The sequence below is a fragment of the Streptomyces sp. NPDC088732 genome (assembly GCF_044751205.1).
Taxonomy (GTDB): domain Bacteria; phylum Actinomycetota; class Actinomycetes; order Streptomycetales; family Streptomycetaceae; genus Actinacidiphila.
In genome coordinates this window covers 248,129-291,537 of record NZ_JBIVLI010000010.1, presented here as the reverse complement: position 1 = coordinate 291,537, position 43,409 = coordinate 248,129, and the positions used below count along the sequence as shown (strand labels likewise).

The following is a 43,409-nucleotide window of genomic DNA, read 5'->3' as shown; positions in this document are numbered from 1 at the left end:
CGACAACACCAAGCCCGAATCAGCCACTACAAACGACGCGGTCACACACCACCCGAAGCTGCCCACCCGTCACGACAAAGACCGTTGCAGTACTAATCTGGGTACCAGGCGGATCGCCGTGTCCCGTATGCTGCGCGCACTCCTCACGGGTACGGCGGCAAGGACGCCGGGCGCGCACGACACGGGGACGAAGGCACAGGGCCGAGGATGAGAGGGCGCATGGTCTTCATCACGCACACTGCTCGTGACATCGAGGCCACCGCTCGGGCGCTCCAGGACGAACTCGAGCGCCTGGAAGCCCAGCGGCACGGCCTGGAGCGGGAGTTGGCCGCCGTCGTCGCGCACCTCGGTTCCGTACGCAGGGCCCTCGGCGCCCTCCACAAGCTGATGCCCGCCGTTCCCTTCGACGGGATCACCGGTGACGTCGCCGCGGACGAGGGGCAGCGTTTCCCCCTCGCGGCCGAGGACTTCCAGGCGCCGGACGAGGACGCGGCAGCGGCGGTTGCGGACGAGGCCGCCGGAGCGGCGCCGTCACCCGTCGGCACCCGCGGCGACCGGTCCGGCGCGGCCGCCGTACCGGGCAACTACGGCAGGCTGACCGAGCAGATCCTGGAGTACCTGGCCACCACCGGCGGCGCCCAGGTGCGGGCCCGCGACGTCGCCGCCGCCCTGGGCCGCGACGCGAACGCGGGCAGCATCAACGCGGTACGCAGCACGCTGGACCGCCTCGTCGGCGCCTCCCGGGTACGGCGCACCGGGCGCGGTCTCTACCGAGCGGCTTCCTGAGCATTTCCCTCCACGACGGCGCAGTGCTCGTATGGAGCCAGTTGTCATGCACACGTCATATAGTTCGACAGTCAACGTCTTGCTTGTCAGTCAATGACAACTGTGTCTATAGTCGCCGCATGAGTCCGGGGCGCATCCGGACCGCAAGGAGCGCAGACATGAGCACCACCCCCACCCCCGGCAGGCCCTGCTGGGTCGAACTCGGGTCGCCCGACCCCGAGGCCGCCGCCGCCTTCTACGGCGCGCTCTTCGGCTGGGAGTTCGCGCGGGACACCCCGCAGGAGGGACACCGCACGGCCCTGCTCCAGGGGCGGCCGGTCGCCGGGCTACGGCCCGTGGGCGAGCCGGCACGGCCGGGCTGGACGACGTTCGTCGCCGTGCCCGATGCCGCCAGGACGGCCGGCGCGGTCGCCGCCGCCGGTGGCAGCGTGCTCCCGTCGCCCGGCGGGGACGACGTGCACGTCACCGATCCCGCCGGGGCGCGGTTCGCCCTCCGCGAGTCCGGCGCGCGGCAGACCGTCACGCCGGCCAGCGAACCCGGCACCTTCGCGTGGAGCGAGCTCGTCACCGACGACGCCGACGCGTCGGCCGCCTTCTACGGCTCCCTCTTCGCATGGGAGGCCGGCCCCGCCGAGGCACCGCTGGGCCGCCGGGCCTGGCACCTCGCGGACACGCAGGTCGCCCTGCTCCTTCCCCGGCCACCGGGGATGCCCGCGGAGCTCCCGCCGTACTGGGACGCGTATTTCACGGTCGCGGACGCGGCGGAGAGCGCGGCGCGCGCCTCGGACGCGGGCGGCACCGTGCTCATGGGGCCGACGGACACCGGCGCGGGCCGCATCGCGGTGCTGCTCGACCCGCAGGGCGCCGTCTTCACCGTCATCGCGCACCGGAGTTGAGGAGGACCGCCATGTCGTCCGTCACGGGAAGGGCCGGCATCGTCACGGGTGCCGGATCGGGGCTCGGCGAGGCGGCGGCCAAGCGCCTCGCCCGCGAGGGCGCACGGATCGTCGTGGCCGACGCGGACAGCGCCGGCGCCGCGCGTGTGGCCCGTGAGATCACTGCCGCGGGCGGCGAGGCCGTGCCCTTTGAAGCCGACGTCCGGGTCGTCGAGGACACCGAGCGAATGGTCGAGTTCACCGTCGCCGCGTACGGCCGGCTCGACATCGCCTTCAACAACGCGGGGGTCACGCCCCGGCTCGTCGACACCCACGAGATAGCCCCACCCGACTGGGCTCGCGTCATCGAGGTCAACCTGACCGGCGTCTTCCACAGCATGCGGGCGCAGTTGTCCCGCTTCCTCGCGCAGGGCGACGGTGGGGCGATCGTGAACATGGCGTCCACCGCCGGCGTCATGGCGCACGCCGGACGGGCGGCGTACGCGGCCTCCAAGCACGGCATCATCGGCCTGACGCGTTCCTCGGCCGTGGAGTACGCCGGGCGCGGCATCCGCGTCAACGCGGTCGCGCCGGGCCCGATCGACGCCCCTTCCGCCCGCGCGCTGCCGCCCGAGGTGCGTGCCGCGATCGCGGCGAAGACGGCGATGAACCGCACCGGTGGTGTGGAGGAGGTGGCCGCGGTCGTGGCGTTCCTCCTCTCCGACGAGGCGTCGTTCGTCACGGGCTCCGTCTACGAGGTCAACGGCGGGCAGACGCAGCTCTGACCCGGCATCGCCTGACAGGAATGTCGACGGGCGGCCGCATTGTCAGTGACCGATAGGCTGGGCCCATGGGCAGCGCGGACGCAGCACGATCGGGCCTTCGGGAGATGACGCGGCAGACGGTGCGGTCGCAGATCGCCGACCGCGCGATGGCGCTGTTCATCGAGCACGGCTTCGAGAAGACCACCATCGAGCAGATCGCGGCCGAGATCGGCATGTCCGGGCGGAGCGTCTCGCGCTACTTCGCCAGCAAGGAGGACATGGTCGTCGGGAATCTGACCGCCATCGGTCAGGGGATCGCCGACCGGCTGGCGGCACGGCCCGTGGACGAGCCCCTGTGGCAGGCGCTGCGGCACGCAGTGGACGGCCACGTGGACGCCCTGGACCGCGACCCCGACGGCAGGCTCCTGGCCACGTCGGTGATGCTCGCCGGGACGCCCGGGCTGCGCGGCGCGCTGGCGAAGAAGCAACTGGAGTGGCAGGAGCTGCTGGTCCCCCTCGTCGCGGCCCGACTCGACGGCGAGCGGCGGGAGTTGCGGGCCCGTGCCGTCACCACGGCCGTACTGGCCTGCCTCAACACGGCCGTCACCGCATGGACGGAGAGCGGCGGCACCGAGCGCGTCGGGGTCCTGCTCGACGTGACGCTGGAGGCCGTCCGGGCCGCCGCCGCCCAGCCGCGCTGACCCCTGCGCGGCATCCGCGTCGACGCGGTCGCGCCCTCGCCCGCACTCCGTGCGCCGAACCCGGAATAGGACGTCGCACATCCGTCTTAGATTATGGTGAGTATCTAAGGACGCGCTGGCGCGTCGACGAACGAGAGGGATCAGCATGTCCACAGCATCGGCCGGAACGGCACTCATCACGGGCGCGACCGCGGGCCTGGGCGCGGCCTACGCGGAGGAGCTGGCCGCACGGGGGTACGACATCGTCATGGTCGCCCGGGACCAGGCGCGGCTGGAGAAGGCCGCCGCGAGCCTGGCGGAGCGCTCAGGGCGCGAGGTCTCGGTCGTGAGCGCGGATCTCTCCACCACTGAGGGCATCAGGGCCGTCGAGGCCCGGCTGGCCTCCGACACGGCGATCGACATCCTGGTCAACAACGCGGGCAACGCGCTGTTCGGCCCGCTGTCCGCGGCGGATCCGGACCAGCTGGAGTCGCTGATCACGCTCAACCTGACGTCCGTCACCCGGATCGCGGCGGCCGCGGCCAAGGCCTTCGCCGGGCGCGGCGCGGGCTCGATCGTCAACATCTCGTCCGCGTTCGCGCTGAACACCCCGCCGGTCGCCGCGGTGTACGGCGCGGCCAAGGCGTACGCGATCACCTTCACCCAGGCGCTGGCCCAGGAGTTCGCCGACTCCGCGGTGCGGGTGCAGGTCGTGGTCCCGGGCGCGCTGGAGACGACGATCTGGGACGGCTCGGGCATCGAGCTGGACCAGCTGCCCAAGGAGGTCGTGATGTCCCCGCGCGACGCCGCCCGGGCGGGACTCGCCGGTCTCGACGCGGGCGAGCTGGTGACGATCCCCTCGCTGCCGGAGTACGGCACCTGGAAGGCGTACGACGAGGCCCGCATCGCGCTCGCCCCGGTGCTCTCGCGGTCGCAGCCGGCGGAGCGCTACGCCGCGCAGGCGTAGCGGCACAGCGGGCCCGGTGCCCCCCCGGCGGGGGGCACCGGGCCCGCGTGCGGAGCCGGTCGGTCAGGCGCCTTCGGCGGCGCGGTGGGCGTGCCCCGGGTACACGCCCATGAAGCGCACCTCCGAGGAGAAGAAGCGCAGCTCCTCCAGGGCCAGGGCGACCCTGCTCTCGTCGGGGTGGCCCTCGATCTCGATGTAGAAGCGGCTGGCCTTGAGCCCGGCGCCGACCTGGTAGCTCTCGATCTTGGTGATGTTGACGGCGTTGCTGGAGAAGCCGCCCAGCGCCTTGTACAGCGCGCTCGGGATGTTGCGCACCGAGAAGAAGAGGCTGGTCATCATCGGCTCACCGGTGACCTCGGGCAGCTGCGCGTCCCGTGACAGGACGACGAAGCGGGTGGTGTTGTCGTGGGTGTCCTCCACACCGCTCCGCAGCACCTTCAGCCCGTAGAGGGCGGCGGCGCCGGGCGGAGCGAGCGCGGCATGCCGCGGGTCGCCCAGCTCGGCGACCTCGCGCGCGGCACCGGCGGTGTCGTCGCTGACGAGGGTCTGCCAGCCGCCCTCGCGGATGATCTTCCGGCACTGACCCAGGGCGTGCACGTGGCTGCGGACGCACCGCACGTCGTCCAGCGACGCGCCCGCGACGCCCATCAGGTCGAAGCGGATGGGCAGGAAGTACTCGGCGATGATCGACAGACCGGAGTCCGGGAGCAGGTGGTGGACGTCGGCGACGCGGCCGGCGGCGGAGTTGTCCATGGGGATGACCGCGAGGTCCGCGGTACCCAGCGTCACCGCCTCCAGGGCCTGCTCGAAGGTCGTGCAGGGCAGGTCGCGGCTTCCGGGGTACAGGTCACGGGCCGCGGCGGCCGAGTTCGACCCCGGCTCTCCCTGGTAGGCGATGGTCACCATGTGCGTGTCGGTATCTCCGGCTCGGGGCTGGCCGCGACCGTCGGTCGGCGGCGCGTACGGGACCGGAACGGTTATGCGCCGCTTCGACCCACTCCTGGCATGTTACTGGGATCACCTGCGGAACCGTGCGGGCGGGCCGTCCCGGCGGGCCCGCGGCGGTAGGCCGGCCGGGCCCGCGGCGGTAGGCCGGCCGGGCCCGCGGGGCGGCAGGTCACCAGGGCAGCGGGCCGTTGCGGTCCGTGAAGGTGCCGGTGGGGCCGTCCCCGCCGATCGTGGCGAGCATCACGATCGCCTCGGCGCCCTGCTCGGGGCTCTGGATGCCCTCGCCGCTCAGGCCGTGCAGGTCGGTGGCGCTGAAGCCGGGCTCGACGGCGTTGACCCGCATGGTGGGCAGGCCCTTGGCGTACTGGACGGTCAGCATGTTCACCGCGGCCTTGGCGGAGGCGTAGACGGGCGTCACGAAGTGGGACTCGTGCCGCGCGGGGTCCTGGACCACGGTGAGGGAGCCGAGTCCGCTGCTGACGTTCACCACGACGGGGCTGTCCGACGCCCGGAGCAGCGGCAGGAAGGCATGCGTCACGCGCACCAGGCCGATGACGTTCACGTCGAAGACGTGGGTCATGTGGGCGGCCGTGGCCTGCTCGGCGTCGACCATGCCCTCGAAGACGCCCGCGTTGTTGACCAGGACGTCGAGGCGGCCCTCCTGGCGGCGCAGTTCCTCGGCCGCCGCGCCGACGGAGGCGTCGTCGGTGACGTCGAGCCGGACGAAGCGGGCACCGAGGTCCTCGGCGGCGGCCCGGCCCCGTGCGGTGTCGCGGGAGCCGATCCAGACGGTGTGCCCGAGCGCGATCAGCCGCCGGGCGGTCTCGCGGCCCAGGCCCTTGTTGCCGCCGGTGACGAGTGTGGTGGTCATGGTGGACTCCTCGATGGATGTCGGTGTGCTGTCGGGGGTGGAGGGCGGGTGCGGCCCCGCCGGGCCGGGCGGTCGCGCCGGCGGGGGTGCCCGCCGGGGTCCGGCCGACAACCACCCTGCGCGGACGCCGTACCGGACGGCAGTGCCCTCGTGTTCATGGGAGTGAGAGGGCCAGGCACACGGCGGCCCGCCGCGGTTACCGTCGACCGCATGGACGGTACGAACGCACTCGGCGACTTCCTGCGGGCGCGCCGGGGCCTGGTCCGGCCCGAGGAGGCCGGCATCACGCCGGTGGGACTGCGGCGGGTGAAGGGCCTGCGCCGGGAGGAGGTCGCGCTGCTTGCCGGCATCAGCTCGGACTACTACCTGCGGCTGGAGCAGGGCCGCGACCGCAATCCCTCGGCGCAGGTGCTCGCCTCGATCGCCCGGGTGCTGCGGCTGGACGACGACGCCACCGCCCATCTGCTGGCGCTGGCGCGGACCGGCGCGGCCGGCAGGGCGCGGGCCCGGTCCACGGCGCGCAAGCCGCGGCTGGAGCACATGCCGCCGAGCATCCGGCAGCTGATCGACGGCTGGCCGGTCCATCCGGCCTGGGTGCAGAACAGGTTCTTCGACGTCCTCGGGGCGAACGCGCTCGGCGCGGCCCTGTCCCCGAACAACACCCGCGGCGTCAACCTGCTGCGGGCCGCCTTCCTCGATCCGGCGGAGCGGGACCGGCGCAGGGACTGGGAGGCGGTGACACGGGAGGGCGTCGCGACGCTGCGCGCGCAGGCCGGCCCGGGGGCCGAGGACCCGCGGCTGAACGAGCTCGTCGGTGAACTCTCCCTGCGCAGCGAGCGCTTCCGCCAATTGTGGGGACGCCACGACGTACGGCCCCAGAAGGGCCACCTCACCCGGCTGACCCACCCCCTGGTGGGCGACCTGGATCTGCAGGCCGACAAAATGACCGTGGGCGGCACCGACGGTTTTGTCCTCGTTGTACTGCACGCGGAACCCGGCAGCCGGGACGAGGAACTCCTGCGTCTGCTCGGGAGCCTCGCCGTCTCGGGCAGCGACGACCGGCAGCCCGGGCGGGACCGTCCCGTGACCGGCGAATCCTGAGCGCCGGACCGCCCCGAACCACCCCTCCCGGAAGGACCCCATGACCGGCACCGCCACGCCGTACGGCGCCTGGCCGTCACCGCTCACCGCACGGATCGCGACCGCCGGCACGACCGCGGGGCAGGTGGCCTCGCCGTCGTACCCCGGACTCGTCGGGGACGAGGTGTGGTGGATCGAACCGCGCCCCGCGGAGGACGGCCGCTCGGCGCTCGTGCGGCGGCGTGCCGACGGCTCCGTCACGGACGTGCTGCCGGTGCCGTGGAACGTCCGGAGCCGCGTCATCGAGTACGGCGGCCGCCCGTGGGCGGCCACGACCGGCGCACGGGGCGCGTTCGCCGTCTTCGTGAACTTCGCCGACCAGCGGCTGTACGCGTACGAGCCCGGCGTCCCCGGCTCCCTGCCGCGCCCGCTGACCCCGCTCTCACCCGTCGGCGGCGGACTGCGCTGGTCCGAGCCGGAGATCGACCCCGGGGGCGGCGAAGTCCGCTGTGTGCTGGAGGAGTTCACCGGCGAAGGGCCCGGGGACGTGCGAAGGGCGCAGGCCGCGGTGCCGCTCGACGGATCTGCCGCCGAGGACCGTGCGGCGGTGCGCGAACTGTGGGACGACGGGCACCGCTTCGTCTCCGGCGCCCGCTGGTCCGCGGACGGGCGGCAGGCGATCTGGCTCGCCTGGGACCACCCGCACATGCCGTGGGACGCGGCGGAGCTGCGCATCGCCGACATCGGCCCGGACGGCACGGCCCGGAACGCCCGGACGCTCCTCGGCGGCCCCGGCGAGCCGGTCGCGCAGGCAGAGTGGGGGCCGGACGGCCGCATACTGGCCGCCTGGGAGCACACCGACTGGTGGAATCTGTACTCCGTCGACCCGGGGACCGGCGCCGCCCGCCCGCTGCGTCCGGCCGAGGAGGAGTTCGCCGGCTGCCAGCGGCTCGGCCTGCGCTGGTTCGCGCCGCTCGGCGACGGGCGGCTCGCCGTGCTGCACGGCGTCGGCGGGCAGCGCCTCGCGTTCCTGGACCCCGGGGACGGCGCGCTGACGGACGTGCCGGGGCCCTGGACCGAGTGGCTGCCGCACCTGGACACCGATGGGACGCGCGTCGTCGGGGTCGCGGGCGGCACCCGCACGCCCTACGAGGTCGTCGAGGTGGACACCGCCACGGCGACGGGCCGGACGACGGGCCCGGCACCCCGGCTGCCCGTGCCGGACGAGGTGTTCCCGGAACCGGTGGCGCGGGTCTTCACCGGACCGGACGGGCGCCGGGTGCACGCCCATGTCCACGCGCCCCGCGGCCCGTTGGCCCACGGCCCCGGCAACGAGCTGCCCCCGTACGTCGTGTGGGCGCACGGCGGTCCCGGGCTGCGGGCCCCGCTCACCCTCAACGCGGAGATCGCGTACTTCACCTCGCGCGGCATCGGCGTCGTCGACGTCAACTACGGCGGGACGCCCGGCTACGGGCGCGCCTACCGCGAGCGGCTGCGCGAGCAGTGGGGCGTGGTGGACGTCGAGGACTGCGCGGCCGTCGCCCGGGCGCTGGTCGAGGAAGGGACGGCCGACGCCGGGCGCCTCGCGATCCGCGGGCACAGCGCGGGCGGCTTCACCGCCGCGCTGTCCCTGGCGGTCACCGACATGTACGCGTGCGCTGCACTGTACTACCCGGTCCTGGACCTCCGGTCGCTCGCCGCGGGGCTCACGCACGACTTCGAGTCGCACTACCTCGACGCCCTGGTCGGCCCGATGCGGTCGGTCCCCGAGCGCTACGAGGAGCGTTCCCCGGCCTTCCGCACCGCCGAGATGACCGTGCCGTTCGTGCTCCTCCAGGGCACGGACGACGTCATCTGCCCGCCCGAGCAGAGCGCGGCGTTCCTGCGCGACCTGCAGGGGCGGTCCGTCCCCCACTCCCACCTCGTCTTCGAGGGGGAGGGCCACGGCTTCCGCCGGCAGAACACCATGGTGGCCGCGCTGGAGGCGGAACTGTCCCTGTACGGACGCGTCTTCGGATTCACGCCGCAGGGGATCGAGGGCCCGCCACCGGCGGACCCCACCGGCACGCGGTGACGGCCGCCGCGGGCCGCTACCCGCCGGCCGCCCCGGCGTCCGGCGTCGCGGCCTCGCGCACGGCCTGAAGGATCTCCTCCGACAGGGGCGATCCCGCGGTGGCCCGGGACAGGAGGATGCCCCCCACGAGCGTGGCCAGGCCCACCAGCCCGGCCTTCCCGGGAGCGACCCAGTCGGCCATGTCGCGGACCCCCGCGGTGTAGGCGGCACGCCACTCGGGTTCCCGGGCGGCGTCGCCGCCGAAACCGGCGGCGGGGCACCCGCTGCCGGGGGCGTCGCGGTGGTCCGTGGAGAGGTACATGGCGCGCAGCGCGGACACGGCCGCGTCGTGGCTGCCGCTGTCCGCCTCCAGTCCCGCCAGGTACTGGAGCATGTCCGCAAAGCCCTTGGCCTCGGCCTCCGCGACCAGGGCGTCCTTGGAGGCGAACTGCTTGTAGAAACCGCCCTGGGTCAGCCCGACCGCCTGCATGACGTCCGCGACGCTGACGTTCGCCACGCCGCGCTCGCGGAAGAGCCGGGAGGCGGCCTCGACCACGCGCTCCCGATTGGCCCGCGCCTCGGCCTGAGAGACCCTGCTCATGTCCGGTCCACCTCCTGCGGAACCTCCGGCGGCCCCTCGCACGTCCGGCGGGTGGCTGTGCCCGTTCCGGTACCGGCCGTCACCCGGCCGTCCTTGCGATGGTACGCGCCGTCATCGGGCGGTCCGGGGCCGCGGGCCCGCCCCCGGACCGCCGGCCCGCGCGGTGGCCACTAGGCTGGGGAGTACGGCATCGCGTGCCGGTCACCGGCCGGGTGAGGCATGGAGGTGCCCGTGAGATTGCCCATGGAGGCATTCCACACATGCCCGTCGAGTTGAACCACACCATCGTCCACGCCCGGGACAACCGGGAGTCCGCCGCTTTCCTCGCCCGCATCCTGGGCCTTGAAGTCGGCGCGGAGTGGGGGCCGTTCGTCCCGGTCGCCACGAGCAACGGGGTCACGCTCGACTTCGCCACCGTTCCCGCGGAGTCGATCGTCATGCAGCACTACGCGTTCCTCCTCCCCGACGAGGAGTTCGACGCCGCCTTCGCCCGCATCCGGGAGGCCGGCCTCACGTACTACGCCGATCCGCACATGAAGCAGCCGGGCGGGATCAACCACCACCACGGCGGACGCGGCCTGTACTTCCTCGACCCCGCGGGGCACGGAATGGAGATCATCACCCGCCCCTACGGCAGTCACCAGCAGGCGGACGGCGCCTGACGAACCCACCCTGCGGGCGGCCCGGCCGGGCCGCCCGCAGGGCTTCGCGCTCAGCCCGCCGTGACGAAGGCCGCGACGGCGTCCGCGAACTCCCCGGGCTGCTCCAGGTGCCCGAAGTGGCCGCTGTCCTCCAGGACCAGCAGTTCGGCGCCGGGGATCAGCTTCTGGAGTTCCTCCGCCCACCGCACACCGCAGATGACGTCGTGCCGCCCGACGACGACCAGGGCCGGCACCGTCAGCGAGCCCAGCGTGCCGCGGTCGTCGATCAGGTCCGGGGAGAGGTCGGCGTCCAGGCCGGAGATGTACCACCCGGTGACGGTGTCCCGCATCGCGGCGAACTCGCTCTCCCGGCCCCAGTAGTCGGCGAAGTACGCCGGCAGCAGCCCGCGGATCGCGGCCACCACGTCCTCGTCGGACGCCATGGAGGGCACCGACTGGAAGGCCTTCAGGACCTCCGGCAGACCGGGGTGCTCCGCGTGCCGGGTGGCGAACTCCTCGACCTTGCGCATCGCCTCGGCGCCATGCTCGGGTCCGGTGACGGGCGCGCTGTCGTACAGGACGATCCCGGCGATCCGCCCGGGGCGGTGCAAGGCGTGGTACTGGACGACGAAACCGCCGTGGGAGTGGCCCAGCAGGTGCACCGTGGGCACACCGAGGTGGTCGACGACCGCGTCGAGGTGCCTGCTGTAGAGCTCGCGCGTGTAGCCGTGCGGGTGCGTGGGCAGCCGGCCGGAGCCCCCGGTGCCGGCCGGTTCGACGTAGACCATCGTGAGCCGCCGCTCCAGCTCGGGCATGCGCAGGTACTCCCAGGCGATGCCGGGCCCGCCGGAGTGCGCCACGCACACCGGGCCGGTGCCGTGTACGTGGTAACGCTGGTCGACACCGTTCACGGTGATCGTGTGAGTGCCGGTGGCGAGCGGGCCGGCGGTGGGTGCGTTCATCGCGGTTCCCATCGGTGAGGGGGTGAGGACACCGACAGGACGCGGGCGGGGGGAAGGAGTTCGGTCACGGCGGTGTGACCTCGGTCACGCCGCCGCGGCAAGGGGTGGAAGAGGCGGAAGGGGCACCCGCGGCTGGTGGAAGAGGCGCAGCCGCTCCACGCGGCCGCCATCGAGGGTCATGATCCAGGCGACCGCGGGCGGGCAGTGCTCGGGGTCGTCCGGCGGATTGATCAGATCCATCTCCCAGACGGTGAGCCCCTTGCCCGCGGCCACGTGCACGGGGCGCTGCCGCACCCCGGCGATCAGGTCGCACTCCATCCCGAGCAGGAGCGTCTCGGTGCCGCCCAGCCGGGTGTCGCCCTGCATCAGCGCGGCGGCCGGGCTCCACCGCTCGGCGAGCACCTTGCGGAAGTCGCCGCGCTCGGCGGCCGCCAGCGTGTCGTGGGCGTCCTCCCAGCTGGCCGACGTGCGCCGCGCGGCGTCGCTGTGGGCGCCCGCCGCCGTCGCGGCCAGCGCCTCGGCGAGCTTGGCCCGCCCCTGGCTGAGCCGGCTGCGGATCGTCCCCACGGGCACGGCGCAGGCCCGGGCGATCTCCTCGTACGAGGTGACACGCGAGCTGAAGTGCCGCAGGACCATCGGTACGCGCAGGGTCGGGGACAGTTCCTCCAGCGCCTCCCAGACCCAGTCGCGCAGCGCGTGGCGCTCCAGGACCTCCTCGGGGCCGGGGCCCGCGGCGACGCGGGTGAGGTCGTCGAGGGGCACGGTGCGCGAGGACGCCCGCAGGAGGCTTCGGCAGGCGTTGCGCACGATCATGCGCAGCCACGCGCCGACGGCCGCCGGGTCGCGCACGTCGCCGATGCGGCGCAGGGCGGTCAGCGCCGCGTTCTGGACGGCGTCGTCGGCGTCGGGCCCGGGGCCCAGGATGCTGAGCGCGACCGCACGCATGCCGGGCCGGTGGGCCTCCAGCAGCAGCCCCAGGGCGACGATGTCGCCGGCCTGCGCGGCACGCGTCAGGGCCACGTTGCCGCCGGGGTCCGTCGTCGGGGAGGGGTCACGCCTCATGCCGCACCTTCCTGCACCCGAGGGCAGGACGTGACGGCCTCCGCCCCGCGGGCACTCACACACCAAGGGCACCACACCGGGCGTCCGCATCGGCGAACCGGTCGCCCGCGTCCCGGCTGCCGGGGAAGGGTGCGGGACGGGGAGCGCGGGCGGGTGCCGCACCGCGAGCACCGACGGTAACACGGCTCGTCCTGCCGGAGATCACGAAGACCGGCGGACCCGCCTCCGGCGCCCGCGCGGACCGCCCTGCGCACGACGGCGGGCGAGGGCCGGGCCCCCGCCGTCGCCCGTGCGACCCGCGAGGGCCAATACTGGGAGGCGACCGGCGGGCCGGGACCCGTGACCTGCGGCTGGCCGCGAGGAGAGCCCGCACAGAAGCGGCGGGAATCCCCGGCGGCCGCGTTCCGTTGCTTGCATAGCGGGAAACGGACACGACGACAAGGAAGGACCGACCATGACCGCGCCGACGAGCAACAAGGCCACCCTGGCGGGTGGCTGTTTTTGGGGCATGCAGGACTTGATCCGCAAGCAGCCCGGCGTGATTTCGACGCGGGTCGGGTACACCGGCGGCGACGTGCCCAACGCCACCTACCGCAACCACGGGACGCACGCGGAGGCGATCGAGATCGCCTACGACCCCGCGGAGACCGACTACCGGGCGCTCCTGGAGTTCTTCTTCCAGATCCACGACCCGACGACGAAGAACCGCCAGGGCAACGACATCGGCCTGAGCTACCGCTCGGCGATCTACTACGCCGACGACGAGCAGAAGCGGGTCGCCGAGGACACCATCGGGGACGTCGAGGCGTCCGGGCTGTGGCCGGGCAAGGTCGTCACCGAGGTCGAGCCCGTGGGTCCGTTCTGGGAGGCCGAGCCCGAGCACCAGGACTACCTGGAGCGCTACCCCGAGGGGTACACCTGCCACTTCCCGCGCCCGGGCTGGAAGCTCCCGGCCCGCGCCAAGGGCTGACCCCGGCACGACGGACACGGCCCTTCCCCTCCCGGGGCGGGGCCGTACCCGTACGCCCGCGCAGGGTTACCAGTCACGCGGATGCAGACCAGCACAGGGAGGACACATGGCGGACGTTCCCGCCCCGGCCCGCGCGGGCCGGCTGACGGACCTGATCGCCGACGACCTGCCGCTGCTGCTGGTGGGCATCAATCCCGGCCTGTCCTCGGCCAGGGCGGGACACCACTTCGCCACCCCGGGCAGCCGGCTGTGGCCGGCGCTCCACCGGGCCGGCTTCACCCCGCGGCGGCTCACCGGCCAGGAGGACGCCGAGCTGCTGCGGTACGGCGTCGGCATCACGTGCATCGTGCGCCGGCCGACCGTCCGGGCGGCCGAGCTGTCCCGGGACGAGCTGGTGGCCGGCGGGCGGACGCTGCGCCGCCGGGTGCGCGCCCGCCGCCCGGTGTGGCTGGCCCTGCTGGGCGTCACCGGCTACCGCGCGGCGTTCGGTGTGCCCGACGCCGTGGTGGGCCCGCAGGAGGAGACGATCGGCGGGACCCGGATCTGGGTGCTGCCCAACCCCAGCGGGCTGAACGCCCATTACCCGCCCGCGGCCCTCGCCAGGGAGTTCACCCGGCTGCGGGTGGCCACCGGGATGCCGGACCTGTCCGGCATCCCGGGCGGCGCCCCGTGAGCGGCGGAGCCGTCAGAGGCGGGTGGCCACCGTACGCGCCAGCTCCGTCAGCGGCTGGTCCTCGTGCTGGGAGTCCTCGGTGCGCACCAGCCGGATCGAGACCCACTGCTCGCCGACGCGCAGGAAGACCGAACCGTCCTCCAGGTACGCCTCGTCGCCCACGTCCTTGAGCGGCTTCAGCCTGTCGCCGTGGATCTGGTGCTCGGCGTCGTAGTAGTTCTTGCCGGACTCGCCCACGAACACCTCGACCTGCCCGGTCGGGCCGCTGGGCGGAGCGGTGTAGGTGCAGGTGTCCCCGATGGCCCTTCCGGGGTCCAGCGACATGCCCGCGAGCTGGTCGGCCTCCGTCTGGTTCACCAGGGCACACGGGTCGTCCGCCGCCGAGCCGGCCGAGGAAGTGGCCGAGGACGACGCGGGCGCGGACGACTGCCCGTCCGGCTGCGCCGTGCCGGGGGCCGCCTCGCCCCCTGCGGTCGCGCTCCCGGCGGGCGCGCTCGCCTTGTCGCCGGCGTCCGACGCCGGGTCCTGGCATCCCGCGAGCGCCAGCACCAGCAGCGCCGCGACGGGCGCCCCGAGCAGCGCCGTCCGCGCTCGACCGCGGTTACGGGTACGGGTGTTCACCATCGGTTCGATCCCCCCAAGCTTTCGTTGTACGTCCCCGCCCGGCACGATGCCCCGCGCAGGTGAACCTACAGACGTACGGAATCGGCCATTTGGTTTCGGACGAATTGAAAGCGTGCGTCAGGGTCGTACGGGCGGCGCGCGAAACGCCTTTCCCGCCCCGCGGAAGGTGACACTCCGTACGGTTCGGCGCATGAGGTTCCCGCGCGGGGACGGCGGACGGGCCCCGCACGGACCCCGCGCCGCCTCCCGCCCGGCCCGCTCAGTCCTCGGCCACCGCCGCGAAGCTGACGTCCGCCGTGTCGACCGTCCCGCCGCGGCGGCCGGGGGCGCTCTGCCACTTCCAGTACATGTTGGTGTGCGCGACGACCTGCTCCGGGGTGGGTGCCCCGTACGCGGAGAGGTCCTCCGTGGTGTGCGCGTCGCCGACCAGCGTCACGTCGTATCCGCGGACGAGGCCGCCGTGCAGCGTCGAGCGGATGCACGCGTCGGTCTGGGCGCCGGTGACGACGAGCCTTCCGACGCCGCGCTCGGCGAGCAGGGTCTCCAGCTCCGTGTCCTCGAAGGAGTCGCCGTACCTCTTGTGGACGAGGGGCTCGGCCTCCGCCCGGACCAGTTCCGGCACGTACTGCCAGGGCTCGCTGTCGCGCTTGAGGCCGTCGTCGGAGTGCTGGACCCAGATGACGGGCACGTCCTGCGAGCGCGCCGCGCCGATCAGGGTGTTGATGTTGGCGATCACCTCGTCGCGCCGGTGGGCGCCGTCCACCACACCGTTCTGGACGTCGATGACGAGGAGCGCGCTGTTCGGCCGATCGGGCAGGGTCGTCATGGGGAGACCTCGGTTTCTCGTCGCGGATGTGTGCCGCCCCTCACCCTAGGGCGGGGCACTGACAACGGCCCCGGACCGCGGGGCGCCCGCGGGGCAAGTCGGCTTCTCCCGCTGCGGCCTGACGGACCGGCTCCCGGGCACGCGGCACCTTCCGCCCGGCCCCGGAACCCGGTCGCGATCCGCCCCGGGACCGGAGTCGTCCCCGTCCGGCGGCCGGTACTGCGCGGACCCTCTCCAGTGGCGGGGCTCCATAACCCTCCATAGCGTCTCTTTTCGACGGCTCCCCCAGGTCAGCGGAAAGCAGGTACATGTCATGAAGCATCCTCGGTCCCACCGGGCCGTCGTGGTCACGGCAACCGCGGCGGCGCTCGCCGTGGGCGCGGTCGGCTGCGGAAACGGCAGCAGCGGCGGCACCACCACCGGCAGCGACATGCAGAAGGTGAGTGCCCACACCGTCCACCCGGGGGAATCGATCCAGGCGGCGGTGGACAACGCGGCGCCCGGGGACGTCATCGACATCGAGGCCGGCACCTACAACGGGAGCGTGCAGATCACCACGCCGCGGCTCACGCTGCGCGGCGCCGGCACGGCCACCGTGATCATGCCGAGCAAGACCGGCAAGGAGAACGCCTGCGCCAAGGCCGGCGAGGGCCTGTGCGTCACCGGCACGGCGAAGAAGAAGGTCACCGACGTGCGGCTGGAGTCGCTGACGGTGACCGGGTTCAAGACGAACGGCATCCACGCGACGCAGGCCGACGGCTTCCAGGCGGTGAAGGTGACCTCCCGGGACAACAAGCAGCAGGGCATCCTGCTCGAGAAGTCCGTCCGCGGGCAGTTCACCGGCAACACCGCCACGAACAACGGCGAGTCCGGGATCTTCCTCGCCAACTCCATGGACACCGAGGGCGGCGCCCTCGACACCAAGGGCGCGCTCGTCAAGGACAACACCCTCAACGGGAACCGGTTCGGTCTCACCCTGCGCCGGGTCCGCAACCTCTCCGTCGAGCAGAACAAGATCGGCGCCAACTGCGGCGGCATCTTCGTCGTGGGTGACGAGGGAGTCCCGCGCGGCGGCGCGCTCACGGTCAGCCACAACACCGTCACCAAGAACAACAAGTACTGCCCGGCAAGCACCCGCCTGCCCTTCATCCAGGGCACCGGCATCCTGCTCACCGGCGTGGAGAAGACCGTCGTGAAGGACAACGACGTGCGCGACAACAGCGGCAAGTCGCCCATGTCCGGAGGCATCGTGCTCTTCAAGAGCGTGGTGGGCAAGGCCAGCACCGGCAACACCATCCAGAACAACACCGTGCGCGGCAACAAGCCGGCCGACCTCGCCAACCGCGACACGGCGGGCACCGGCAACACCTTCGCCGACAACCAGTCCGACACCTCCGAGCCGCGGGAACTGCAGGCGATGCACTGACCCCGCGACCGCCCGGGCGGCGCGCGACCCCGCGGTGACGGGGCTCGCGCGCCGCCCGTCGCCGTGCCTGTAAGGGCATCGACCGGAATGACCATGTCGGTGTACCCTGACGCCATGGCCACCAGGACGCCGCGCGCAGCCACCCGGGAAGACTCCGTGCCCGAGAGCGCCGCCGCCCTGGTCGACCTGCTGAACTCGCGCCCCTACGCGGGCATGCCCGACAAGCTCGACACGCCCGGGTCCGCCACGAGTGTGCTGCGCCCCTTCGGGCAGGAGGACGAGGCACCTTCCGCGCGGCGCGTGGAGCTGGTCCGCGCCGTGCGCGACGACCTGCTCGCCCTGGCCGAGCGCAACGACCCCGACGACTCCGCCGGCGACTGGGCGGCCTTCTCCGGGCGCGTGGCCTCCGTCACCTTCCAGCAGGACTTCTCCCTGCCCGGCTCCGTGTCCATGCGGCAGACCTCCGGCGACCCCGTGGTCGGCCGGATCACGCTGGCCGTCGCCGAACTCGTCGGCGCCGGCGCCTGGACGCGGCTGCGCCTGTGCGCCAGCGAGATCTGCCGCGAGGTGTTCTACGACACCAGCCGCAGCCGGACGCGGCGCTGGCACTCGTACGAGGTGTGCGGCAACCGCGCCAATGTCGCGGCGTACCGGGAGCGCGGCAGCACGTCCGCCCCGGCGGGCGACAGCGCCCGCTGACCGCCCCTCCCCCGCCGCGGCCTTCTGTGCCGTGCCCGTGACTCCCGCGGCTCAGCCGTTGCGCGCGGACATGGGCTAAATCCAATAGACCTTTACACCGCTACCTTCGCGATGTTAGCGTCGTAAGCGTCATCAGATGAATGGCGCTTACCTTCCGTGTACGCCGCGCGCCCGAAGCAGGGCTCCGCGCGACCGCAGGCGCCACGGCGGGGCCGCACGAGGCTCCGCCCCCTCCCCCACCTCTAAGGAAGAACATGTCCGTGTATCGAGCCGTCCAGGTGTCCGGATCCGGCGACTTCGCCTTCGTCGAGCGGGAGTTGGCCGAACCGCTGCCCGGGCAGGTGCGCCTGCGCGTGGAGGCCTGCGGTGTCTGCCACTCCGACAACCTCGCCGTCGCGGGGATGCGGCCCGATCCCTCGGCGCCGATCGTGCCCGGCCACGAGATCGCCGGCGTGATCGATGAGGTCGGTGCCGGTGTCACCGCCTGGCAGCCCGGCGACCGGGTCGGCGTCGGCTTCCTCAGCGGCCCCTGCCACACGTGCGACTCCTGCCGCCGGGGCGACTTCGTCAACTGCGCCGCCCAGCCGACGACCGGCACGTCGATCGACGGCGGCTACGCCGAGGTCGCGTACGTGCGGGCGAGCGGTCTCGTGCGCATCCCGGACGGCCTGTCCTCGATCGACGCCGCCCCGCTGCTGTGCGCCGGCCTGACCGTCTTCAAGGCGCTCCAGCAGACCGGCGCCCGGCCCGGCGAACTGGTCGCGGTCCAGGGCATCGGCGGCCTCGGCCACCTCGGCGTGCAGTACGCGCGCAGCCTCGGCTACCGCGTCGCCGCCATCGCCCGCGGCCCGGAGAAGGCCCCGCTCGCGGCCGAACTCGGCGCGGAGCACTACATCGACAGCCTCACCACGGACCCGGCCCAGGCCCTCCAGGCCCTGGGCGGAGCGGCCGCGGTCATCGCCACGGCGTCCGACAGCGCGTCCATGGGCCCGCTGGTCCGCGGGCTGGCGCCGCGCGGCCGCATGATCGTCGTGGGCGCGGGCGGCGAGCCCGTTCCGGTCGACCCGATCGCGATGATCTTCGGTACCCGGTCCGTCACCGGCAGCCTGACCGGCTCGCCCATCGAGAACGAGGACAACCTGCGCTTCGCCCTGCGCCAGGAGATCCGGTCGATGAACGAGGTCATGCCCCTGTCGGAGGCACCGAAGGCCTTCGCCCACATGATGTCGGGCCGCGCCCGCTTCCGCGTCGTCCTGGACACCCGCGGCTGACGGACGCGCGCGGCGCCGCCGCCCGGCCCGTCAACCGGGCGGCGGTGCGCGGCGGCCCACCGGATGCGGGGGCCGGGCGCCGCGATGATCCTGGACGTGGATTTCTTCGCACTCCACGCGGACAAGGACGGGTCCTCATGAAGGTCGGCGTCGTCGGGGCGGGTTCCGTGGGAGCCGCCACCGCGCTCTGCCTGGTCGAGCGGGGCGGCATGTGCCGCGAGATCGTCCTGGTCGACCGCGACACGCAGCGGGCCGACGGAGTCGCGGCCGACCTGCGCTACGCCGCCCCGCTCTCCCCCACCGTGCGGGTGCGCGCGGGCGGTTACGCGGAGCTCGCCGGCGCCGCCCTCGTGGCGATCACGGCGGGCGTCAACGAGCGCGGCGGGGGTGCGACCGACCGCTCGGACCCGGAGGGGCGGCTGCGCCTGCTGGACACCAACACCAAGGTCTTCGCCGACGTGGTGCCCCAGGTCGTGGCCGCGGCGCCGGAGGCGGTGCTCATGGTCGTCACCGACCCGCCGGAACCCCTCGCCGAGGTCACGCGGCGGATCGCCGGGCACGACCGCGTCTTCTCCACCGGCACGCTCATCGACAGCCTCCGCTTCCGCGTCCATCTCGCCGACGCCCTGCGGGTGAGGGCGGCCGACGTGCAGGCGACGGTCGTCGGCGAGCACGGCACCTCGGAAGTGCTGCTGTGGTCCTCGGCCACCGCCGGCGGGATCCCCGTCGCGGAGATGCTGCGCCGGGCCGGGACCTCGGTGGCGGACGCACGCGCGCGGATCGAGGACGCCATCAGGTACGCGAACATCGCCATCATCGAGGGAACGGGCGCCAGCCAGTACGGCATCGGCGCGGTCTCCGCACGCCTCGTCGAGGCGGTGCTGCGCGACGAGGGCGCGGTCCTGCCCGTCGCCGCGCATTCCGCCGCGTACGGGACGACGCTCTCGCTCGCGGCGGTGGTGGGTGCCGAGGGGGTGCGCGAGGTGTTCGAGCCCGCGATGGACGAGCAGGAGCGCGAGGGGCTGATCCTCAGCGCCGCCGTCCTCCGCAAGGCCGCCGACCGGGCGCTCTGCCTGCTCTGACCTCCGCCGCGCCGCGGCCGTGACGCGCGGTCCGTGCCGCACCGCCCTGTCCGCCCGACCGCCGCACGCCCCTGAGGGCGCCGGCCGGGAGCACGTCCTTGAACCCGGCACACCCCCCGGGGCGGACGCCCCGCCGCCGGCCGGACTCCCCTCCTGCCGAGGGGCCCTGGGCCCCGCGCAGTCCGGCGTGCCGAACAACTCCCCAGCTCACGCGGCCGTCCCCGCTATTGGCTGACCCTTCATCACGGTGACACCTGGCAACGCTCGACGCGTCAACACGGTTCGACAAAGCTGATCCGGGCATGTCAATCAGGCCGCGCTCCCCCCGCCGCGGCCGATCAGGAGGACGCAGTGAAGAACAGCCCCCGGATCCGCAGAGTCTCCGTCGTCTTCGGCGGCGCCGCCGCGCTGGTGCTCGCCCTGCCGGGCGTGGCGTTCGCCGCCCCGCCGCCCGCCCTCCCCGCCAACGCGGACAGCTTCGAGCAGAGCTTCGAGCCCGCCTTCGACTACGACACCGACGGCTGCTACTCCTCGCCCGCCATCGGCCGCGACGGCACGATCAACCCGGGCCTGAACCCGACCGGCGCCCTCAACGGCAACTGCCGTGACGCCTCGGACCTCGACAACACCAACGGCTACTCGCGCTACAAGTGCAACAACGGCTGGTGCGCGATCATCTACGGTCTCTACTTCGAGAAGGACCAGGCCATCCCGGGCATCAGCCTCGGCGGCCACCGCAACGACTGGGAGCACGTCGTCGTCTGGACCCAGGACAACCAGGCGAAGTACGTGGCCACTTCCGCGCACGGCAACTTCAATGTCTACAGCGCCGACCAGGTCCGCTGGGACGGTACCCACCCCAAGGTCGTCTACCACAAGGACGGCATCGGCACCCACTGCTTCCGGCTGGCCAACACCAACGACGAGCCGCCGGAGAACCACTACCACACCTGGCAGTACCCGACCCTCGTCGGCTGGAACGGCTACCCGGCCGGTCTGCGCGACAAGCTCAGCGCGTACGACTTCGGCAGCGCCGTCTTCGGCCTGAAGGACGGCAACTTCAACGCCCACCTGGCCAAGGCCATGCCGGCCGGGATCCCGTTCAACCCCAACGCCTGATGACGACCGCCGGGGACGGGAGGGCGCTCACGCCGACCGCCGTCCCGTCCCTGGCCCCTTCCGGGTGGGGTCACATCACGTCGAGCGCGGCGAACTCCTCGGCCGTCAGGGTGAGTTCCGCGGCCGCCACCGAGTCGCGGATGGTCTCCGGCCGGCTGGACCCCGGGATCGGGACGACGATCGGGGACTTGGCGAGCATCCAGGCCAGGCACACACGCTGCGGGCTGACGCCGTGCGTCTTGGCGACCTGCGCGAACCGCGCGTAGGCGGAGCCCAGTTCACGGGCCTGCGAGATGCCCCCGAGCGGGCTCCACGGCAGGAACGCGATGCCGAGCTCGTCGCACAGGCGCAGTTCCGGCTCGCTGGAGCGGAACGCCGGGGAGAACTGGTTCTGCACCGAGACCAGGCGTCCGCCGAGGATCTCGTTCGCCAGCCGGATCTGCTCCGGGTTCGCGTTGGAGATGCCGGCCATGCGGATCTTGCCCTCGTCGAGCAGGTCGCGCACCGCGCCGACGGAGTCGGCGTAGTCCACCGTCGGGTCGGGGCGGTGGAACTGGTACAGCCCGATCGCCTCGACGCCCAGGCGGCGCAGGGAGTCCTCGCACGCCTGCTTGATGTGCGCGGGCGAGCCGTTCACCGTCCAGCTGCCGTCACCGGGGCGCAGGTGACCGCCCTTGGTGGCGACCAGGACATCGGAGCCGCGCTCGTGCGAGGCGAGGGCCTTGGCGATGAGCGACTCGTTGTGGCCGACCTCGTCGGCGTGCAGGTGGTAGGCGTCCGCGGTGTCGATCAGCGTCACACCGGCGTCGAGCGCCGCGTGGATGGTGTCGATGGACCGTGCCTCGTCCGGCCGCCCCTCGATCGACATGGGCATCCCGCCCAGGCCGATGACGCTGACCTCGATGTCACCGATGCGGCGAGTCTGCATGTGTCCGAGACCTCTCTCGACGTGCGTCCCGGCCGGGGTGCCCGGCTGGCCGTGCCGGCTCGACCGGAGGTGTTCCGCGGCCGGGCCGGCACGCCTCACAGCCTGACCGCATCCCGGCCCACACGTCCAACAGGAGAAAGCGAACACATTCAGGAGTTACGCTTCTGAATCATGGAGCTACGGCATCTGGAGCACTTCGTCGCGGTCGCGGAGGAACATCACTTCACCCGCGCCGCCGAACGGCTGATGATCTCCCAGTCGGGCCTGTCCGCGTCGGTGCGCGCCCTGGAGCAGGAATTGGGCGCGCCGCTGTTCGTACGCAGCACCCGCAGTGTGGAACTCACCGCCGCCGGTGAGGCGCTGCTGGCCGAGGCCTCCCGCGCCCTGTCCAGCGTGCGCGCCGCCAAGGAGGCGGTGGACGCCGTACAGGGCCTGATGCGGGGCGTTCTCACGATCGGCACGGAGCAGTGCGTCGCGGGAGTGGACCTGCCCGCGCTGCTCGCCCGCTTCCGCTCCCGGCACCCGGGAGTGGAGATCCGGCTGCGGCAGGCCGGGTCCGCGGCGCTCGTCCAGGACATCACCGCGGGCCGGCTCGACGTGGCCTTCACCGCGCTGTGCGGGGAGGCCCCCGAGGGCGTCCGCTTCCAGCCGCTGACGCGCGCCCCGATGGTGGTGCTCTGCCACCCGGACCACCCGCTCGCCGGTGCGGGCAAGGTGGACTGGGACGAGCTGGGCGGCGAGGTGTTCGTGGACTTCCAGCCCGACTGGGGAGCGCGCGGACTGAGCGACCGGGCGTTCGCGGCCAACCTCGTGCACCGCCGGGTCGCCCTGGAGGTCAACGACGTCCACAGCCTGATCGACCTGGTGCACCACGGGCTCGGCATCGCCGTCGTGCCGCTGCCGATCGCCCGCAAGGAACACGCGGCGGGCCTGTGCACCCTCGACCTGGTGGGCGCCGAGGACCACCAGTGGGAGGTCTCGGCCGCCCTGCCCAAGGAGGACCGGGTCAGCCCGGCCGCCCGCACCCTGCTGTCCTACCTGCACTGATCCCCCGCCTGGTCCGGGGACGAGGACGGAGCCACCCATGGTCTCTCCCGAAGCACGACGGGGTCACGGCCCGCGGGCCGTGACCGCCAAGGACCGGCGACTCGCCCGCGAGGCGCTCACCGCCGCGGCCGGCGCCGCACGCGCCGGTCTCGCGGATGCCGAACGCGACCACGCGGCGCTCGCCGACGACTGCGTCCTGGACGCGGCCGACGAGGCCGAGCGCACGACCCGGTCCCAGGGGATCGCCGAACGCGCGGAGCACGCCCGCGAGGAACTGCGCCTCGCCGACGAGGCGCTGGGCCAGCTCGACAGCGGCGACTACGGGACCTGCGCCTCCTGCGGACGGCCCATCGACCGCGAACGCGTCCTGGCCCTGCCCCTCGTCCGGCACTGCATCGACTGCGCCACGGCCGCGCGGCGCTGATGCGCGCGGGCCGAGGCGCGTACGACACGCCGTCCTCACCAGCGCCGACGTAGGCTGGCAGAGCCCGCCCGGCCGGTGTGCGGCCTTCGGACCGCATGACGGCGCCGGCTGGGCGAGCTCGGACCCCGGAACCGGGGCCGGTCAGCCGCGGTCGGCGGTTCCGCCCCCGGACGGGGCGGAGGTGTGCTGCACGCCGCCGGGACGCGGGGGGCGCCCGGTGTCCTCGACGCTCCGCCGCGCGGCCTCCGCGACGGCCTCGCCCGTGATCCCGAACTCCTGGTAGATCCGCCGGTAGTCGGCCGAGGCCCCGAAGTGCTCCAGGCTCACGATGCGTCCGGCGTCGCCCACCACCTCGCGCCAGCCCTGGCCGACCGCGGCTTCGACACTCACCCGCGCCCGCACCGCCGGCGGCAGCACCTCGTCCTGGTACGCCCGGTCCTGGGCGGCGAACCACTCCCGGCACGGCATCGACACCACCCGTACGGTGCGGCCCTCCGCGGTGAGCAGGCCGCACGCCTCCAGGGCGATCTGGACCTCGGAACCGGTGGCCACCAGGATGACGTCCGGCTCCGGCCCCGGTCCCCGGTCGGCCAGCACATAACCGCCCCTGGCCGCCTCGCCGGCGGGGACGAACCCCGCACCGGGGCCGCGGTCCAGGACCGGGAGGTTCTGCCGCGTGAGGATCAGGGCCGCCGGCCGGTCCTTGTGCTCCAGGACGGTACGCCAGCACACCGCGGTCTCGTTGGCGTCGGCGGGCCGCACCACGTCGAGACCCGGGATGGCGCGCAGCGCGGCCAGGTGCTCGACGGGCTGGTGCGTGGGGCCGTCCTCGCCCAGGCCGATGGAGTCGTGGGTCCACACGTAGATCGTGGGCAGCTTCATCAGGGCGGCCAGGCGCACGGCCGGGCGCATGTAGTCGCTGAAGGTCAGGAAGGTGCCGCCGTAGGCGCGGGTGAGGCTCTGCAGGGTGATGCCGTTGAGGATCGAGCCCATGGCGTGCTCGCGGATGCCGAAGTGCAGGGTGCGGCCGTACGGTCCGCCCTTCCACATGGCGGTCTGGTGCTCCGCCGGCACGAACGACGGCTCGCCCTCCATCGTGGTGTTGTTGCTCCCGGCGAGGTCGGCGGAACCGCCCCACAGCTCGGGCAGCACCCCGGCGAGCGCGGTGAGGACCTTCCCCGACGCCTTGCGGGTGGCCATGCCCTTCTCGTCGGCCGGGAACTCCGGGATCGCGTCCGCCCATCCCTTCGGGAACTCGTCGGCCAGCAGCCTGCGCAGCAGGCGGTCGTTGTCCGGGTGGGCCGCGCGCCAGGCGTCGAAGCCCTCCTGCCAGCGCTCGTGCTCCTGCCGGCCGCGCCCGCCGACCGCGCGGGCGCGCTCCAGGACGGCGTCCTCGACCACGAAGTCGCGGCCGGGGTCGAAGCCCAGGACCTTCTTCGTGGCCGCGACCTCCTCGTCGCCCAGGGCCGAGCCGTGGGCCTTGCCCGAGTTCTGCTTGGTCGGCGCGGGCCAGCCGATGACGGTGCGCAGCACGATCAGCGACGGGCGGCCGGTCTCCCGCTGCGCGGCGCCGACGGCCGCGAGGACCGCGTCGACGTCCTCGACGTACGCGCCGGTGCGGGTCCAGTCGACGGTCTGCACGTGCCAGCCGTACGCGGCGTAGCGGGCGGCCACGTCCTCGCTGAAGGAGACGTTGGTGTCGTCCTCGATGGAGATCCGGTTGGAGTCGTAGAACACCACGAGGTTGCCGAGCTGCTGATGGCCGGCGAGCGAACTCGCCTCGGAGGTGACGCCCTCCATGATGTCGCCGTCCGAGGCGATCACGTACACGTGGTGGTCGAACGGGCTGCTGCCGGGGGCCGCGTCCGGGTCCAGCAGCCCGCGCTCGCGGCGGGCGCCCATCGCCATGCCGACGGCACTGGCCAGGCCCTGGCCCAGCGGGCCCGTGGTGATCTCCACGCCCCGGGTGTGCCGGTACTCGGGGTGGCCCGGCGTCACCGAGCCCCAGGTCCGGTAGGCCTCAAGGTCGGAGAGCTCGAGCCCGTACCCGGACAGGTACAGCTGGATGTAGAGCGTCAGGCTGGAGTGCCCGCACGACAGCACGAACCGGTCCCGGCCGAGCCACTGGTCGTCGGCCGGGTCGTGGCGCATGACGCGCTGGAAGAGCAGGTAGGCCAGCGGGGCCAGGCTCATGGCCGTGCCCGGATGGCCGTTGCCCACCTTCTGCACGGCGTCCGCGGCGAGCACCCGGATGGTGTCGACCGCGCGCACGTCCGTCGCGTCCCACCCCGCCTCCGCCGCCACCGGGGTCGGCAGGTCCCGGTCCCGCTCGAAGACCGTTCCCTCGGACTGCCGGCTGGTCATACCACCACTCCCTCGCTCACTGACGGACCCGCGCGGGCGGCGCCGCACACCACCGCCGCCTCCTGGACGACGCGTACCCCCGCGTCGGGGCCGAAACGTCGGCCCCCTCCATATGACGTGAGGATGCGGCCTCGCGCGACCGCGCGCGCGGGTCTGCGGGCCGGAGGCCGCGGGCGCACACTGAGGGGGCGCGAGCAGCCGGACGAGACCCCGGAGGGGCATGGACAGCACGGCCCACGACCCGTACATCCGTGTGCGCGGCGCCCGTGAGCACAACCTGCGGAACGTCGACGTGGACATCCCGCGCGACGTCCTGGCCGTCTTCACCGGGGTCTCCGGTTCCGGCAAGTCCTCGCTCGCCTTCGGCACCGTCTACGCCGAGGCGCAGCGCCGCTACTTCGAGTCGGTCGCCCCGTACGCCCGGCGGCTGATCCACCAGGTCGGCGCCCCGGCCGTCGACGAGATCCTGGGGCTGCCGCCGGCCGTCGCGCTGGAGCAGCGGCGGGGCTCCGCGACCTCGCGTTCGTCCGTCGGCACCGTGACCACGTTGTCGAACACGCTGCGGATGCTCTTCTCCCGCGCGGGCCGCTATCCCGAGGGCGCGCCGCGGGTGGACTCGGACGCCTTCTCCCCCAACACCGCGGTGGGCGCCTGTCCGGTCTGCCACGGCCTGGGCCGCGTGCACCGGGCCACCGAGGAACTGATGGTGCCGGACCCGTCGCTGAGCATCCGGGAGGGCGCCGTCGCCGCCTGGCCGGGCGCCTGGCACGGCAAGAACCTGCTGGACGTGACGCGCACCCTGGGCCACGACGTCGACCGTCCGTGGCGCGACCTGCCGCGTGCGGACCGGGACTGGATCCTGTTCACCGACGAGCAGCCCGTGGTGACGGTGCACCCGGTGCGCGAGGCGGGCCGGATCCAGCGCCCCTACCAGGGCACCTTCCAAAGTGCCCGGCGGTATGTGATGCACACGTTCGCCGACTCCAGGAGCCAGACGCTGCGCGCCCGCGCGGAACGCTTCCTGGAGAGCTCGCTCTGCCCGGCCTGCGGCGGCAGCCGGCTGCGCCCCGAGTCGCTGGCCGTCACCTTCGGCGGACGGACCATCGCCGAGCTCAACTCCTTGCCGCTGGCGGGCCTCGCCGAGGTGCTGCGGCCGGCGGCGCGGGGCCGCGTGGACGACCCTCCCGAAGGCCCCGAGCGGCAGATCGCCACGACCCTGTCCGCGGATCTGGTGGCCCGCGTGGAGGTGATCACCGAACTCGGCCTCGGCTACCTGAGCCTGGACCGGACGACCCCGACGCTGTCCCCCGGCGAGCTCCAACGGCTGCGGCTCGCCACGCAGTTGAGGTCGGGTCTGTTCGGCGTCGTGTACGTTCTGGACGAGCCGTCGGCCGGCCTGCACCCGGTGGACACCGAGGCGCTGCTGACGGTGCTGGTGCGGCTGCGCGAGGCCGGGAACACCGTCTACGTCGTCGAGCACGACATGGACGTGGTGCGCCGCGCCGACTGGATCGTCGACGTCGGCCCGCTGGCAGGCGAGCACGGCGGCCGCGTCCTGCACAGCGGGCCGGTGGACGCCCTGGCGTCCGTCGAGGAGTCCGCCACCCGCCGCTTCCTGTTCGCGTCCGGGCCCGACGCCGCGGCCGGGCGCACCCCGCGCGAGCCGGCGGCGTGGCTGCGTCTGGACGGCGTCACCCGGCACAATCTGCGCGGTCTGGACGTCGCGCTGCCCCTCGGGGTGTTCACGGCGATCACGGGTGTGTCGGGGTCGGGCAAGTCGACGCTGGTCGGCGTCCTCGGCGCGGTCCTGGCCGAGCACGTGGGGCCGGACGGAACCGGCACCGCTGACCCGGTCGGCGACGACAGCGGGGCGGACGGCGGCTCCGCCGCTGCCCCGGCCGGCGTCACCGCCCACGGTGCGGAGGCCGTGGACCGCCTGGTGCAGGTCGACCAGAAGCCGATCGGCCGCACTCCGCGCTCCAACCTGGCAACCTACACAGGGCTGTTCGACGCCGTGCGCAAGCTCTTCGCCGCCACCGGGGACGCGCGGCGGCGCGGCTGGAAGGCGGGCCGCTTCTCGTTCAACGTCGCTGGAGGACGCTGCGAGACCTGCCAGGGCGAGGGCTTCGTCGCCGTGGAACTGCTCTTCCTGCCCGGCACGTACGCGCCCTGCCCGGTCTGCCACGGGGACCGCTACAACGAGGAGACGCTGGAGGTCCGCTACCGGGAGCGGAACGTCGCCGAGGTCCTGGGCATGACCGTCGACACGGCGGCCGAGTTCTTCGCCGACGTCCCCCCGGTGGCGCGCAGCCTGCGCACCCTGCGCGAGGTGGGCCTCGGCTACCTGCGGCTGGGGCAGCCGGCGACAGAGCTGTCGGGCGGCGAGGCGCAGCGCATCAAGCTGGCCTCGGAGTTGCAGCGCGGCCGCCGCGGGCACACCGTCTACCTGCTGGACGAGCCCACGACGGGGCTGCACCCGGCCGATGTGGAGCTGCTGATGCGGCAGTTGCACGGACTCGTGGACGCGGGCCACTCCGTGTTCGTGGTCGAGCACGAGATGGGCGTGGTCGCCGGCGCCGACTGGGTGGTCGACCTGGGCCCCGGCGGCGGTGACGCGGGCGGCCGGGTCGTCGCCGCCGGACGGCCCGCGGAGGTGGCCCGGGCGCCCGGGAGCCGGACGGCGGAGTACCTGGCGCGCCGGCTCACGGGCTGATGCGCGCGGCGCCGTGTCGCATACCGTCGGTCAGTACGACATGACACACAATGTCCCGGTATCCCGCGGGCGACCCCGACGTCCGCCGACCCCTTGGAGGACCGGCATGGGTACCACCGTCGCGGACGTCATGGTCGCCGCCCTCGCGGCCTCCGGAGTGCGGCGCGTCTACGGCCTGCCGGGGGACTCCCTCAACGGCTTCACCGACGCCCTGCGCCGCAACGGCTCCGTGGCATGGGCCCACGTACGGCACGAGGAGGCCGCCGCCTTCGCCGCCGCCGGCGAGGCGGGCGTCACCGGCCGGCTCGCGGTGGCGGTCGGCAGCTGCGGCCCGGGCAATCTGCACCTGATCAACGGCCTGTTCGACGCGCAGCGCAGCCGCGTCCCCGTACTGGCGATCGCCGCGCAGATCCCGCGCGCCGAGATCGGCGGCGGGTACTTCCAGGAGACCCATCCGCAGGACCTGTTCCGCGAGTGCAGCGTCTACTGCGAGATGGCGTCCACGCCGGAGCAGGTGCCCCGGCTGCTGCGCATCGCGATGCGCACCGCGCTGGAGCGCGAGGGAGTCGCGGTCCTCGTCGTCCCCGGTGAGCTCTTCCTCGCCGACGGCTCCCTGCCCGGCACCCCGCGCCCGGTGATCGGCACGCACTCGCACGTACGGCCCGGCGACGCGGCCCTGGCGCGCGCCGCCGACGTGCTCAACGCGGCGGAGCGGCCCGCGATCCTGGGCGGCGCCGGCTGCCGCGACGCCCACGACGAGGCGGTCGCGCTGGCCGACGCCCTCAAGGCGCCCATGGTGCACTCGCTGCGCGGCAAGGACTGCCTCGAGTACGACAACCCCTACAACGTCGGCCTGACCGGCCTCATCGGCTACAGCTCCGGCTACCGCGCGATGGAGCACTGCGACGCGCTGCTCATGCTCGGCACCGACTTCCCGTACCGGCAGTTCTACCCGGGCGCCGACGTGCCGGTCGTCCAGGTCGACGTGCGCGGGGAGAACATCGGGCGGCGCACCCAGGTGGACGTGCCCCTCGTCGGCACCGTCAAGGACACCGCCGCGGCCCTGCTGCCGCTGCTCCGGCCCAGGAGCGACCGGTCCTTCGCGGACCGGATGGCCGGCCACTACCGCGACGTCCGCGCCCACCTGGGCCATCTCGCCGAGGGCGGCTCGTCGGACGAGCCCATGCACCCGCAGCACGTCGCGGCCGCCGTCGACCGGATCGCGGGCCCGGACGCCGTCTTCACGGCGGACGTCGGCACCCCCACGGTCTGGGCGGCCCGCTACCTGACGATGAACGGGCGGCGCCGCCTCATCGGCTCCTTCAACCACGGCTCCATGGCCAACGCCCTCCCGCACGCGATCGGCATCCAGGCGTCCCACCCCGGCCGGCAGGTCGTCGCCTTCTGCGGCGACGGCGGTCTGACGATGCTCCTCGGCGAGCTGATCACGCTGCGCCAACTGGACCTGCCGGTGAAGGCCGTCGTCTTCAACAACAGCGCGCTGGCCTTCGTGGAGCTGGAGATGAAAGCCGCGGGCATCGTCAACTACGGCACCGGGCTCGCCGACGCCGACCTCGCCGGAATCGCCCGCGCGGCAGGCCTGTTCGGTGCCCGCGTCGACCGCGCCGACCAGCTCGGCGAGGCCCTGGCGGAGGCGTTCGCGCACGACGGACCGGCCGTGGTCGACGCGCGGACGGCCCGTCACGAGCTGTCCATGCCGCCCAAGATCACCCTCGAACAGCTCAAGGGGTTCACGCTCTTCGCCACCCGCACGATCCTGTCGGGCCGCGCCGACGAGATCGTGGAGCTGGCCAGGACGAACCTGCGCGAGCTGCGGGGCTAGCCCTCCCGCCCTCCCACCCGTGTGCCCCATGAAGTCAGGGCGCCCCGACGCAAGTTGTAGGGGGGCCGGGTCCGGGGCCTCCGGGGCTGCCATTCTGGACAGCACATTTAGGTGCCTCAGGGACCCTCGGCTGCGTGCCCCGGGTTGTGCACCCAAATATGCTCCAGTGTCCAGAACGCCACCCCTCCGACCCCGCCCCCTCCGTCTCGTCATGCGCCTGATCCCCGGTGGGTGGATAGGGACGGCACCGCGCTCGGGCACCCGTAGGCGCAGCGCTGTCCAAGTGCGCAGCCGTCACCGCCAACAGCACCCCCACCGGCCGTAAGCCGCCCCGACAACCCCGGGAGGGGGTGTGGCGGGGTGCCCCCGCAGGCGACGAGCGGCGACCGCGGCGCCCGATGGACAGGCGTAACCCGCGAGCGCCGAGGAGGTACCCCGGCGCGGCACCGACCCCACGGCAAACGGGCGGGGCCCGCACTTGCCGCGCCGGGCAGGGCACTCGGGCGGGAGGGCGGGGAAAAAGCCCAGGGCGTCAGGCGCGTGCACGGGCCCCGGATAGGCTCAGGCATGCGATCTCGTACGGGCGGCATGTGGTGGGGGACGACGGTCGAGGCGCCGGACCCCGGCGCTCTGGCGCGGTTCTACGCGGCTCTCCTCGATTGGCACCTCGGGCACGAGGAGCCGGGGACCGCCGTCGTGGCCGCCTCACCGCAGGGACCGTTCCTCGTGTTCCAGCCGGCGGAGGGCTACCGGGCGCCGGTGTGGCCGCCGGCCGGCGGCGATCAGCGCCCGATGATGCACTTCGACTTCCAAGTGGGCGACCTGGACTCGGCGGTGGCCGACGCGGTCGCCCTGGGGGCCACCGTCGCGGAGTTCCAGCCGCAGGAGCACGTCCGGGTGCTGTTCGACCCGGCCGGCCACCCTTTCTGCCTGTGCCGCGACGACGCCTAGCTCGGGCCGACACCCTGGGGCCACCGTCTCCGCACGGTGACGGTTCGTCAAATGTCGTCTCTTCCAGCAGGGTTCCGCGGGCGTAAACCTGTTCGACGCCGTCGCGTGGGTGGGAAAGATCACCCCTCAAGGGCTGCCCCTTACTCCGGGTTTTCGCGCCAGGATGCGGTGCCTCCCCACCCGGGCGGTCTCGACATGCCGGCGGGGCTACCGGCCCCCTGGAAGAACCGCAAGGAACGCCCCTTGAGATCATCACCGAGACGCTGGAGCGTGCTCGCCGTCGCCGGCGCCGCCGTTCTGTCGCTGGCACACCCCGCCACCGCGTCCCCCGACACCCCCGATTCCCCCGCCGCCCCGGCACAGAGCAATGTGCCGCCCGGCTCCCATTCCGTCACGCTGATCACCGGCGACGTGGTGACGACCCGTCAGTCGTCCGGCAAGGGCGGCACGGTCGACGTGCGCGCCGCCGCGGGCGGCCCCGCCGAGGCGCACGTCATGGAGTCCGGTGGCGACCTGTACGTCTTCCCCGAGGCCGCGTTGCCCTATGTGGCGGCCGGCACGCTCGACCGGCGCTTGTTCAACATCAGCGACCTGGTCGCCGACGGGTACGACGACGCGCACCGCGACCGGCTGCCGCTGATCGTCTCGTACACCGGCTCCGTCGCCGGCCTGCGCGCCACCGCGCCCGCCGGCGCGACCCGCGTCCGGGACCTGAGCAGCGTGCAGGGCGCCGCCCTGACCGAGGACCGCGACCGCTCGGCCGACTTCTGGCGGGCCGTCACCGCGGCACCGGCGGACGTGGCGAGGAAGACGGCCGGGAGCGGCGCGCCGGCCTTCGGCGCGGGCATCGCCCGTATCTGGCTCGACGGCGTGGTGAAGGCGGACCTCGCCGACACCACCGCCCAGATCGGCGCGCCCAGTGCGTGGGCCGACGGCGACACCGGACAGGGCGTGGACGTCGCCGTCCTGGACACCGGCATCGACTCCGGGCACCCCGACTTCGGCGGGCGCATAGCCGCCACTGACAGCTTCGTCCCCGGCGAGGACGTCACCGACCGCAACGGCCACGGCACGCACGTCGCCTCCACCATCGCCGGCACCGGAGCGGCCTCCGGCGGCAAGGAGCGCGGCGTCGCCCCCGGCGCCTCGCTCCACATCGGCAAGGTGCTGTCCGACACCGGTCAGGGCCAGGACTCCTGGCTGCTGGCCGGCATGGAGTGGGCTGCGGTCGACCAGCACGCCAAGATCGTCAGCATGAGCCTGGGCAGCCAGGCCCCGTCGGACGGCACGGACCCCGTGAGCCAGGCGGTGAACCGCCTGAGCGCCGAGACCGGCACGCTGTTCGTCATCGCCGCCGGCAACTCCGGTGCGCCCGACACGGTCAGCGCGCCCGGCGCGGCGGACGCCGCGCTGACCGTCGGCGCCGTGGACTCCTCCGACGACCTGGCGTGGTTCTCCAGCCAGGGCCCGCGGGTCGGCGACGGCGGCCTCAAGCCGGAGATCACCGCCCCCGGTGTGGACGTGCTCGCGGCGCGCTCGCAGTACGCCGCCGAGGGCGAGGGCAGCTACCAGACCCTCAGCGGGACCTCGATGGCCACCCCGCACGTCGCGGGCGCCGCGGCCCTGCTCGCCGCCGCCCGGCCCGGGCTGACCGGCGCGCAGCTGAAGGACCTCCTGGTCAGCAGCTCGAAGCAGACCCCGCAGTACGACGCCTTCCAGGCCGGCAGCGGCCGGGTCGACGTGCCCGCGGCGCTGCGCGCCGGCGTGTTCGCCTCGGCGACCGCCTTCGCGGGTGAGAGCGACGGCGCGGTGCAGCGCCCCGTGACGTACACCAACACCGGTGGTTCCGCGGTGACGCTCGGCCTCTCGGTGCAGGCCCCGAACGCCCCGGCGGGCCTGTTCGGGCTCTCCGCCCCGAAGGTCGTCGTCCCCGCGCACGGCACCGCCGCGGTGACGCTCACCATCGACGCCGCCAAGGCGACGGGCAGCGGCCACTGGACGGGTCAGATCCTGGCCACCGACGCCTCCGGGGCGGTCGCCGCGCACACCGCGGTGTCCCTCGGCGACGCGGCGCACAAGCTGACCGTGCTCCTCAAGGACGCCGACGGGAACCCCATGTCGGGTGTGGTCGAGCTGCTCAGGTCGGGTGAGTTCGGCCCCGAGTTCTGGATCGTCGACGAGTCCGGCGTGCTGGAGACGTACCTGCCCGACGACGTGTACTCCGTGCTGTCGTTCAAGGCCGTGGAAGGCGTGCACGGTCCGCACTCGATGGGCATGGCGCTGCTGGGCGACCCCGAGGTCGTCATGGACCGCGACAGGACCGTGACGATGGACGCGCGCAAGCTCCGCCGGGTCGACATGACGACTCCGCGGTCGACCGAGACGACCTACCAGCGGCTGGAGTACAACCGGTCGATGGGCGGCGGCACCTGGCGCGACTACATGGAGACCCAGACCAGCTACGACAGCCTCTGGGCCCAGCCGACCACCCATGACGTCAAGCACGGCGACTTCTGGCTCGGCGCCCGCTGGCGCAAGGAGCAGCCGGTGCTCGCCGTCTCGACCCCCAGCGGCGCCTTCACCGACGTCCTGCGGCAGGACGCGGTCACCCCGCTGGCCGAGGGCCACTACCGGTTCCCGCTGGTCTCCGCGGGTGACGGCGCGGCCGCCGACTGGGCGCGGATCGACGCGCGCGGCAAGGCCGTGGTCGTCCGCCGCAACGACGCCGTGGGCGACGCCGAGCAGGCGACCGCCGCGGTCGCGGCCGGTGCGAAGCTGCTGCTCGTCGTCAACAACGAACCCGGCCGCCAGATCCGCAGTTACGGCCCCGACTGGCAGACGGCCGCCGGCCTCGACGTCGCGCTGCTCAGCACGGACGAGGGCGAGCGGCTGCTGCGGCAGGCCACCGCTCGCGGAGCCGTGCTCACGGTGGACTCCCAGCCCAACAGCCCCTACGTGTACGACCTGATGTGGACGTGGCACAACCGCGTCCCCTCCGACCTGGTCGTCGAGGGTTCCTCGAAGAACCTGGCCCGCGTCGACGTCGCGTTCGACAGCCCCGACCCGTCCCTGGGCGGCGGCGAATGGCGCTACGACTGGCCCGTGTACTCGAACTGGGGCATCGGCCTGACGATGCGGGAGGACATGGACAGCGACCGCGTGGACTGGGTCTCCACCGGCGGCGGCAACTCCTGGGGCCAGGAGGCGTACGTCGACGGCCTGATCTACGAGATCGAGCCGCGCACCACCTACCGGCCCGGCAGCACCCAGGCGCAGGAGTGGTTCAAGCCCGTCGAGCGGCCGCACCTGAACGACAACTACAAGCTGCCCACCCGCAGCGGGAGCCGGCTCAACCTGGACGTTCCCGCGTGGGGCGGCTCCGACCACGTCGGCATGTCGATGGACTACGACCGCATGCGGCAGTCCCTCACCCTCTACCAGGGCAGCACACGACTGGCGGTGGGCTCGTACACCACGGTCGCGGCCGACGCGCCCGGCACCGGCCGCCTGCCGTACCGCCTGGTGCTGGACGGCAGCCGGGACGCCTCGGTGAGCCCGTACTCCACCGGCACGCACACCGAGTGGGGCTTCACCTCCTCGGCACCGGCAGGGGACGGCTCGGCGGTCCTGCCGCTGATCCAGCTCGACTACGGGGTCGACACCGACGCGGCGGGCCGGGCCGGCCGCCACGCCGAGGTCGCGGTCTCGGCCGCGCACCTGCCGGGTGCGGCGGGCGCGGGCACCATCGCCCCGGTCACCGTGGAGTTCTCCTACGACGACGGGCGCACCTGGCGGAAGGCCGACTGCGCGCACGACGGCCGCTTCGCGGTGGCACCGCCGAAGCACGCCGGCTTCGTCTCGCTGCGGGCCACCGCCCGCGACTCGGCCGGGAACACCGTCACCCAGTCGGTGATCCGCGCCTTCGGTCTGCGCTGACGGCCCCGCCCGTACGGGCGTCGGTACGACAAGTCGCCTGTAATCAGACGCACTTGGCCGACGCCCGTACGGCGGTGCCCCCCGAGCGGTACCGTGACCGCGGGTCGGCAGATACGCGCTCCCCCGTCCGTATCTGCCGGCCCGCCTCGCGTGCTACGGGCGGACGGCCGCCGGGGAGACCCAGCGGCTCCAGGCGGGGATGTCCTCCCGGGCCTCGATCCATCCGGCCGGGAGACCCGAGGTCCCGGTGCGGGCCGCGACGACGCCGCCGGCGATGGCGCACGTGGTGTCGCGGTCGCCCCATCCGGCGACCGTCTGCCACAGCGCCTCCGGCAGGTCGTCCAGATGCCCCGCCGCGGACCACAGCGCGAACGGCACCGTGTCCGGGCCCGACATCTGCATCCCCGAGCCCAGGACGGACGCCGCGTGGCGCACCGATGTGTGCCCGGGGAAGCGCGCGGCGACCAGCAGGCCGGAGCGCACGTCACTGTCGGGCAGGTGCGAGGCGACCTCCCGAAGGAACTCGTCCCGCGGCGGGGCGTCCTGGCCGTCCCCCGCCGCCGCCAGTGCGGCGGCCACCGCCACGGCCTCGGCACCCGCGACCGCCTCCGGGTGGGCGTGCGTGGTCAGCGCCGACAGCCGGGCCTGCCGGGCGGCCTCCGCCGGGTCGTCCCGGAACCACGCGCCGAGCGGGGCGACCCGCATCGCCGCGCCGTTGCCGTAGGAGCCCTGCCCGTCGAACTGCCCCGTGGTGACGGCCCTGAAGTCCTCGCCGTCGCCGATCCGACGCAGCACCGCGTGCATCGACCCGCCGTACTTGCGCGCCGGATCCCGCTCGTACTCGGCCGCGAGCTCCCGCGCCAGGTCGTCCGGGCGGACCTCGCCGTGCGCCGTCAGGTGCGCGAACAGCACGAAGGCGGTGGCGGAGTCGTCCGTCCACAGCCACGGCGCCGGGCGCGTTTCCCGGGCGGCCCACTGCTCCTCGGGAGACTCGTCGGAGCGCGTGAACCAGCTGTCGCCGAAGGCGTCGCCCATCACCAGACCGTCCAGACTGGCGCGGGCGTGCCACGTACCGCTCATCACAAGAACCTTTCGAACGACTGCCGGAATCGGCATTGTCGCCGCAGGTCCCCCGCGAACGCGAACGGATTCCCGCAGGCCGGGGCCGGTGCGGCGCCCCGCGCGGCGCACGCCGTACGGGGCACCCCACCGGGCGGCATCCGCGCCTACCCGGTGACGCGGAACTCGTGGCTCCCCGCCCCCACCGTGTAGTGGGCGTAGCCACCGCTGCGTTCACCTGCCACGGCTCCCGCGGGCGGGTGGACCCGCTGCCGTCCGATCACCGGTACGAGGACGTCTGCGGTCGACCCCACCGGCACCTCGACGCGCAGGGTGAAGCGATCGTGCGCCCGGGTCCACGACGAGGCGATCCGGCCGAGCGGCGACTGGACGTGGGCAGAGGCGTGGGTCAGGCCGCCGACGGTGTGGGGGCGGATCGTCACCTTCGTGTAGCCGGGCGCCGCGGGTTCGATGCCGGCGACGTCCTGGTAGAGCCAGTCGTCGACCGTGCCCATGAAGGCGTGGTCGTGCGAGCGCGAGTTCGCGTTCCACTCCTCCCACATGGTCGTGGCGCCCAGCCCCTCGAACCAGTAACCCCAGCCGGGGTAGGTGGGGTTGGTGGCCACCGTGTATGCCAGGTCGGCGTGCCCGGCGTCGGTCAGGACGGGCAGGAGCACCTTGGTGCCGAGGGCACCGGTGTCCAGGTGGTCGCCGCGCGCGTGGATGTCCTCGACGAGGTGGTCGGTCACGGTGCGGCGGTACTCCTCGGGCACCAGGCCGAAGCTCAGCGGCAGCAGGTTCGCCGTCTGCCGGTACCCCGCGGCCCTGTTGTCGTAGTAGACCCCCGCGTCCTGGTCGTAGAAGGCCGCGTTGAAGGTGTCCTTGACCTGCGCGGCGAAGGCGCCGAAGTGCCGTGCGTCGGCGTCGTGGCCGAGCGCCCGCGCCATCGTGGAGAGCCGCGTCGCGGTGAGGTAGAGGTACGCGGTCCCGGACAGCCGGGTCCCCTCCGGTGCGCCCGCGCCCTCCGGGGAGAGCCAGTCGCCGTAGCTGAAGCCGGTGTAGATGCCGCCGGTGCCGGCGATGTCGTGCTCGTAGTGCTCCAGCCACGCCTTCATGGCGCCGTAGTTGTCGGCGACCGCCTTCGTGTCGCCGTAGTACCAGTACAGGTCCCATGTGCCGAGGACGAGGCTGGCCGACCAGATGGGGTCCTTCACCTGCTTGCCGGACTCGGTGGTGGGGACGGTGGGGCCGATCGAACCGTCGGCGTTCTGGTCCTCGCGGTGCGAGCGCATCCAGTTCTCGTAGAAGTTCCGCATGTCGAAGTTGGCGATCGCCGAGTCGGCGTACAGGAAGCCGTCGGCCGTGTAGGGCCGCTTCTCGTACATGGGCGTGTCGGTCGGGATCGAGTGCAGGTTGTTGAGGATCGTGTCGGCCTGGGCGTCCTGGTAGCGGTTGAGCAGATCGCTGGAGCTGGTGAAGTCACCGGTGGACGCCACCGCCGTGTGGACCCGCATGCCGTCGACCGACCGCAGGGTGACCCCGTCGGGGACGACAATCTGGGCATAGCGGAATCCGGCATAGCTGTAGCTGGGCTGGTACTGCTCCACCCCGTCGCCCTTGAGGGTGTACGTGTACCTCTGCAGGGCCATGCCGAAGGCGCCGGTGTTGTCGACGGTGCCGTCCGCGCGCAGCTTCTCGCCGTAGGTGACGGTCACCGTCGCTCCGGCGGGTCCCTGCACCCCGATCCGCGCCCAGCCGGCAGTGGGGCTGCCGTAGTCGTAGACGTGGGTGCCGGCGGCCGGCGTCGTGGTGTGCACGGCCGCGATGCGGTCGGTCACCTCGACGGGCGGAAAACTCTCCGAGCGGAGCGTCCCCGTGGGGCCGTCGACCTTCAGCGCGGGACGCCAGGTGCCGTCCTCGAAGCCCGGGCGGTCCCAACCGGGCTGCTCCGCACGGGCGTCGTAGGTCTCCCCGAACCACAGGGACTGGTTGGTCGTCGGCCCGTCCGCCACCTTCCACCCGTCGCCGCTGAGCACCTGCCGGTGCGTTCCGTCGGTGTAGGTGATGTCGAGCTCCAGCTTGAGCTTGGGCTCGCCCCACCAGGACGACGCCTTCCACTCGTCCGGGTCGGTCATCGCGTAGAAGCCTCGGCCGAGGCTGACCCCGATGGCGTTTCCGCCGGTGCGCAGCGCGTCCGTGACGTCGTACGTCGAGTACAGGACGGTCTTGTCGTACACCGTGAACCCGGGCTCGAGTTCCCGGTCGCCGACGCGACGGCCGTTCAGGTAGAGCTTGTTGTACCCCAGGCCCGCGATGTGGACCCGTGCCGACGCGACGGGCCGGTCCGCGGTGAACTCCTCGCGCAGCAGCGTCTCGGGCGGCGGCGGGGCCGACACCGACCGGCCCCAGGGGCCCGCACCGTAGGCGGCGGCCGCCAGGGCGGACGGCCATGCCGCGTCGTCGTACCCGGGCTGCTCCCAGCCGTCCGGCGCGGAGCCGGAGGCTTTCCAGGCGCTGTCGGTGACGATGTCGGCGGGGGCTCCCGCCCCCTGGAAGTGCAGGCTCCCGAGCACGCCCGCGGGCCCGGGGGCGGTGTTCGCCGCCTCGACCGCCAGCACGTTGCGGCCCGCGCGCAGGTACGGCGCGATGTCGACGACGCCGGCCGTCCGCCAGGAGTCGGCGACGCGCGGCGAGGCGGTCACCTCGGTGCCGTTGACGTAGAGCGTGAAACGGTCGTCGGCGGTCAGCTGCATCTCCGCCGAACCGATCCGGGCATCGGCGGGCAGGTCGAAGCTGCGGCGCACGTAGCGCGTCCCGACGGGGGCCGAGTCGGCCGGATTGCCCTCGGGGTACCAGATCCACCGCGCGTCGTCGAGGCGCAGCGTGGGCGCCTCCGCGTGCGCCCCGATCCATGCCCCGCGGAAGTCGTCCGGGTCGACGAACGACGTCTCGAATCGGGCCTCGTCACTCCACGGCGAGACCTTTCCGGAGCCGTCCCAGACCCGGACACGCCAGTAGTAGCGCGCACGCGAGGCGAGGCCGGGGCCGCCGTACGTCACGTCGAAGGAGCGCGAGGAGCGCACGCGCCCGCTGTCCCAGACGTCCGCCCGGCCGCCGTGGGACGTCGACACCTCGATTTCGTAGGCCGCCTGCCCGGCGTCCGTGCGACCGGCCGCGCCGCGGCCCTCTGTCACCTGCCAGCTCAGCCGCGGCCGCGGGACGTCGATGCCCAGCGGCCGGACCTGGTGCTCGACTTCGAGCCCGCTCACCACGAGGGCCGCCCCGCCCGGGGTCCGGTCCTGCCGGAGACCGGGGACGGGCGCGCCCGCCGCGCCGGGCGTCGCACCCAGCCCCGAGACGGCCGCCACGAGCGACACCACCAGTCCGGCGGTGATCCTGCGCTTCCTCAACGCTTGCTCCCCTCGATGACGCACGGTTCGGCGCGCGGCGGTATGCGGCCGCACATGAAGAGTGAAACGTTTCATTCCGTTGGCATGCCCACTCAACCACAGGCGTCGGGAGACGGACAAGATGTCGCCACCCGGGTCCCGGCGCCGCGCGCGGCCCCGTGCCCGCTTGACCTTCACATTAATGGCAAGGTTTAGCGTCTTCTCCACGAACGGAAGGCGGACCGGACGGCCGGGCGATGGCTCACGGCCGCCTCCGGCGCGGACGGCAGCACCGCATCGACCGCGCCTTGGACGCACCCCGGATTGTCGAGAGAGGCGTCACCATGATGACCATCGGCGAGCTTGCCGACAAAACAGGGGTCACCCCGCGCATGCTCCGCTATTACGAACAGCAGGGGCTGCTCACTCCCTGGCGCGGCAGCAATGGGTACCGGCAGTACGGGAAAGCGGAATTGGCTCTCGTCCTGCATCTGCGCGAACTCATCGAGTCGGGACTTCCCACGCGCCTTGTACGTACCGTGCTGCCCTGGATCGGGCCTCAGGATCCGAAATCCCACGCCGCGTGCAGCGGGCTGGACACAGACGAGGTCACGGCCCTGCGGGAGCACATCGAGAACATCGACCGCCGCATCGAGGTGCTGTCCCGCAACCGCGCCGCCATCAGCGAGTACCTCCGTCTGATGAGCGTGGAACCGCACGGCCGCGGCCGGCACGGCAACCGACTTGACCTTGACACTAACGTCAATCCCTAGCGTCGGCCGAGTAGTGATATTCGGCTGAATCGCAACAGGAGACATTCTCATGCCCAAGGTTTTGTCAGGACAGACCGCGCTCGTGACCGGAGGATCGCGGGGCATCGGTGCCGAGATCGCCCGCGGACTGGCACGCGAAGGGGCCAGTGTCGCCATTACCTACCGGAATTCGCGCGAGCAGGCGGAAAAGGTGGTCGCGGAACTGGTCGCCATGGGCGCCAAGGCAATCGCCCTTCAGGCGGACCAGGCCGTTCCCCACGAGGCGTCGACCGCCGTCGAGCAGGCCGCCGAGTTCCTGGGCGGCCGGATCGACGTGCTGGTGAACTCCGCCGGGGTCGCCGTCATGGGCACGGTCGACCAACTGGACGTGGAGCTTCTCGACGGGGTCCAGCGGATGATGGCCACCAATGTGATGGGCACCGTGGTCACCACGCACTCCGCGACCCGCTTCCTGCCCGACGGCGGCCGCGTCATCCTGATCGGAAGCATCGTCGCCCACCGCATCCCCACGCCCGGCGTCGCCGAGTACGCGGCGAGCAAAGCGGCGATCGACCAGCTCGCCCGCGGATGGGCACGGGACCTCGGCCCGCGCGGCATCACCGTCAATGTCGTGCAGCCCGGGGCGACCGACACGGACATGAACCCGGCGGACGGCCCCTTCGCGGCGACCCAGGTGGCGATGACCCCCCTCGGCCGCTTCGGCACCACCGACGACGTCGCGAAGGCGGTCGTCTTCCTCGCGAGCGAGGACGCCGCGTTCATCACCGGTGCGCTGCTGACCGTCGACGGCGGATTCAGCATCTGAGCCGGGAGTCGCGCCCCTGACGCGCGGGGCCTCAGTGCCGGGACGACCTCACCGGCACCGGGGCCCCGCCGCGCGCGTCAGGCACGGCGCGGGACTACCACCAGAAGACGACGTACCCGTTGCCGCCGTTGGCACCGGACGGCGTGTCGCCACGGCCGTTTCCGCCCCCGCCCGCCCCCGGCGGTGCGGGCACGACGATGCCGTCGACCGCGGGGCCGCCCAGGCCGGGCCCGTCGCCGCCTTGCCCGCCACCGGCGCCCGTCCGGACCTCACCAGTGGCGCCGGCCGAACAGGAACCGACGCCGCCCGGCAGGCCGTTGGGCCCGGTTCCGCCCTGGCCGCCGGTGGCTGTCGCCGTCCCGCCGCCCACGGCGACCACGCTGGTGACCCCGCCGTCGGCCCCGTCGTCGCCGGTGCCACCGGCGCCGCCCGGCGCGATCGCCACGTTCACCTGCCCGCCCGGAACGACCGGCAGGACGCACCAGGCGAAGCCGCCGGCCCCGCCGCCCCCGCCGTTACCGGCCGGCGTCCCGCTCCCGCCGCCGCCGGCACCCCACACCTGGACGAAGACCCGGGTCAGCCCGCTGGGCACGATGAACTGAAAGACACCGGGCTCGGCGAAGGCCCGCAGGTCGTGCGGGACGCCGGCACCCGGAGGACCGGGAGGACCAGGGGGACCGGGAGGACCGGGAGGACCCGGCCGGCCCGGACGGACCGGGCAGTAGCGGGGCAGGTACGGGATGCCGGAGCACGGGTGGGCGGAACCGCCCGGGGCGGCGGACCGCGGGACGGCGGCGTGGCCGGCGTCCATGCCTTCCGCGTACGCCGCGCCCGTCGCGCCTGCGCACGCCAGGGCCACGCTCACAGCCACCGCTCCCACCCGTACACAGCCTCGGCGTCGCCGCGTGGACGCCGGAGGCGTTGCTATTCGAGACAACACGTCACCTCCAGAAAGGGGCTCGCGACCTGCGGCGGGGCGCCGCTTCGGGGACCTGTCACGGTCGGGGGCGAGCCTCAGCCACCATCACCCTGCGCGAGGGGACGCGCACATCCGGTGGCCGGTCCGGGTGATCGCCGACGACGCGGGGCCCGTGGCACGGGTCCCCCGTTCGGCCCAGACGGCGGGTGCCCCGTGATCGGCGCATCGGACGGGGGCGGCTCCGCCGTCGCCGGGTGCGCAGGCCCGTGCGAACCACCCGCGCGCGCTCATCGCCAGGTCACCGCCCGCGCCGCGCGCGCCCACCGAACCCCTCCCCGCATCACCCCCCGGAACAGTGACGGACGTCGCGCACCCGGCACCGCTCCAGGTCCGGGGCCGCCCCCCTCCCGGCGGTCACCGTCCGCGACGCACTGGGCCCGGAGCACGGCACCGGGCCCGCACGTGTCAGCCGGACGGCCGACAGCGGCGGGCGGTGCCTGGACCACCCGGGGGATCCGCGGGCATATGACGGTATGTCACAAGAAGCGGTTTTCATCCCGTAATGGTTTGCTGCCCATGGCGGCGGACCGGCCCTGACCCACGTCCGCTCCGCCGTCGCGATTTCCCTCTCCCACACATCTCCCAAGGAGGAGTTTGATGTCGGTCTACACCCCCCAGCAGTTCGGGCAGCAGCAGCCGTACGCCCAGCAGTTCGGCCAGCAGTCCTGGGGCCAGCAGCAGCCGTGGGCGGCGCAGCAGGGTCTGGGCCAGCAGGCCTGGGGCCAGCAGCACGGCGCGTTCCAGCAGTACGGCCAGTACGGCAACGGGCAGCAGGGTCAGCAGCAGCTGCCGCTCCTGGTGACGGAGGTGGCGCTGCGTTCCGCCGCCACCGCCGTGTCCGCGGTCGTCGAGCAGATGCGCATCGACCCGCAGATCGTGATGGGTATCCAGGCCCAGGGCCAGATCCCCCCGCACGCCTGGAGCGCCGTCGTGACCGAGTGCGCCCGCCGGGTCGCCCCGGTCGTGCACGCCGTTCTCGCGCAGAACTGCCAGGGCCAGCAGTACGGCCAGTTCGGCCAGGGCAACCAGGCCGTGTACGGCCAGCACCACTTCGGCCAGCCGCAGTACGGCTACGCGCAGATGTCCCCCATGGGCATCTGATCGGCTTCCCGGCCGGGGGGGGGGACCACGGTGTTGGGGCCCGGGCGGGGGGGGGAGCACGCCCGGGGGGGGCGGGGCCCCCCACGCGGCCGGCGGGGGGTGGGGGGGGGTGCGGGC

The 43,409-nt window shown here is 73.3% G+C and carries 36 protein-coding genes; 24 read left to right on the top strand and 12 right to left on the bottom strand.

The window, feature by feature from the left end; genetic code table 11:
* The first annotated feature begins 219 nt into the window (after nucleotides 1–219).
* From ACIP9H_RS19445 to ACIP9H_RS19425, 5 genes are all read left to right on the top strand, one after another.
* On the top strand, nucleotides 220–786 hold the full coding sequence (locus ACIP9H_RS19445) for a hypothetical protein (RefSeq protein ID WP_401587299.1): 567 nt from the start codon (nucleotides 220–222) through the stop codon (nucleotides 784–786).
* 158 nt (nucleotides 787–944) lie between these two features.
* Entirely contained in the window at nucleotides 945–1,682 is a 738-nt protein-coding gene (locus ACIP9H_RS19440; RefSeq protein ID WP_401587297.1) for a VOC family protein, read from the top strand.
* 11 nt (nucleotides 1,683–1,693) lie between these two features.
* Nucleotides 1,694–2,446 carry an SDR family NAD(P)-dependent oxidoreductase gene (locus tag ACIP9H_RS19435; protein WP_401587294.1) on the top strand — a complete coding sequence of 251 codons (753 nt, stop codon included), beginning with the start codon at nucleotides 1,694–1,696 and terminating at the stop codon, nucleotides 2,444–2,446.
* A 104-nt stretch (nucleotides 2,447–2,550) separates the two neighbouring features.
* Nucleotides 2,551–3,126: a TetR/AcrR family transcriptional regulator gene (locus tag ACIP9H_RS19430; protein WP_401959902.1), complete on the top strand. Its 576-nt coding sequence runs from the start codon at nucleotides 2,551–2,553 to the stop codon at nucleotides 3,124–3,126.
* Between the two features lie 145 nt (nucleotides 3,127–3,271).
* Nucleotides 3,272–4,072, top strand: a complete 801-nt coding sequence (locus tag ACIP9H_RS19425) for an SDR family NAD(P)-dependent oxidoreductase (RefSeq protein WP_401587289.1) — start codon at nucleotides 3,272–3,274, stop codon at nucleotides 4,070–4,072.
* Nucleotides 4,073–4,135: 63 nt separating this feature from the next.
* Here the strand turns inward: ACIP9H_RS19425 and ACIP9H_RS19420 are convergent, their stop codons facing one another.
* Together ACIP9H_RS19420 and ACIP9H_RS19415 are read right to left on the bottom strand one after the other, a co-directional pair.
* Complete coding sequence (locus tag ACIP9H_RS19420; protein WP_401587287.1) at nucleotides 4,136–4,978, bottom strand: prephenate dehydratase; 843 nt, start codon at nucleotides 4,976–4,978, stop codon at nucleotides 4,136–4,138.
* Nucleotides 4,979–5,189: 211 nt separating this feature from the next.
* A complete protein-coding gene (locus ACIP9H_RS19415) occupies nucleotides 5,190–5,891 on the bottom strand; it encodes an SDR family NAD(P)-dependent oxidoreductase (protein WP_401587284.1) in 702 nt (233 codons plus the stop codon).
* Nucleotides 5,892–6,101: 210 nt separating this feature from the next.
* Between ACIP9H_RS19415 and ACIP9H_RS19410 the strand changes: the two genes are divergently transcribed.
* Together ACIP9H_RS19410 and ACIP9H_RS19405 are read left to right on the top strand one after the other, a co-directional pair.
* Entirely contained in the window at nucleotides 6,102–6,992 is an 891-nt protein-coding gene (locus tag ACIP9H_RS19410; protein WP_401587281.1) for a helix-turn-helix domain-containing protein, read from the top strand.
* A gap of 40 nt (nucleotides 6,993–7,032) precedes the next feature.
* Entirely contained in the window at nucleotides 7,033–9,045 is a 2,013-nt protein-coding gene (locus tag ACIP9H_RS19405; protein ID WP_401587279.1) for a prolyl oligopeptidase family serine peptidase, read from the top strand.
* Between the two features lie 16 nt (nucleotides 9,046–9,061).
* Here ACIP9H_RS19405 and ACIP9H_RS19400 read toward each other — a convergent pair whose 3' ends face one another.
* Entirely contained in the window at nucleotides 9,062–9,625 is a 564-nt protein-coding gene (locus tag ACIP9H_RS19400) for a TetR/AcrR family transcriptional regulator (protein ID WP_401587276.1), read from the bottom strand.
* A 260-nt stretch (nucleotides 9,626–9,885) separates the two neighbouring features.
* Between ACIP9H_RS19400 and ACIP9H_RS19395 the strand changes: the two genes are divergently transcribed.
* The gene (locus ACIP9H_RS19395) at nucleotides 9,886–10,287 is read left to right on the top strand and encodes a VOC family protein (protein WP_401587273.1); all 402 of its coding nucleotides are present in this window, start codon (nucleotides 9,886–9,888) and stop codon (nucleotides 10,285–10,287) included.
* A gap of 50 nt (nucleotides 10,288–10,337) precedes the next feature.
* Here ACIP9H_RS19395 and ACIP9H_RS19390 read toward each other — a convergent pair whose 3' ends face one another.
* Both ACIP9H_RS19390 and ACIP9H_RS19385 read right to left on the bottom strand, forming a co-directional pair.
* Entirely contained in the window at nucleotides 10,338–11,228 is an 891-nt protein-coding gene (locus ACIP9H_RS19390; RefSeq protein ID WP_401587270.1) for an alpha/beta fold hydrolase, read from the bottom strand.
* An 84-nt stretch (nucleotides 11,229–11,312) separates the two neighbouring features.
* The gene (locus ACIP9H_RS19385; protein ID WP_401587267.1) at nucleotides 11,313–12,290 is read right to left on the bottom strand and encodes an RNA polymerase sigma factor; all 978 of its coding nucleotides are present in this window, start codon (nucleotides 12,288–12,290) and stop codon (nucleotides 11,313–11,315) included.
* A gap of 454 nt (nucleotides 12,291–12,744) precedes the next feature.
* Here ACIP9H_RS19385 and msrA point away from each other — a divergent pair, with 454 nt between their 5' ends.
* Complete coding sequence (gene msrA / locus ACIP9H_RS19380; RefSeq protein WP_401959898.1) at nucleotides 12,745–13,260, top strand: peptide-methionine (S)-S-oxide reductase MsrA; 516 nt, start codon at nucleotides 12,745–12,747, stop codon at nucleotides 13,258–13,260.
* Between the two features lie 106 nt (nucleotides 13,261–13,366).
* Complete coding sequence (gene mug / locus ACIP9H_RS19375; RefSeq protein ID WP_401587263.1) at nucleotides 13,367–13,933, top strand: G/U mismatch-specific DNA glycosylase; 567 nt, start codon at nucleotides 13,367–13,369, stop codon at nucleotides 13,931–13,933.
* Nucleotides 13,934–13,945: 12 nt separating this feature from the next.
* On the opposite strand, the gene ACIP9H_RS19370 is transcribed toward mug, so the two are convergent.
* Nucleotides 13,946–14,557, bottom strand: coding sequence for a hypothetical protein (locus ACIP9H_RS19370; RefSeq protein ID WP_401587260.1), 612 nt, complete (start codon nucleotides 14,555–14,557; stop codon nucleotides 13,946–13,948).
* A 259-nt stretch (nucleotides 14,558–14,816) separates the two neighbouring features.
* Nucleotides 14,817–15,383 (bottom strand): cysteine hydrolase family protein, encoded by a 567-nt coding sequence (locus ACIP9H_RS19365; protein WP_401587257.1) that lies wholly within the window; start codon nucleotides 15,381–15,383, stop codon nucleotides 14,817–14,819.
* Nucleotides 15,384–15,696: 313 nt separating this feature from the next.
* Between ACIP9H_RS19365 and ACIP9H_RS19360 the strand changes: the two genes are divergently transcribed.
* From ACIP9H_RS19360 to ACIP9H_RS19340, 5 genes are all read left to right on the top strand, one after another.
* Nucleotides 15,697–16,809: a nitrous oxide reductase family maturation protein NosD gene (locus ACIP9H_RS19360; RefSeq protein WP_401587255.1), complete on the top strand. Its 1,113-nt coding sequence runs from the start codon at nucleotides 15,697–15,699 to the stop codon at nucleotides 16,807–16,809.
* Between the two features lie 114 nt (nucleotides 16,810–16,923).
* On the top strand, nucleotides 16,924–17,508 hold the full coding sequence (locus ACIP9H_RS19355; protein WP_401587253.1) for a CGNR zinc finger domain-containing protein: 585 nt from the start codon (nucleotides 16,924–16,926) through the stop codon (nucleotides 17,506–17,508).
* 254 nt (nucleotides 17,509–17,762) lie between these two features.
* Complete coding sequence (locus ACIP9H_RS19350) at nucleotides 17,763–18,779, top strand: alcohol dehydrogenase catalytic domain-containing protein (protein WP_401587251.1); 1,017 nt, start codon at nucleotides 17,763–17,765, stop codon at nucleotides 18,777–18,779.
* A gap of 137 nt (nucleotides 18,780–18,916) precedes the next feature.
* Nucleotides 18,917–19,861, top strand: a complete 945-nt coding sequence (locus ACIP9H_RS19345) for a hypothetical protein (protein WP_401587248.1) — start codon at nucleotides 18,917–18,919, stop codon at nucleotides 19,859–19,861.
* 351 nt (nucleotides 19,862–20,212) lie between these two features.
* Nucleotides 20,213–20,980, top strand: coding sequence for an NPP1 family protein (locus tag ACIP9H_RS19340; RefSeq protein WP_360903463.1), 768 nt, complete (start codon nucleotides 20,213–20,215; stop codon nucleotides 20,978–20,980).
* A gap of 70 nt (nucleotides 20,981–21,050) precedes the next feature.
* On the opposite strand, the gene ACIP9H_RS19335 is transcribed toward ACIP9H_RS19340, so the two are convergent.
* Nucleotides 21,051–21,908, bottom strand: coding sequence for an aldo/keto reductase (locus ACIP9H_RS19335; protein ID WP_401587245.1), 858 nt, complete (start codon nucleotides 21,906–21,908; stop codon nucleotides 21,051–21,053).
* Between the two features lie 171 nt (nucleotides 21,909–22,079).
* Between ACIP9H_RS19335 and ACIP9H_RS19330 the strand changes: the two genes are divergently transcribed.
* Both ACIP9H_RS19330 and ACIP9H_RS19325 read left to right on the top strand, forming a co-directional pair.
* The gene (locus ACIP9H_RS19330) at nucleotides 22,080–22,955 is read left to right on the top strand and encodes a LysR family transcriptional regulator (RefSeq protein ID WP_401587242.1); all 876 of its coding nucleotides are present in this window, start codon (nucleotides 22,080–22,082) and stop codon (nucleotides 22,953–22,955) included.
* Nucleotides 22,956–22,992: 37 nt separating this feature from the next.
* The gene (locus tag ACIP9H_RS19325; protein ID WP_401959895.1) at nucleotides 22,993–23,379 is read left to right on the top strand and encodes a TraR/DksA family transcriptional regulator; all 387 of its coding nucleotides are present in this window, start codon (nucleotides 22,993–22,995) and stop codon (nucleotides 23,377–23,379) included.
* Nucleotides 23,380–23,520: 141 nt separating this feature from the next.
* Here ACIP9H_RS19325 and tkt read toward each other — a convergent pair whose 3' ends face one another.
* Nucleotides 23,521–25,743 carry a transketolase gene (tkt, locus tag ACIP9H_RS19320; protein ID WP_401959893.1) on the bottom strand — a complete coding sequence of 741 codons (2,223 nt, stop codon included), beginning with the start codon at nucleotides 25,741–25,743 and terminating at the stop codon, nucleotides 23,521–23,523.
* 220 nt (nucleotides 25,744–25,963) lie between these two features.
* Between tkt and ACIP9H_RS19315 the strand changes: the two genes are divergently transcribed.
* The 4 genes from ACIP9H_RS19315 to ACIP9H_RS19300 all read left to right on the top strand — a co-directional run bounded on the left by ACIP9H_RS19315 (nucleotide 25,964) and on the right by ACIP9H_RS19300 (nucleotide 35,186).
* A complete protein-coding gene (locus ACIP9H_RS19315; protein WP_401959892.1) occupies nucleotides 25,964–28,456 on the top strand; it encodes an ABC transporter in 2,493 nt (830 codons plus the stop codon).
* Nucleotides 28,457–28,562: 106 nt separating this feature from the next.
* Nucleotides 28,563–30,299, top strand: a complete 1,737-nt coding sequence (poxB, locus tag ACIP9H_RS19310) for a ubiquinone-dependent pyruvate dehydrogenase (protein WP_401959890.1) — start codon at nucleotides 28,563–28,565, stop codon at nucleotides 30,297–30,299.
* A gap of 567 nt (nucleotides 30,300–30,866) precedes the next feature.
* Nucleotides 30,867–31,250: a VOC family protein gene (locus ACIP9H_RS19305; RefSeq protein ID WP_401587228.1), complete on the top strand. Its 384-nt coding sequence runs from the start codon at nucleotides 30,867–30,869 to the stop codon at nucleotides 31,248–31,250.
* Nucleotides 31,251–31,493: 243 nt separating this feature from the next.
* Entirely contained in the window at nucleotides 31,494–35,186 is a 3,693-nt protein-coding gene (locus ACIP9H_RS19300; protein ID WP_401959889.1) for a S8 family serine peptidase, read from the top strand.
* A 153-nt stretch (nucleotides 35,187–35,339) separates the two neighbouring features.
* On the opposite strand, the gene ACIP9H_RS19295 is transcribed toward ACIP9H_RS19300, so the two are convergent.
* Together ACIP9H_RS19295 and ACIP9H_RS19290 are read right to left on the bottom strand one after the other, a co-directional pair.
* A complete protein-coding gene (locus tag ACIP9H_RS19295) occupies nucleotides 35,340–36,266 on the bottom strand; it encodes an ADP-ribosylglycohydrolase family protein (protein WP_401587223.1) in 927 nt (308 codons plus the stop codon).
* 146 nt (nucleotides 36,267–36,412) lie between these two features.
* Nucleotides 36,413–39,655 (bottom strand): family 78 glycoside hydrolase catalytic domain, encoded by a 3,243-nt coding sequence (locus ACIP9H_RS19290; RefSeq protein WP_401959887.1) that lies wholly within the window; start codon nucleotides 39,653–39,655, stop codon nucleotides 36,413–36,415.
* Nucleotides 39,656–39,978: 323 nt separating this feature from the next.
* Between ACIP9H_RS19290 and ACIP9H_RS19285 the strand changes: the two genes are divergently transcribed.
* Nucleotides 39,979–40,407, top strand: a complete 429-nt coding sequence (locus ACIP9H_RS19285; protein WP_401587218.1) for a MerR family DNA-binding transcriptional regulator — start codon at nucleotides 39,979–39,981, stop codon at nucleotides 40,405–40,407.
* A 49-nt stretch (nucleotides 40,408–40,456) separates the two neighbouring features.
* Nucleotides 40,457–41,212, top strand: coding sequence for an SDR family NAD(P)-dependent oxidoreductase (locus ACIP9H_RS19280; protein WP_401587215.1), 756 nt, complete (start codon nucleotides 40,457–40,459; stop codon nucleotides 41,210–41,212).
* 94 nt (nucleotides 41,213–41,306) lie between these two features.
* Here the strand turns inward: ACIP9H_RS19280 and ACIP9H_RS19275 are convergent, their stop codons facing one another.
* Nucleotides 41,307–42,077 carry a hypothetical protein gene (locus ACIP9H_RS19275; protein ID WP_401959884.1) on the bottom strand — a complete coding sequence of 257 codons (771 nt, stop codon included), beginning with the start codon at nucleotides 42,075–42,077 and terminating at the stop codon, nucleotides 41,307–41,309.
* Between the two features lie 711 nt (nucleotides 42,078–42,788).
* On the opposite strand from ACIP9H_RS19275, the gene ACIP9H_RS19270 reads away from it, so the two are divergent.
* Entirely contained in the window at nucleotides 42,789–43,292 is a 504-nt protein-coding gene (locus tag ACIP9H_RS19270; protein WP_401587210.1) for a hypothetical protein, read from the top strand.
* Nucleotides 43,293–43,409: the final 117 nt, after the last annotated feature.

Bases quoted from the DNA above. Each gene is read 5' to 3' on its own strand.
- ACIP9H_RS19445 (WP_401587299.1), top strand. From the start codon at position 220: ATGGTCTTCATCACGCACACTGCTCGTGACATCGAGGCCACCGCTCGG.
- ACIP9H_RS19440 (WP_401587297.1), top strand. From the start codon at position 945: ATGAGCACCACCCCCACCCCCGGCAGGCCCTGCTGGGTCGAACTCGGG.
- ACIP9H_RS19435 (WP_401587294.1), top strand. From the start codon at position 1,694: ATGTCGTCCGTCACGGGAAGGGCCGGCATCGTCACGGGTGCCGGATCG.
- ACIP9H_RS19430 (WP_401959902.1), top strand. From the start codon at position 2,551: ATGACGCGGCAGACGGTGCGGTCGCAGATCGCCGACCGCGCGATGGCG.
- ACIP9H_RS19425 (WP_401587289.1), top strand. From the start codon at position 3,272: ATGTCCACAGCATCGGCCGGAACGGCACTCATCACGGGCGCGACCGCG.
- ACIP9H_RS19420 (WP_401587287.1), bottom strand. From the start codon at position 4,978: ATGGTGACCATCGCCTACCAGGGAGAGCCGGGGTCGAACTCGGCCGCC.
- ACIP9H_RS19415 (WP_401587284.1), bottom strand. From the start codon at position 5,891: ATGACCACCACACTCGTCACCGGCGGCAACAAGGGCCTGGGCCGCGAG.
- ACIP9H_RS19410 (WP_401587281.1), top strand. From the start codon at position 6,102: ATGGACGGTACGAACGCACTCGGCGACTTCCTGCGGGCGCGCCGGGGC.
- ACIP9H_RS19405 (WP_401587279.1), top strand. From the start codon at position 7,033: ATGACCGGCACCGCCACGCCGTACGGCGCCTGGCCGTCACCGCTCACC.
- ACIP9H_RS19400 (WP_401587276.1), bottom strand. From the start codon at position 9,625: ATGAGCAGGGTCTCTCAGGCCGAGGCGCGGGCCAATCGGGAGCGCGTG.
- ACIP9H_RS19395 (WP_401587273.1), top strand. From the start codon at position 9,886: ATGCCCGTCGAGTTGAACCACACCATCGTCCACGCCCGGGACAACCGG.
- ACIP9H_RS19390 (WP_401587270.1), bottom strand. From the start codon at position 11,228: ATGAACGCACCCACCGCCGGCCCGCTCGCCACCGGCACTCACACGATC.
- ACIP9H_RS19385 (WP_401587267.1), bottom strand. From the start codon at position 12,290: ATGAGGCGTGACCCCTCCCCGACGACGGACCCCGGCGGCAACGTGGCC.
- msrA (WP_401959898.1), top strand. From the start codon at position 12,745: ATGACCGCGCCGACGAGCAACAAGGCCACCCTGGCGGGTGGCTGTTTT.
- mug (WP_401587263.1), top strand. From the start codon at position 13,367: ATGGCGGACGTTCCCGCCCCGGCCCGCGCGGGCCGGCTGACGGACCTG.
- ACIP9H_RS19370 (WP_401587260.1), bottom strand. From the start codon at position 14,557: ATGGTGAACACCCGTACCCGTAACCGCGGTCGAGCGCGGACGGCGCTG.
- ACIP9H_RS19365 (WP_401587257.1), bottom strand. From the start codon at position 15,383: ATGACGACCCTGCCCGATCGGCCGAACAGCGCGCTCCTCGTCATCGAC.
- ACIP9H_RS19360 (WP_401587255.1), top strand. From the start codon at position 15,697: ATGAAGCATCCTCGGTCCCACCGGGCCGTCGTGGTCACGGCAACCGCG.
- ACIP9H_RS19355 (WP_401587253.1), top strand. From the start codon at position 16,924: ATGGCCACCAGGACGCCGCGCGCAGCCACCCGGGAAGACTCCGTGCCC.
- ACIP9H_RS19350 (WP_401587251.1), top strand. From the start codon at position 17,763: ATGTCCGTGTATCGAGCCGTCCAGGTGTCCGGATCCGGCGACTTCGCC.
- ACIP9H_RS19345 (WP_401587248.1), top strand. From the start codon at position 18,917: ATGAAGGTCGGCGTCGTCGGGGCGGGTTCCGTGGGAGCCGCCACCGCG.
- ACIP9H_RS19335 (WP_401587245.1), bottom strand. From the start codon at position 21,908: ATGCAGACTCGCCGCATCGGTGACATCGAGGTCAGCGTCATCGGCCTG.
- ACIP9H_RS19330 (WP_401587242.1), top strand. From the start codon at position 22,080: ATGGAGCTACGGCATCTGGAGCACTTCGTCGCGGTCGCGGAGGAACAT.
- ACIP9H_RS19325 (WP_401959895.1), top strand. From the start codon at position 22,993: ATGGTCTCTCCCGAAGCACGACGGGGTCACGGCCCGCGGGCCGTGACC.
- tkt (WP_401959893.1), bottom strand. From the start codon at position 25,743: ATGACCAGCCGGCAGTCCGAGGGAACGGTCTTCGAGCGGGACCGGGAC.
- ACIP9H_RS19315 (WP_401959892.1), top strand. From the start codon at position 25,964: ATGGACAGCACGGCCCACGACCCGTACATCCGTGTGCGCGGCGCCCGT.
- poxB (WP_401959890.1), top strand. From the start codon at position 28,563: ATGGGTACCACCGTCGCGGACGTCATGGTCGCCGCCCTCGCGGCCTCC.
- ACIP9H_RS19305 (WP_401587228.1), top strand. From the start codon at position 30,867: ATGCGATCTCGTACGGGCGGCATGTGGTGGGGGACGACGGTCGAGGCG.
- ACIP9H_RS19295 (WP_401587223.1), bottom strand. From the start codon at position 36,266: ATGAGCGGTACGTGGCACGCCCGCGCCAGTCTGGACGGTCTGGTGATG.
- ACIP9H_RS19285 (WP_401587218.1), top strand. From the start codon at position 39,979: ATGATGACCATCGGCGAGCTTGCCGACAAAACAGGGGTCACCCCGCGC.
- ACIP9H_RS19280 (WP_401587215.1), top strand. From the start codon at position 40,457: ATGCCCAAGGTTTTGTCAGGACAGACCGCGCTCGTGACCGGAGGATCG.
- ACIP9H_RS19270 (WP_401587210.1), top strand. From the start codon at position 42,789: ATGTCGGTCTACACCCCCCAGCAGTTCGGGCAGCAGCAGCCGTACGCC.